This is a genomic window from Microbacterium sp. USHLN272, assembly GCF_037149655.1.
Classification (GTDB): Bacteria; Actinomycetota; Actinomycetes; order Actinomycetales; family Microbacteriaceae; genus Microbacterium; species Microbacterium galbinum.
In genome coordinates this window covers 2147578-2204154 of record NZ_JBBCRA010000001.1, presented here as the reverse complement: position 1 = coordinate 2204154, position 56577 = coordinate 2147578, and the positions used below count along the sequence as shown (strand labels likewise).

The window sequence follows — 56577 nt, the reverse complement described above, 5'->3', positions numbered from 1 at the left end:
GGGGCGATCGTCACGGTCGGCATGGCGACGTTCGCCCAACCCTTCGTCGTCGCGCGCGGCTGGGCGCGCACGCTGCTCACGCGGAGCTGATCGCGCGGCGGCGAGAGCTCAGCCCTGGGAGCCCTTGCCCGGCTTTCCCGCATGGTCGGGCTTGTTGCCGTTCTGATCCGACGGGTTGTCCTTGGCCCCGTTACCGGGGGTGCCCTCCTCGCCCTGACCGGAGTCGCCGTTCTTCCCGTCGTCGACGGTTTCGACGACGGACTCTGACGGCGCGACGGGCTCGCTGACGACATCGTCGCTCACCGGCGCCTCGGTCACGACCTCCTCGGGCGCGACCTCCGCGGGTGCGACCTCGACGGAAGCGACCGCACGGGCCACGGCCTCCGAGAGCGCACTTCCCGAGGCGCCCGAGTCCGGGGCGAGGGCCATCGCGCCGGCGACGGAGACTCCGGCGACCACGAGCGCGGCTGCCCCGGCGATCACGCGCATGCGGGCCCGGCCGACGCGTGCGGGGCGCTCGGCGGGGAGAACGGCCGTGCGCCCCGTCTCGGCATCCGCAGCTCCGCGGTCGTCCTCGACGGTTGCCGCTTCGGCCACCGCGGGCGGAGCGATCCGGTCTGCGGCGGCACGACTCGTCGCCGGCTCGCCCCCGCTCAGGAGCGCGCCTGCCGCCCTGGCCACCTCTGCGGCGGTCGGTCGCCGATCCGGCTCCATGTCGGTCATCCGCTCGAGCAGATCGCGCCAGGCCGGGTCGACATCGCCGGGAACCGGGGGCGATCCGGCCAGCCGTGCGATCGCGGCGGCGCGACCCGAGCCGATCGGCGTGTATCCGGGTTCGCCGGTCAGCGCTTCGAGCACGACGAGGCCCAGCGCGAAGATGTCGGCGGGTGTGCCCGGGTCGTGGTCGCGCAACTGCTCGGGAGCCATGTAGGTGAGAGTGCCGAGCACGATGCCGGGCGTGGTGAGGCGCGATCCGTCGACGAGGCAGGCGATCCCGAAGTCGGCGAGCTTGGCCGTCCATGCTCCCCCGCTGCGCGTCCCACGCCTCTGCAGCAGAACGTTCGACGGCTTGACGTCGCGATGCACGATGCCTGCCGCGTGCGCGGCGGCGAGGCCCTGCGCCAGATCACGGGTGAGCGCGGCGAGTTCGCGCGAGGGGATCGGTCCCTGCGCCATGCGCTGGGCGAGCGTCGGCCCGTCGATGAACTCCATCACCAGGTACTGCGGCCGCCCCGGATCGAGCTGGGCGTCGAAGAGCGTCACGAGCGACGGATGGTTGAGCGAGGCGAGCAGGGCCTTCTCGGTGTGCGCGCGTTCGACCGAGACCTTCGCCTCGTCTCCCGGATGGATCATCTTGATCGCGACCGTCCGCCCGAGATGCGTGTCCTCGGCGCGGTAGACCGTCGCCATGCCGCCCTGTCCGACGCGGTCCTTGAGCAGGTACCGGCCGTCGAGCAGAGCCTCTGTCGGCGAGACGACTTCCAGCGTCATCGGGTACTCCTCATCGCGAAACGTCGATCGATCCTCCGACACTATGTCTCTCGAACGGCCGGAGTCAGTGGGCTTGACTCCGGCCGATCGAGTGGTTCGCTGCCTGCGAGGCGTCACGCCGCGAGCGGCACCGCCCCCACCAGCACGCCGACCGCGAGCATCACCAGCGACACCGCGCACGCCCGCCACAACACCTTCTTGTGGTGGTCGCCGAGGTTGACGCTCGCGAGCGAGACGAGCAGCAGGATCGCCGGCACCAGCGGGCTCTGCAGGTGCACGGGCTGCCCGGTGATCGATGCCCGAGCCATCTCGACGGGTTCGATGCCGAAGTGCTCGGCACTCTGCGCCAGCACCGGCAGGATGCCGTAGTAGAAGGCGTCGTTCGACATGAAGAACGTCAGCGGGATCGACAGGATGCCGGTGATCACCGCGAGGAACGGCCCGAGCGCGGTGGGGATGGCGGTCGTGATCCAGCCGGCCATCGCGTCGACCATGCCCGTGCCGTTCAGCACGCCGACGAGCGCGCCGGCGGCGAGCACCATCGAGACGACGCCCACGATGCTCGGGGCGTGGGCGACGATCTCGTCGGCCTGGCTCTTGAGCTTCGGGAAGTTGATCACCAGCGCGACCGCCGCCCCGACCATGAAGACGTAGGCGAGCGGGAAGATGTCGGCGACGAGCAGCACCATGACCGCCGCGGTGAGGGCGAGGTTGACCCAGATGAGCTTCGGGCGCAGCGTGGCGCGGTTCGGGTCGAGCATCGTGTCGGCCATCGCCGTGTCCTCGCGGTCGAGCAGCGCGGTCGCCGCCGGCAGGCCTCCACGGCCACCGGCGAGGGTGACGATGTTGCCGGTGCGCAGCGTGGCCCGGGCGCCGGGGGTGGCGTTGCCGCCGCGGAACACCTTCGAGCCGGTGCCCGCCGAGCCGCCGATGCGATCGGGGTCGATGCTGCCGAGGCGCTTGCGCTCTCCCAGCCCGAGGAACCAGGCGAAGAGCAGGGCGACGATGAGACCGGCCGCCAGCGAGGGCAGCATCGGCACGAAGACGTCGGTGGGCTGCAGACCGAGTGCGGTCGCGGCGCGCACGGTCGGGCCACCCCAGGGGACGATGTTCATGGTGCCGTTCATGAGACCGGCGACGCAGGTGAGCACGACCGGGTTCATGCCGAGCTTCAGGTAGATGGGCAGCATCGCCGAGGTGGTGATGATGAAGGTCGTCGAGCCGTCGCCGTCGAGCGAGACCGCGCCGGCCAGGATCGCCGTGCCGAGCACGATCTTGGCCGGGTCGTCGCCGAGCAACCGGGTGATGAAGCGGATGAGCGGGTCGAAGAGTCCGACGTCGATCATGATGCCGAAGTACATGATGGCGAACATCAGCAGCGCGGCGGTCGGGGCCATGTCGGAGATCGCGTCGATGATCATCTCGCCGAGGCCGAGACCGGCGCCGGCGAAGAGCCCGAACACCGTCGGCACCAGGATGAGGGCGACCATCGGGGTGAGGCGGCGGGTCATGATGAGCGCCATGAAGACGAGCACCATCGTGAACCCGAGGGCCACGAGCACGCCCTCGGGCGGCAGGAACGCCGTCGCGTAGCCCTCCTCGGCGGAGAGCAGGATCCCAGGTTCCACGTTCACATCGACTCCTTCGTCGTGTCGTGCATCAGAGCGGAGCACCGCGTGCGGCGCATCCCGAGAGACTAGGTCGATCGCAGACGCCGCGCGCGCTATGTCGCATTGCTGCACGTTGTGCGCGTAGCGTGTGTTCTGCGCATTGTGCTCACGACGCGACGAGGAGGTTGCCCCGGTGCGTTTCGCCACCCGACTGCTGCTCGTGCAGCTCGCGACCGTCGCCGCGGTCGTCACCGTCTGCACCCTCGTCTTCGGATGGCTCGGAGTGCAGCAGCTGCGCGCCGAGTCCGAGGCGACGGCGCTCAACATCGCCCGCACCCTCGCCGAGGACCCCGATGTCCGTCAACTCGTCGCCGAGTTCTCCGCCGATCCCGGCACGCCCGCGGCCGCGGCGCTGCGCGACGGACCCCTGCAGCAGATCTCGGTCGACGTCGCCGATCGCACCGATGCCCTGTTCGTCGTGATCACCGACGATCACGGCATCCGCCTCGCCCACCCCAACCAGGATCTGCTCGGCCAGGTCGTCTCGACCCCGTTCGAAGAAGTGCTTCGCGGAACCGAGGTCGTCGATTGGGAAGTCGGCACGCTCGGCGAATCGGCGCGCGCCAAGGTGCCGATCTACGCGACAGCCGGCGAGCCGCCGGTCGGCGAGGTGAGCGTCGGATTCGAGCGCGCGAGCGTGTTCGACGAACTGCCCGCCCTGATCGCGACGATCGCGGTCGCCGGGGTCGCGGCCCTGGGCCTGGCCGCCCTGGCCACGCTTCTGCTGCGGCGCCGCTTCGAGCGGCTGACGCTGGGCCTGCAGCCCGAAGACCTCGTCGCGCTCGTGCAGAATCAGGCCGCCGTGCTCGAGGGGGTCGGCGACGGCGTCTTCGCGATCGACCCGGAGGGCATCGTGCGCGTCTGCAACAGCGCGGCGGAGCGGATGCTGCAGCTCGACTCCCCCGTCGGTCGCCGCGTCTCGTCACTCGGCCTCGACGACACCGTGCGCCGTCTGCTCGACGGTCGCGGGGCGAGCGCCGAGACGGTGGTCGGCGATCGGGTGCTGTATCTCGATGCCCGCCCGGTGGTACGCGAGGCCCGGCCGCTCGGGGTGGTCGTGGTCGTGCGGGATCGCACCGACATCGAGGCCCTCGCCGGTCGCCTCGAGACCGTGCGTGCGACGACCGAGGCGCTGCGGGTGCAGCGTCACGAGTTCGCCAATCGCCTGCACGTGGTCTCGGGCCTGCTCGATGCCGACCGCGGACGTGAGGCGCGCGCCTTCCTCGACGAGCTCACGCACCGCGGGTCGGTGGGCGGCGATGTCGAGGGGATCGAGCGGGTGCCCGATCCGTTCCTGCAGTCGTTCCTCGGAGCGACCGCGGTCACCGCCCGCGAGCGCGGTGTCACGCTGGTCATCACCGACGACACGCTCCTGCTCGGAGAGGTGACCGCCGCCGAAGACGTCGCTGCCGTGCTGGGCAACCTGGTCGACAACGCGATCCGTGCCGCCGTCGCAGGCGTCGAGCCGCGACGGGTCGAGGCCACCCTCCTCACCGACGGCAGCGAGTTGGTGCTGACGGTCGCCGACTCCGGCGCGGGCATCACCCCGCCCGGCCGCGACCCCTTCGCCCCGACCACCGAGACGATCGCCGTGCGCTCCGGTTCCGACGCATCGGATGCCGGACCCGTGCACGGCCACGGCTACGGGCTGCCGCTCTCCCGCGACCTCGCCCGCCGGCGCGGTGGGGACGTGTGGCTGATCTCGCCGGGCGGTGGCGGTGGCGGCGAGGGCGCCCATGGCGCCGTGTTCGGCGCCCGCATCCCCTCGGCGGTGCGACCGCCCGACGACGACCGGCAGCTGGAGGAACAATGACCGACGACATCCGCGTGCTCGTGATCGACGACGACTTCCGCGTGGCGGGGCTGCACCGCGACGCGGTGGAGAGCGTGCCCGGGTTCACCCCGCTCGAGGCGGTGCACACGCTCGACGCCGCCCGCCAGGCGCTGCGCGCGCATCAGCCCGACCTGCTGCTGGTCGATGCGTATCTGCCGGATGGCGACGGCATCCGCTTCGTCGCAGACACCGAGCGCGATGCGTTCGTGCTGTCGGCGGCGACGGATGCCGTGACCGTGCGGCGCGCGATCAACGCCGGCGCCCTCGCCTACCTCGCCAAGCCCTTCGACGCGGTGGCCCTCGTCGACCGGCTGCGCCGCTACGCACGCATGCGCAATCTGCTGGGCGGCGACGCGGCGCTCACCCAGGAGCGCATCGACCGTGCGATGTCGATCATGGCCGGTGGCGCCGAGCCCGCGACCGTCTCGCGCTCGGCGACCGAGCAGCTCATCCTCGACGGCCTCGGCGACGACGACGAGGCATCCGCCGCCGAGGTCGCCGAGCGCGTGGGCATCTCGCGCGCGACGGCGCAGCGCCATCTCGCCGCCCTCGCGACGCGGGGCCAGGTCGAGGTACGACTGCGCTACGGCACCACCGGTCGGCCCGAGCATCGGTACGTGCGGGTGGGGACGCGGTAGTTCGGATGCGGATGCTGGCGCCGGCGATGCCGCCGATGGGATGCTGAGCACGATGAAGCGTTCGACGAAGATCACGATGGTGGTGTCTGCAGCCGTCGTTACGGGGCTGCTCGTTCTCGCGCTGCCGGCGATGCTCGGAGCCACGACCTGGGTCACCGGGGTGTTCGGTGCGGGGTCGGGTTCTCCCGCCGCGACCGAGTCTCCGAAGCCAGCCGCAGGCCCGGCATCCGACGACGGTCTGGTCGACCTCGACGACGGCATCTCGGTGCCCGCCGGTGGACCCGGCGAATGCACGAGCACCGCCCACATCAGCACGATGTCGACGCGGACCGACGACTCCGGCCCGTACTACTCGAAGCTCATCGGTGACCTTGTCGACAGGGGCCCGTCGGAGCTGGCCAGTGGCCAGGCACTCACTGACGAGGCTGGCGACGTCTACGCGTACGAGGTCGCTGCGGGCGACAGCGCGATCGCGATCGGCGAGCGATTCTGCATCGACTACATCACGGTCCAGTCGCACAACCATGTGCGCGCCGGCATGATCCACGCAGGCAACATCCTCTACCTGCGCCCCGACCCGACACTTCCATGGGTCAGTCCCTATGAGCCGTTCGACGTTCAGCCCGGCGAGCAGACCGGCCCGTACTACGACGCGATCGACTTCATGCGCAATGCGGTCGTCGCGAAAGACCTCGCGGAGACTCAGCGGGTGTGGGCCGGGCTCGGCCTACGCATCCATCCGGAAGCCCGCACGATCGCGACGCGGGCGCTCGAGGCGGGCGATTGGGAGCTGCTGCGGCAGATGTTCCCGTGAGTGCGTGAGAGGGCGTTGATAAATTTATCAACGAGTCACCTGAGGCCCAGTCTCCTTTGCTTGCCAAGTGCCGTTCGTCACAACGTGGCCGGTGTCGCGAAGGATCTGCCCGGTAGCCATCCCGTCAATGGTCATGTACCACCGAGGATTCTGCATGTCATGGGCGAAGGCGCGCAACGTCGACTGCACCGCCGCCGTTTGCCCCTGATTAGATTGCACAACGAGAAGCTCGGCGGGTTCCGTCGCAAGCCGGACGATCTGGTCGCCGTTCTTCCCGAGGTCCGGGACCTTCATGGGGCGCCGGACGCTCTTCCCCTTGAGGAGCCATGCCGAGGACATCGCACGCCCGTTGACTCGAAGATTCAATGAATACAAATCGCTCGTCTCCCCACCCCAATCCTTCGGTACGTCGAACTCGTGGAGAAGCGAGGCAATCGCCTGCTTGACAATGTATTCATCGACCTCGGCCGTTGCGGCGACTTCATCCGCGGTAAGAAGCGTGGCCCAATCAATAGCGCTGAAACTGTCGACGCTCCCCGGGTGAATGCGACGATCCACATGATGAGTAATCCCCAACCTCTGCTCGGCCTCGGTGAGACCGTAGCCCCGCGTCCCGACAAAGACTGGTCGGATTCGGACGACCTCACCCACTTCCACCACCTGACCGATAATCTCGACATTCGTACGCCTTGAGAGAAGATTGTGGGCGCTCGCGTATGCGAATCGCGATGGGTCGAGCGTTCCTTCGACACGGATGGAAGCGTCCGTGTTCAACTTTCCGTGAAACTCGATCCTTGGCCCGTCGGCAGTAGTCGTCCTCTTGAAGTAGAACGCCTGCTGCACACTCACCAGCGCACCCGGCGCCACCGCATCGGTCAACAGCAATGCCTGCAATTCGGGGATGCCGAGATCTTCCGCATAGCGCTCCAAGCCACGCGCCAACTCGTAGTACAGCCCGATGAGACCGCGGGGCCGGTCCAAGACGTCGGAGATGTTCATCTCGGTTAGTCCGCAGAGCGCTGCCGCCAGATCGACGTTGAGGAAGATAGGCGTCAAAGTCGTCTTCACGTCGAAAGCGTATTCAACTGCTCGCGCCGGACCTGATGCGTCGTCTCCGCCGGAACCGGCGGGGTCTCCGGCGGGCCCTTCGGCGCCCCGCGTTAGGTTCTGCATCACGACCTCCGCTCGTCGGCGTACCGCGGCGCCATGGATTCCATCTGATCCATCACGAGCTTGATTGCTTCCGGCTGCTTGTCTGGCGGGTACTTGTACTTCACGAGGAGCCGTTTGATCGATGACCGGAGCTTCGCCCGAACATCGTCGCGCACGGTCCAGTCGGTTCGCACGTCCCGCCGCATCACAGCGACGAGTTCCCGCGCGATCTGCGCGAGCACGTCCACGCCCTGAATATCGATCGAGGACTCGTTGGTGGCGACGGCGTCGTAGAAAGCGAGCTCGTCACTCGACAGGGGTGGCGAGAACGTGGAACCGCGGGATGCTTCTGCGGCGACATCCTTCGCGAGCTCGACCAGTTCGGCGATGACCTCGGCCGATGTCAGCTGCTGATTGGTGTAGCGATTCATGATCTCGGCGATGCGCTCCGAGAATGCGCGCTGACGCACGAGGTTTCCGCGGGTGGCCGAGGATCCCGCATCCGTCAGTGACTTGCGCAGCGCCTCGATCGCCAGTTGAGCGTTCGGCGCGGCTTGCGCCTTCGCGAGGAACTCCGACCCGAGGTCATCGAGCGCCAGACGCGGAAGGCCCGCGGCTTCGTAGATGTCGAGTACCTCTCCGGGAGCGATCGAGTCGGCGACGAGTGTCCCCAGCAAGCGCGAGATCTCCTCGGGGATGGGTTCGTCACGCGACTGACGCTCAGCCGCATCGAACTTCGCCATCCACACCCGCACCTCTTCGTAGAACGCGATCTCCTCGTGCAGTTCGGCGAGGCCATCGTGCCCGGACGCAAGCGCCCAGGCGCGTGCCAGTCTCCCGGTCGCGGTGCGATACCTCGACGAGAGTTTCTCCGGCCCCAGTTCCTCGAGGTTCAGTGCGCTCTCGGCGTCGCGCAAGTAGTTCGTCGCGGTCGTCGCCGCGGTTCGCCATGCGCGTGACCCACCCTGCTTCGCGATCGAACGCCAGTCGCAGTCCGCGAGCATCTCACGAATGTCCGCGACCAGTTCTGTTGCGATCGCCACCGCCTCATCGACGTTGCGCCCGATCGGCTTGTTCTCCTGGTCCGCGACGGTGTACTCCGACAACGCCTTCGCGAGGTTGTCGGCGAGCGGGGCGTACGCGACGAGCAGTCCATCCTGCTTGCCCTTGAACGTGCGGTTCACTCGCGCGAGCGTCTGCATCAGCAGAGCGCCCTTCAGTGGTCGGTCCAGATACAGCGTATGGAGCGGCGGGGCGTCGAAGCCCGTGAGCATCATGTCCTTCACGATGACCAGTTCGAGTTCATCGTCGGCATCTTTGAGGCGCGCCTTGATCGTCTTGTTCTCGGAGTCGCGGCGGACATGGTCACTGATCGGTGGCTGATCGCTGGCGGACCCCGAATAGACGACCTTGATCCGCCCCGAGTCCAACGCGTCGGAATGCCAATCCGGCCGAAGGGCGACGATCGCCTCGTACAGTCGCGCGCAGATCTCGCGAGTTCCGCCGACGATCAGCGCCTTACCGGGCGACTCGAGGAACGGCTTCATGCGTTCGCGCCGTTCCTCCCAGTGCGTGACCAGGTCCGCAGCGAGTTTGTCGATGCGCTCTGGGGCCCCGTACACCGCGTTGACGACCGCGACGGATGCTTCCAGCCGTGCCCGCTCGGTGTCGTCGAGGCCGAGAGTGTACTCGTCGGCGGCCCGGTCGATTTCTTCTTCGTCGGTTCCCTCGGCGAACGACACCTTGATGAGTCGTGGTTCGAAGTAGACCGGAACCGTCGCTCCGTCATCCACCGCCCGCGTGAGGTCGTAGATGTCGATGTAGTCACCGAACACTGCACGCGTGTCGCGTTCCGCGAACGAGATCGGAGTGCCGGTGAAGGCGATGAGCGTGGCGTTCGGCAGCGCGTCGCGCAGGTGCCGCGCGTACCCGTCCAGGTCGTCGTAGTGGCTGCGATGGGCTTCGTCGACGACGACGATCACGTTGCGTCGATCGGTGAGGAGCGGATGCTGCGCACCGGATTGCTTCTCGGTCTCGGTGAGTCCGAACTTCTGCAGAGTCGTGAAGTAGATGCCGCCCGTCACACGGTTGCCGACCTCATCGCGAAGCTGGCTGCGCTCGCGAACCTGAACGGGCTTCTCGGCGAGAAGCAGGCTCTGGTCGAACGTCTGAAAGAGCTGTCCGTCGAGCTCGTTCCGGTCCGTGACGACGATCACCGTCGGGTTCTTGAGCTTCGGATGCCGCGACACGAGGTTCGCGTACAGCTCCATCTCCATCGACTTGCCCGAGCCCTGCGTGTGCCAGACGACACCGGCCTTGCCGTTGGTCTCGACGGCCTGCACGGTCCTCCCGACCGCCTTGGTGACGGCGAAGTACTGATGAGGCTTGGCGATGCGCTTCGTCAGTCCGTCCGAGTTCTCGTCGTACGCGGTGAAGCTCCGCACGAGCTGCAGGAAGCGCTCCTGGTTGTAGAGGCCGTCCAGCGCATCATCGATCGGCTCGACCGACGTCCCGTTCTCGAGGCGCGGCTGAGCGAGCGGCGCGCCGTCGTCATCGACGTTCCAGGGGGCGAAGTGGTTGAGCGGAGTGAACGGCGTGCCGTACTTCGCCTCGAGCCCGTCGCTGGCGAGTGTGAACACGCAGAAGCGGAACGACATCGGGAACTCACGCAGGTACGTTTGCAGCTGCGCGTGCGCCGGGGCGACGCCGGTGGATGCGGAGCCTGCGCGCTTCAGCTCGATGATCGACAGCGGCATCCCGTTGACGAAGAGCACGATGTCGAACCGTCGATGCAGATCGCCCTGGCGCAGCGTGAGCTGGTTGACAGCGAGCCAGTCGTTCTCCGACGGGTCGGCCCCGAGCAGACGCAGGCGCGGGTTCTGCTCGATACCGTCGGAGTCGAAGTAGCTGAGCGGGTACCCGCCGACGAGATACTGATGGATGCGGTTGTTCTCGGTGATCGCATCCTGCGACTTCGGCGCGGCGATCTCTGCCGCAGCCTGCTGGAGGTATTCGCCCGGGACTGCGGGATTCAGGCGCCGCAACGCTTCGAGGAGGCGAGGGCGTATGAGCAGCTCGTCCCAGGACTCGCGTTCCCCGCTGCCGGGAGCGATGTCCTCCCCCCGCGCCGTGCGCCAGCCGAGCGGTTCTGCGAGCGTGTCGAGAGCGTCCTGTTCCCAGGCGGCTTCGGTGAGAGCGGTCACGAGGCGGTCGGTTCGTCGTCGGAAGAATCGCTTCCGTACGTCACAGGATCAGCCTCACCGGCAGCGATTCGCTGTCCTCGCTTGAAGAAGCCTGCGACGGCACTCGCCGTGCCGGTCGCGGCCCCACCGACGGCCTTCGCCGCCGTTCCCGTGGCGCCGCCCACAGCGGCAGCGGCTCCCTTCGCGAGGGTGAGTGCACGTGCCTCATCGGGGATGCCGTCTCCGTCGAGATCGACGCTACGGAAGACCGACGTGCCATCGACGACCTTGCTCCACACTCCTTCACCGAAGTCTTTCGCAGACTCCGAGGCCGCTCGCATCGCCAGCACCGACTTCGGCGGATCGGGGATGCCATCGCCATCGGCGTCGGTGAGTTCGAGCCACTCGGGCCACGTGTCGACGGGCGCGGAGAATCCTGATCGGCAGGACTTCACCACGCTGCTCCCGAAGTAAAAGCTCGTCGCGGCACCGGCGGCAGCGCCGATGACCGGGATCGCCTTCGAGCTGATCTTGACGGTGCCCATGACGGCCCCCTTCGCGATCGCTTCGCGGGCGAGCACCATCGTGACCGGCACCAGGGCAGAGTCGGGCAGGTGTTCGGCGATCAGGTCGCCCCACTTGGCAGACGTGCCTCCCGCCGCCGCACGCGCACCAGCCACGGTCGCGCCGGCGGGAAGGGCCGACATGACCATCGTGGTCACCTGATTGCGCTTCTTCTCACCGAGCAGCGCACCGAGGACGATCGCCTTGGCCCGATCGGGGTCGTCGACGGGAATGCCCCGCAGCTCGGCCATGCACAGCGCGAAGAGCGCCGTCGTCTCGTAGAAGAAGACGAGGTCACCGACGCCGAGGCCGATCGCGATGGGGATGCCGACGCCAGGGATCGTCGCGGACGCGCCGATCGCGGCACTGGCAGCCGTGGTGGTGGCGACATACTGCGACTCGATCGTCTTCATCACCTCCGCGGGCGAAGCGTCGGGCCGCTTGCGACGGATTTCCTTGATGTACGCCATCGCGGCGGGTCGCTGCACGGCGATCGCCTTGAAGACCCGGTCTTGGAAGTCCGCGGGCAGCGGAGTCCCTTTGAGTACGGCACCGGCCGGCTCCGTCGTACTGACTTCAGTCATGACTTTCTCCTTGTGGCGTGCAGCGGTTTAGTTGGCGAACTCGAATACGAGGTCGACGTCAGGGTCGATGGAGTGGACGATCGTCGAGTAGAAGGCTCGTGCCTGATCCTTCAACAGATCGGTGTTCTTGACGAGGTACTCGGCTTCGACGTCGTCGCCGAAGATCGTGTTGACCATTTCGACCTTGTCGATCTCGGCAGTCGTCCAACTGAGCAGATCATTGCTCTCCGCCGCGACCTCGACGTTCTGATTGTCGATTCCGATCACGATGAACGACGGGATCCGCACCACGAACGACCCGTCAGCCTGTTCCTCGATCTCCACGTTCTCCGCGTCGAGACCGAGCTTGGCATCGAAGCTGTAGCGGAGGAACGTCGCGCGGGAGTTGGGGATGCTCAGGAAGAGGATCTGGCCATCATCGGTCTTGCGTTCACGGATGCCCTCGATGCCGAGCGTGACAAGAGCGACCTCTTGGGTGCGGGTCACTGCGTTCACGATCTGGGTATTCTTGTCGGTGGTCGGCCCGATCCAACTCGCGATCGGCGCCCGGAACAAGAAGAGCGCTCCGACGGCGACGACGACACCGACGAGGACGAATGCCACGGACGAAAGGAAGGGCTTCACGAGGTTCTGTTCTCTCTGCGTTCAGGCGCCGGCTGCGGATGCTACGGCTTCCGCATCGCGGACGCGGAGCCTTCCCGACATGAGTTGCGGCAGAAGCGCATCGCGCGTTGCGGCGAGCGTTCGGTTCTCCGCGCGGGCTGCATCCTGACGTGCGGACAGGCCCCGCAACTTCGCTCCAAGTTCCACAGCAAACCCCGCGCCGGGAATGAGCACACGAGCGCGACCGAGCTCTATCCGACTCAGCTCCGTCTGGCCAGTGCTACCTTCGCCAAGCGCCTCGATGTCAGCTTCAATCGCCAGAATCGCATGCCCGATCACATCGGGATCGCTGACAGACGGATCGGGTCGGACAATCGTGATGTGCGAATCGGCGGTTACTGCTCCGGGCAAGGTCCAACGTGCGACGCGTCCGAGTGTGCCCTGCCCAGTCGAGTTGACCAACACGTCACCGTAGACCAGCAGCCTGTCTGCCTTTACCTTCGCGTCGTCAGTCCATCGGGACGGATCGAGAGAGACGATCTGATCGCGTACGCACTTCTGGTTGATCACTCTCGTTCCATCGCCTTCGCTGACGTAGCGAGGCGTGATGCCCCTCGTGATCAACGTCGCGACCTCTTGGACGGAGAGGTCGTGCGCACCGTCAGTAGTTGCTGCACCTAACTCGATTTGAGCAAGTCGCGCCGCCGTAGCGGCGAGAGCGGTGTTGGCGGCGATCTTGTCGTCGAGCGCGCCCAGCACCTCGGCGATCGCCCGCTGCTCACTTAGCGGGGGCAGCGTGATCTTGGAGCCTCGTAGGTCGCTGAGGCTGATGTACGGCGCCATGTCCGTGTTGCCTTGCAGGTAGGACGCTTGCGCGAGGAAAGAAGGTGCCTGCAACCAGTAAGAGAGGAAGCGGGAGTTCAGCTGGCCGAAATCTAAGACCCTGAACCAGCAGAGCTGGGGCGAGTACACGGCGCGTGTAGCCAGTTCAGGCACCACTGCGACTCGGCCGACCGTCCCCTTCGTCGTCAGAAGGACGTCTCCCGCACGCGCAGCCTTGACTCCGATCTGGCGCTCGAAAGCAGCATCCACGAAGTCGGGACTATCCATAGCGACTCGGCCGTCCCTAACATCAGCGACTCGAATGATTCGGTACCCCGAGTCAGTCAGCTCCGATTGCCGGGTCCTGTACCCGTCACCCAATGAAAGCACCCCCGCATTCGCGAGCGCTCCGAGTGTAGTCTCAGACATCAACCCTCCTCAGCTGCTCACGCACGGCATCCGCCAGCCGCGCCGACTTCGCGAACTGCGCCTCCAGCTCGACCCGAAGCCGCGCAAGCTTCTCCTCAATCGGCTCACCGTCGTCCTCGACTTCGGCGGCGCCGACGTAGCGACCAGGCGTCAGCGCGTAGTCCGCGGCCTTGATCTCGGCAAGCGTCGCCGAGTAGGCGAAGCCCGGAACGTCTGCGTACTCATCGAGCGCGGCATCCGATTCGATCCCGCGCCACGCGTGGAACGTTCCCGCGATCTTCGCGATGTCATCGTCGCTCAGCGCGCGCTCAGCCCGGTCGACCATGTGGCCGAGGTTCCGCGCATCGATGAACAGCACCTCACCCGCGCGAGCACCCTTGTCCTTCGCGAAGAACCATACGCACACGGGGATACCCGTCGAGCGGAAGAGCTGCGTCGGCAGCGCGACCATGCACGAGACCAGGTCGGCTTCGACGATCTCGGCGCGAATCTTCCCCTCGCCACCCGAGTTCGACGACATCGAGCCGTTCGCCATGACCACACCGGCCGCACCTCCCGGAGCGAGCTTCGAGAGGATGTGCTGTATCCACGCGTAGTTGGCGTTTCCTGCCGGGGGGACACCGAAGCGCCAACGCGGGTCTTCCTCGTTGCGTGACCAGTCCTTGATGTTGAACGGCGGGTTCGCCATCACGAAGTCGGCCTGCATGTCGGGGTGCAGATCACGGGCGAAGGTGTCGCCCCAGCGGGGACCGAGATTGCCCGAGAGCCCGTGGATCGCGAGGTTCATCTTCGCCATGCGCCACGTGCGCTCGTTGAGCTCCTGGCCATAGACCGAGATGTCGCTGCCCTCGCCGTGATGGGCGTCGATGAACTTCTCCGCCTGCACGAACATGCCGCCCGAACCGCATGCCGGGTCGTAAACGCGCCCGTGCGTAGGCTGCAGCAGCTCGACGAGCACGCGCACGACCCCCGCGGGCGTGTAGAACTCTCCGCCGCGCTTGCCCTCGGCCGCGGCGAACTTCTCCAGGAAGTACTCGTACACCTCTCCGAGCAGGTCACGGGCGCGTCGTCCATCGGACCCGCCCTGACCCTGCGAGGCGAAGCGCGCCGAGTTGAAGAGATCGATCAGTTCACCCAGGCGACGCTGATCGACGCTGTCGCGGTTGAAGATGCGCGGAAGCGTGCCGGCCAGCTGCGGATTCGACTGCATAACGGCATCCATCGCCTCGTCGATCAGCAGCCCGATCGACTTCTCGACGCCGCCGACGGTGGTGCCCTTCGCGCTCTCGGCGAGGAACCCCCAGCGCGCGTTGGCCGGAACCCAGAACACGCCCCGCCCGGTGTACTCATCGATGTCGTCGATGAGATCGGCGATCTGCTCCTCGTCGTAGTTGTCCGCAGCGAGTTCGGCGCGGATGCCCGCGCGACGCTCGTCGAAAGCATCCGACACGTACTTGAGGAACACGAGGCCGAGGATCACGTCTTTGTACTGCGAGGCATCCATCGATCCGCGCAGCTTGTCTGCGGCCTTCCAGAGCGTGTCTTTGAGCTCTTTCATGGTCGACGGCGCCTGCGGGGCGGCTTTCGGTGCGCGAGGCATGGGTTTCCTTACTGCGTGGATGCCGCGTCCGCGGCGGTGGTCGGGTCGGTCAAGGCGATGGCTCCAGATGTCGCACCTGCGACGAGGAGGTCGGCGTAGTCGGAGAGGCGCGCAGCGCGGGCTTCGAGGGCAGAGCGGGCGCCCTCGATCTCGGTGAGCGCCGCGCGCAATGGCGCAATCGCCTGCGGCGCGACTCGGCGCAGCATCCATCGCCTCCAGGCGCCAGGACCGCTGGGCGCTCCGGTGATGTCAGTCGCGACGACCTCGGGTACCAACCCACCGGGATCGCTCGCCCGGATGCGCAGAACCCGCGCCGGGTAGGCGACAACCTTCGAGCCATCGGGGTCGACCCACGCGGCAGCAGTGGGGCTCGTGCGAAAGATCACATCGCCGGGGCGCGTGAGAGAGGCCGAGGGATGCCGACTCGCGAACGCGAGCTGATCCACGCGTGTGGCTCCGATCCCGTGCGGGGCATCGAGGTCGGAGGCGCCGACGATGACGAGGCCAGCCGACCCGACGACGCCTTCCGTACCTCGAGTTCCGGAGATGACGCGCAGGTGCCCCTCCCGAAGCAGATCCCCGACAGACGTCGGCGTGGGAGCTGAAGACGCACCCTCTGCGATCACGACGGACGGAAGGTCCTCTCCCAGAGCCGCGGCGGCGGTGTCGAGCCGCGCCGGCAGGTCTGAGGCCCTCGGCTGTACCCCGCGCTTCGACGGCGTCGACGCGGTCAGCGACCCGCCCCGCGCGAGCAAAGAGGCAGTTGGGGCGAAGCGTGCGAAGCGGAACGCGTGCGCACCCAACTCATGAGCACTCCCCATGCTCGCCACCACATCGGACACGAGGTCGGCGCGGGTCGCGGCCGTGAGCGGAACATCGGTGAGGTCCGCCAGCACGGTGAAGCGGTCGGCGATGGCGACATCACCTGTGGGCGCTCCGAGCATCCACAGCGCGAGTGCCTCGCGAGGGGCGCTGTCGATCAGGCCGGGAGCCAGCCGCGCAATACCGCGCACTCGGCCCGAACGAAGCGTATCGGCGCGGAGCCTCTCATCCGGTGGCCGGAGCGCATCAACGAGAACACGTGCGGGGCCGATGACGACCGCGGCATCCGAATCGCGAAGCGCGAGCGATATCTCGTCGACGGCCTGCAGCGTCTCGTCCACGCTCTCTTGCCGTTCCAAGGGCACGCGGGCCACCACGACGGCACGCTCAGTCTGATTGCTCGGCTCGGCGATCCAGTGCCCATCGGTCAGGAGGCGACGGCGGACGCCACGGGCTTCACGACGCGACGGGAGGGCGAGCACTGTTTCATCAGACAGTGCATGCGCGATCGCCGCAGCGAGGTCGGCGTCGTGCGAGTCGATGGTGACCATCGCGTCACTACTGCCGACCAGCGCCTGTGCGGCAGCGACGACGAGTTCGCGCGCATCAGCGGAGAGCCGACCGGCGGAGCCGGCCGTCGTGTGCCGCGCGACTCTTTGCCGGTTCACCAGCGCCAGCGCCGCCGACGCCGAGTACGCCGCGTCGACGAGGCTCTCGGCGTACTCGAGCCAGGGGGCTCCGCGGTCTGCGTGGGCGACGACCTCGCTGCGCAGGAACTCATCGAGCGGATCCGTTGTCTCCGCGACTTGCCGGAGCCCTTCCGATGTCAGATTCTCCAAGGCACCGAGCTGGTGGTGGAGCGCGACGAGCGCTTCGAGTTCCGCAACAGCGCCGAGGTCATCGAACGAGAAGCCTTCGGGGATCGCTGCGGCGGCGGCATCCGCGCGCGCATCCGGGTTGGTGCCGTGATCGGTGCGCATCAGCCACTCCGCCACGTGTGAAGCGTCAAAGACCGATCGACCGGCCTTCTCAGCGACTGCCGCCGGGAACGGATCGGAGCTGGACGCGAAGCGCGTCCTCCACATCGAAGCCACGGGTCGCTTGACGCCGGCCAGGCGGGCAACGCCGGCCAGGTCGATGCGAAGCGATCCTGTTGTGGTCACGTCATTAATGTAGCGGCGGGATCAGGAAGGCAGAAGATTGTAGTGATAAGGGGCGTTATCAGTTTGAAGGTGCCTGCAAAGAAATTCCTCCCGCCATGATGTGTCCCGGCGGCATCGTCGTCGATTCGGGCGGGGTGGTCTCGGGGGATGAAGCCCCGCCCGAAGCTCACAGTCTCAACACATCTGGAGGTCAGCATGAACAACGACAAAGACAGCAACATTCAGGTCAGCGCGGCGAACGAGGTCAAGTGCCCGCACTGCGAAACCGTCTTTACGATCGACGAAGCGCACTACGCCAACATCGCGCAGCAGGTGCGCACCACGGAGTTCGACAACGAGATCCACGCTCGGCTCGCTGACGCGGAGCGGGTGAAGGCGACGGAGATCGCCCTCGCGGTCGCGGAGGCCACGCAAAAGGCAGAGAAGGCGACGGCGCAGCGCGAGCTCGACATCGAGCGGCTGACGGCCGATCTGAAGGCCGCGTCCGCGCTACAGGAGCTCGCGGTCACCAAGGCTGTCTCGGCCTCCGAGAAGAAGGTTGCCGAAGTGCAGGCCAAGCTCGAGATCCAGGCGGCCGAGCAGAAGGTGAAGGACGCCGCGGCCAAGGAATCGTTCGCCAAGGAGCTCACGCTCAAGGATGACCTGATCGAACGTCTCAAGGATCTCAAGGCGAAGCTCTCCGTCAAGCTCCTGGGCGAAACACTGGAGCAGCACTGCGAGATCGAGTTCAACCGCATGCGCTCACTCGCGTTCCCGAATGCGACCTTCGGGAAGGACAACGATGCTTCCAGCGGCACGAAAGGCGACTTCGTCTTCCGTGACTTCAGCGACGACGGCGTGGAGTACGTGTCGATCATGTTCGAGATGAAGAACGAATCCGACTCGCCCTCGACCCGCAAGAAGAACACGGACTTCCTTGCGAAGCTCGATAAGGACCGCATCGCCAAGGGGTGTGAGTACGCCGTGCTCGTCTCCATGCTCGAGGAGGACTCTGACCTCTACACCGGGATCACCGACGTGTCGCACCTCTACCCGAAGACGTTCGTCGTGCGCCCCCAGTTCTTCCTCGCAATCATCGCGCTGCTGCGCAACGCCGCCCTGGACACGATCTTCGTCAAGGCCGAACTCGAGCAGGTGAAGAAGCAGAACATCGACATCACCGACTTCGAGTCGGAGCTCGATGACTTCAAGACCGCATTCGGTCGCAACTACGACCTCGCCAAGCGCAAGTTCGACACGGCGATCAAGGAGATCGACGTCGCGATCGAAAAGCTGCAGAAGGTGAAGGAGGGCCTCCTCGGGTCTGAGAACAACCTGCGCCTCGCGAACGACAAGGCCACGGCACTCTCGGTCAAGAAGTTGACTCGGGGCAATCCGACCATGCAGGCCAAGTTCGCCGAACTGGAAGCGGCTGCCGAGGAGCAGGACGCCGCCTAGTCGCGCAGGACAAAGCCCGCCGCCCTCCGTGGGCGGCGGGCTCTCTCAGCTTCTTGCGCGATGCGCGCACTGCGAGGATTCTCAGTGATACCAGAACAGATTGCCGTCCGGAGCGCCAACGAACTCTGGCGGCTTGATTGCGCCTTGAAAGCTATGGACAACGGGCGCCGGCGTCTCGGTCGAGCTGGGACTCGGGAGTGGGGAGAATAGCGAGGCGTCCAGCCGTTGGCGGTAACGGTTGCCGAGCAGATCTTCGTAGTAGATCGTCAGAACGAGCATGAAGTTCTCGTCGGGTTTGTCCTTGCCCGCTGCGGGCTCCCGCGACTGCGCCAGCGACATCCGGATCACATGTTGATGACCGACTTGCAGAATGCCATTCGGTTCACCAAAATCGCCTAGGCGAGAAACGGCACCGAAGTCATCGCGCCGATCGACCGAAACGTAACGAAGGCGCGCATGTCCGAGGCCGATATTGTGGCAAATTATCGCCAGCGTGTGGTCGACAGAGTCTTGGGGGCGTGTCTCAATACGCCCCCCAAGCGGGAATATCAACCATCCTCTTCCCGCCAACTGGCCCCGCGAATTGTCAAAGTGCGCTGCGTCGTCACTGAGCGCTAAGTCAAGTAGCGGCATCACTGAAAGTCTTGTGCGCATGCTCTCGTCTTGTTGCCGTTGGCGCTCGGCACGACCGGAGCTTCGTAGCGTGAGCATCACACCTGCCAAGGTCATGACTCCACCCGCAACGCCACCCATCAACCCGCCTGCGAAACCAAGCCAGTCGTACTCGACCGTCAGCGGCAGCACCGACCGAAGGCCGCTCAGATCCATTGCGACGAGAGCAGCGACAAGCAGGAGCACCGCTCCGAAGACCGCACTCACGACGTTGACAGCGGGCCGAATCTGCGGATCGGCTAGCCAACCAGGCGTGACCGCGGTCCATATCCGCGAGAGAAGCGGCGTCGGCACCGGAGCATCGGCAGTGGAGATGTGGCGGATCCACTGGTCGGCGCGGGCACCCCGAAGCACCTTGGGCCTCATACCTTTAGCACGGTTTGGAGCCTCCCATAGAACGAGGACCACCGGGTCGGACGCGTTGGGTCGCATACTGCGATACCGGATCCAGGCTGCTCCTCCCTGGCCGGGCAACAGCGGCCGGACACGGTCGGCACCGCGGTCGAACTCCATCCTTTGACCGGGAGTGTGATCAATGAAACGAACGGTCATAGAGGAATCGAGCGTCGCATTGTCGGATCGGAGCAGGCCATCGCCACCGTTGCCTGATTCCGATAAGAACATCGTCGAGTGCTCAACGACCTCGATTGATCGGCGTCGAGGCGGCGTGAACGTGGCCGCAAGCCCGTCATCGCACCTCTTTAAACGAACTGCCACCGCTCGGCTTTCGCGCACGCGCCGGATGGCTTCGCCGACTAAGACGGCGATGGCGCAGAGGGCCACAGCAACCATCACGGAGAAGATCGTACGCATTTCCATAAGGCTCACATTGCCATAGCGCCTGCCGCGGAGTCGCGACGAGATACCGGTCGCCAAGGCAGCCTTGATCAGGGTCGCGCGAACGCGACGGCATCAGTTGAAGTCGCCACCCGGGGCCATGTCCATGAACCGTGAGTAGTGCCCCTGGAACGCCACCGTGATCGTGGCGGTCGGACCGTTACGGTGCTTGGCGACGATGAGGTCGGCCTCGCCCGGGCGCACGTCCTTGTCGTAGACCGAGTCGCGGTGCAGCAGGATCACCATGTCGGCATCCTGCTCGATCGAGCCGGACTCACGCAGGTCGCTGATCGCGGGCTTCTTGTCTTGACGCTGCTCCGGACCACGGTTCAGTTGCGACAGGGCGATGACGGGAACCTGCAGCTCCTTGGCGATGAGCTTGAGGCTTCGCGAGAACTCCGAGACCTCCTGCTGACGCGACTCGACGCGCTTGCCCGAGGTCATGAGCTGCAGGTAGTCGATGATGACCATGCGCAGTCCGGCGCGCTGCTTGAGGCGGCGGCACTTGGCGCGGATCTCGACGAGCGTCATGTTGGGGCTGTCGTCGATGTAGAGCGGGGCGTCGTTGATGCGGCCGCGGGTCGCCGCGACGGTGGTCCAGTCGCGGGGGTCGAGGGTTCCCTTGCGCATGTTCTGCAGCGGGATGGCGCCCTCGGCGCTGAGCAGACGCATCGCGATCTCGCTCTTACCCATCTCGAGCGAGAAGAAGATCGACGGGAAGTCGTGACCGATCGATGCCGCGCGCGCGAAGTCGAGCGCGAGCGTCGACTTACCCATGGCGGGTCGGGCGGCGACGACGATCATCTGCCCACCGTGCAGGCCGTTGGTGAGTTCGTCGAGTTCGCGGAATCCGGTCGGGATGCCGGTCATCGAACCGTCGCGGCCGTTCGCGGCCTCGATCTCCTCGATCGCGGCGTCGACGGCGTTCGTGAGGGGAACGTAGTCCTCGGCGGTCTCGGTTCCGGTGACGGAGTAGATCTCGGCCTGCGCGTTGTTGACGATGTCGGTCGCATCGCCCTCACCCGCGTAGCCGAGCTGCACGATGCGGGTTCCGGCGTCGACCAGGCGGCGCAGGATCGCGCGTTCCGAGACGATGCCGGCGTAGTAGCCGGCGTTGGCCGCGGTGGGGACGATCGAGGTGAGGGAGTGGAGGTAGTCGGCACCGCCGGCCCGACCCAGCTCGCCCGTCTTGATGAGCTCATCGGTGACGGCGACGACGTCGGTCGGCTCGCCGTGGGAGTAGAGCGAGAGGATCGCCTCGAAGATGAGCTCGTGCTTCGGCACGTAGAAGTCGGCACCCTTGAGCGTCTCGATCACATCGGCGACGGCATCCTTCGACAGGAGCATGCCGCCCAGGGCGCTCTGCTCGGCGAGCAGGTCGTGGGGCGGGGTGCGCTCCGGTCCGCGCGGGCTTCCGCCCATGCGCTCTTCTGAGATGTCGGCGATCGACACACTGCTCCCTTCGCTGCGACGTTCTGCGGTACCGCGACACCCGGGACCTGGGGCGTCGTGCTGTCGTCCGGGCCGAGAACGGCCATCTGCGCAGCACATCACGGACTTCCGACATTGGGTCGCTCGCCCACGCTACGAGCGGCGTTATCCACACGCAACACGGCCTGTGGATAACTCTGTGGAGAGCGTGCGAACAAGTCCGGAGAGTCTGTGCACAACGCATGTGGATAACCCGGTGGAGTACCCCGAGTTCAAACTTTCTTTTTCTCCTGGACCAGGTCTTTTCTGTTTCCCCACCCTGTGGATGAGAACGGGCTTCAACTGCACATTTAAGGTTTGTTCATCTCGAAGACACATGTGAAGAACTTGGGGAAAGTCAAGCCGGAATTTCGCCGGGCGCGTCACACGGCGACACGCGCGGAATCCTGCGGAAGGTGTCATCGGATCGGCGCGAGATGGTATGGACATCGCGATATACCGGGAGTATCGTCACCCGGTATCGACGCAGAGCGCGTCGGAACGATCGTCTTTCGGAGGGGGAAGTCGACGTGAACGCTCGAGCAACCCGTCGCGGCGTACCCGCGATCGCCCTGTGGGGCGGTCTGGGAGCGCTCGCGTGGGCGACGATCACCGTCCTCACCGGCGGCGGATCCGCTCAGGCCGACGAGCAGAAAGACCCCTCCCTTCTCGGAGAAGTGTCGTCCCTCGTCACCGGAACCGTCTCCACGGTCGGCGATACCGTCACCGCCGTGACCGAGCCGATCGTCACCCAGGTCGTCGCGCCCGTCGTGAACCAGGTCGTCGCCCCGGTCGTGCACGAGGTGGTCGCTCCGGTTCCCGAGACCGTCCCCGCCGTCGTCGAAGACGTCACAGACACGGTCGCCGAGGTGCCCGTCGTGGGAGATGTCGCGACCCCTGTCATCGAGACCGTCACCGACACCGCACAGGCCGTCGTCACACCGGTGGCCGACCTGCTGCAGGACGCCCCGGTGTCGCAGATCGTCGATCCCGTGCAGGATGCCGTCGCCGCACTGCCGGTGGTCGGCGGGCTGCTCCGCGACCTCGGCGTCACGAAGCTCCTCGACGATGTGACGGGTGTCGTGGACGACACCACGGGCATCGTCGGCGAGGTCGTCGACAACACGGTCCCCCCGGTGCTGGTCGGGCTCGACCCGAACGAGTCGCTTCCGCCCGTCGTGCTTCCGCCCGTCGTGGTCCCCAATCCCGGGTTCGCATCCCTTCCGACCGTGGTGCCGGCGGATGCTGCGGGTGCCACCACCGTGTCGACGCTCACGCCCGCGCCCCGGCATCCGCTCGACGAGTCTGCGCTCTCCGCGCCCGTCGAGGCCCCTGCTCCGGCGACGACTGCGTCCGCGTCCGGTCATGCCTCCGGCCCCGCCACGGCCCCCGTCGGCGGGCCGCTCGCACCGTCTTCCTCCGCCACTTCCGGCGGAGCATCCGCTGTCTCTCCCGCCGGTCTGACCGACGCGGGAATTCCTGCGCTCCGTGCCGTGGAGCGCACCTCCGGCGCTGCTGACGACGTCCTGCCGACGTCGTCGGTCGCCGAGACCGACGTCTCCCCCGACTGACGGGTCGTCACGTCGTCCCCTCGAGGACGACAGATGCCGTGCTGCGCGCGCACATCTTCGCGCGCACCCACATCAGACACCCCAGTCCAGTCAAGGAGAAAGTCATCATGCGTACTTACCTCAAGCGGGCCCTGTGGGGAACGCTTCTCGCCGGCGGGATCACCCTGCTCGGCGCAACGGCCGCGAACGCGGCAGACACCTCGGGAGACGACAGCGTCCTCTCGGGCACCCAGGTCGAGGCTCCGGTCTCGGTCCCGGTCACGATCGTCGACAACGCGATCTCCCTGCTCGGAGACTCCTCCGCGCAGCAGGCTCCGGCCCCGGCACCCGCACCTGCGCCTGCCCCGGCACCAGCCCCCGCCCCGGCACCGGCGCCGGCGGCCACGACGAACGGCGACTCCGGCACGGCATCCGGATCGCAGGCCGTCGTGAACGTCACCGTTCCGGTGACCGTCACCGACAACTCCGTGAGTCTGCTCGGCGACTCGTCGAGCGAACAGGCGGCGGCGCCCGCCGAGGCTCCGGCCCCGGCTCCCGCCGCGCCGGCCCCGTCGGTCACCACGACCGGCGTCGACGGTCTGCTCTCGGGCACCCAGGCGCTCGTGCACGTCGACGTGCCGGTCACCGTCTCGGGCAACGCGATCTCCCTTCTCGGGGACAGCGAAACCGCAGGTCAGGATGCCGCGGCACCGGCACCCACGACCGCACCGACGGATGCCGTCGCCCCGAGCACGTCAGGTGACGACGCTATCGCCGGCGGCACCCAGGTGATCGCGCCGATCTCGGTTCCGGTCGACGTCTCGGGCAACGCGATCTCCCTTCTCGGAGACAGCGAGGTCGCGGGTGGCGACGCGGCACCGGCGGCACCGGCAGCACCGGGTGAGTTCACGGCGCTTCCGGCACCGTGGACGAGCACGTCCGGCGATGACGGAGTTCTGAGCGGCAGCCAGATCACCGCGCCGGTCACCGCACCCATCGACGTCACCGGCAACGCCATCTCCCTCACCGGAGACAGCGAGGTCAGTGGCACGACCGGCACCGGCACCACCCCGGGCGCCCCGACCACCGGCAGCACCACCACCGGTGACGACGGCATCCTCGGCGGCACCCAGGTCACCGCCCCGATCACCGCACCCATCGACGTCACCGGCAACGCCATCTCCCTCACCGGAGACAGCGACGTCACCGGCACGACCGGCACCGGCACCACCCCGGGCGCCCCGACCACCGGCAGCACCACCACCGGTGACGACGGCATCCTCGGCGGCACGCAGATCGGCCTTCCGATCACGCTGCCGGTGACGATCGGAGACAACGCGATCTCGGTGATCGGTGACAGCACGGTGACGACGCCGACCGGCACGGACCCGGGAACCGATCCTGGGACCGACCCCGGCACGGACCCGGGGACGGACCCCGGCACGGACCCTGGCACCGACCCCGGCACGGATCCGGGAACCGACCCCGGTGTGACGCCGGGTACGGACGCCGGAGTCGGACCGAGCTCGGGCGGCACGATGGCCGCGGGCATGGCGACCTCGTCCGGAGGAGCTGACGCCCTCGCCACCACGGGTGGCGCAGCGTCGCTCGCCCCGGTGTTCGTCGCCGTTCTCCTGCTCCTGACGGGAGCGGGCCTGCTGCGCCGTCGCACGGCGTAACGCGGACCCCGGTGGTCCGGCGCCCTGGAGGGAGGAGGCGCCGTACCACCGGTGCGCCGCGTCGCCGAGGGAGCGACGAGTTACCCCCGGGTCCCCAGCCCGGCGTCGACCTCTGACGCGGCTGCAAGGGCGGATGCCCCGTGCCCCCAGCGCGGGGCATCCGTCGCGCCCGTTCACAACTCCGGAGGTCTGCGCGCGATCCGGTCGAGGAGTCCCCGAATTCACCGATTCCACGTGGATTCTCCGGAGTTTTGCGCCGCACCCAATGAGACCGAACCCGTTCATGGGAGCATGTCCCCTGTGAAATCTCCTGCGATCTACCACATCGTTCTGCTCGAGAACACAACCCTTCTGGTCAAGCGAGAAACGGAGGACTGGCGTGACTTGAATGCCGAGTTCGGCGATCTCAAAGCCAGCCTCGGCCCTGGACGTTCGAGGACGCGTGCGAGTGGATGGTCGAGGAGTGGGGGTCCCGCGCCTTGAGCAACCCGTGGCTTTCGGCCTTCCCTTCGAGCACCGCAACGATCATCAGCGTCTGATCCCGACGACGCGCTCTCCAGTTCTGAGGAGCGACCTCCGTTCGGGTCGCGCGCGTTCACAACTCCGGAGATCTGCGCTGGATCCGGTCGAGGAGCCCCCGAATCCAGCGATTCCACGTGGATTCTCCGGAGTTGTGCACCGTACACGTGCACTAACTCAGGAAATCCCTCACCCAACTCCCCCGAATCAGCCCGAAACCAGCCTCAGACCCGCGCTTTTCCTGAGTTAGTGCACACCCCACCCACACCCGAGAAACGCCGAACGCCCCCTGTCCCGAAGGGCAGAGGGCGTTCGCACTTCGACGGGCTCAGTGACCCAGCGAAGACGGAATTACTTCGCGGCGACGACCTGCAGCGTGATGACTGCGGTCACGTCGTCGTGCAGACGAACCGTGGCCTCGTGGTCACCGGTCGACTTGATCGGCGAGGTGATGTGCACCTTGCGCTTGTCGATCGAGCCGAGGCCCGCAGCGGCGACGGCGTCTGCGACGTGCTCGGTCTTGACCGAGCCGAAGAGACGACCAGCGGTGCCGGCCTTGACGGCCAGACGGACCTTGGTGCCCTCGAGGGCGTTCTTCAGTGCGACAGCGTCGTCACGATCGTGGATCGCGCGTGCCTGACGCGCGGCCTGGATCGATGCGACCTGCTTTTCGCCACCACGGGTCCACGCCGTAGCGAAGCCCTGGGGGATGAGGTAGTTACGGGCGTACCCGTTCTTGACCTCGACCACGTCACCGGCGCTACCCAGCCCGGCGACCTCGTTCGTGAGAATCAGCTTTGCCATCTCGATACCCCTTACCGGCCGGCGCCAGCGTAGGGCAGGAGCGCCATTTCGCGCGCGTTCTTGATCGCCGTGGCGATCAGACGCTGCTCCTGCACCGAGACACCGGTGATACGACGGGCACGGATCTTGCCGCGCTCCGAGACGAACTTGCGAAGGGTGGCGACATCCTTGTAATCGATGACTCCGACCCGGATCGACTTCGCGGGAGCGGTGGGCTTGCCACCCTTCCGCGGCTTGCGGCGGTCGCCGCTCGACTTTCCAGCCATGGTTTTTCCTTAGTTATGAGCGGATGCCGTCCCCGAAGGGGCGGATCCAGAAGTGTTGATCAGAACGGGGTGTCGTCGCCGAAGCTGCCCGGAGTGCTCCAGGCATCGGCGCTGGTCGACGAGCCGGGGGTAGACCACGGCTCCTCCGACACCTGCTGCTGCTGTGCGGGGCGAGACTGTCCTCCGCCGCCACCGCCGTTCGAGGCCGCACGGGTGACCTGCGCGGTCGCGTAACGGAGCGAGGGGCCGATCTCGTCGACCTCCAGCTCGATCGCGGTGCGCTGGTTGCCCTCGCGGTCCTGGTAGGAGCGCTGACGCAGACGGCCCTGCGCGATGACGCGCATGCCCTTCGTCAGCGAACCTGCCACGTGCTCGGCGAACTCGCGCCAGACGGATGCGCGGAGGAACAGCGCTTCGCCGTCCTTCCACTCATTCGCGGCACGGTCGAAGTTCCGAGGCGTCGATGCGATGGTGAAGTTCGCCACCGGCAGCCCGTTCTGCGTGTACCGCAGCTCGGGGTCGGCCGTGAGGTTTCCCACAACGGTGATGACGGTTTCGCCGGCCATAGGACTTAGGCCTTCGCAGCCTTGGCGGCCTTGCGAGCAGCCTTCTCTTCGGAGCGCTTGGCTTCCGAAGCGACCATCGCCTGAGCCTCTTCCGAGCGGAGGACCTTGGTGCGCATGATCTGCTCGTTCAGCTTGAGCTGACGGTCGAGCTCCTGCGTGGCCTCGCTGGTAGCGGTGAAGTTGACGACGGCGTAGATGCCCTCGTTCTTCTTCTGGATCTCGTAGGCCAGACGGCGCTTACCCCAGATGTCGACCTTGTCAATCGAGCCACCATCGTTGGTGATGACCTTCAGGAACTTGTCGAGCGTAGGTGCGACCTGGCGCTCGTCGATCTCGGGGGTCAGAATGACCATGAGTTCGTACTGGTGCGTCACTTACCCACCTCCTTCGGACTAGAACGGCTTCCGAGGATTTCTCGAAAGCAGGAGGGTGTGTGAACGTGCCTGCCAGAAGGCAGACAACCTGGACAGTCTAGCGGACGCAACCCTGAGCTTCCACCGCGCGTCACCCTGCCCCTTTGGCATGCTTGTCTGCGGTGGCCGGTGACCGTCATCGGCCACGTGAAGGGGGGACGCCATGCGCGTCAACATGTGGAAGGCCGGAGCCGTCGTCGCCGCCGCGATCCTGCTGGCAGGATGCTCGGCACCGAGCGGAGATGGCAACGAGAGCAAGCCCAGCAGCACGAGCAGCTCGTCGTCGTCGGAGGAGACGTCGACGGCATCCGACTGCCCCGAGCTGAAGGAGGGCGAGACGATCGACATCGCCGACCTCAGCACCTGCTCGGCTGACCGGATGAAGGAATCCGCCGGTTATGCGGCCACGTCGACCACCATGGGAATGGTCTCGACCGCGCGCTACGACTCGGCCAACGACGCCACCGAGGTCATCTCCGACATGGGCTCGATGATCATCATCGGCGACGACACCTGGGTGAAGAGCCCGACCAGCGAGTGGCAGGCCGCTGACCCGAACGCCAGCGACCCCGTGATCGCGGCGCTCAGCACGGCCGCGCAGAACGCCGCGTCGCTCGATCCCGCGACGGCGGCCGCCGCTCTCTCGGGCGAGTTCACCGTGACCGGCACCGGCGAGCGCCTCGGCCAGAAGGTCTACCTCGTCACCGGCACCGCTGAGACGCAGGGAGTCGAGGTCGACGCGACCTTCGAGGTCACCGCGGACTACATCATGCTCGCGACCTCGACGAAGACCGAGGTGCAGGGTCAGGCGATCGAGTCGGTCCTCGAGATCACCGACTGGGACGTGAAGCAGGACATCGTCGCCCCGATCTGATCGGCGACGAGGAAGGGCCCGGCATCCACCACGGATGCCGGGCCCTTCTGCGTCGCGTCAGTTCAGGACGGGCGGGATCTCCGACCACACCTCGCGGTCCTCGGTCGACGGGGCGTCGGGGATGCGACCGGCCCCGTCGGGCTCGGGGATCGCCGCGAGCAGCGCCTGGGTGTACGGATGCTGGGGCGCAGCCCAGAGGCGATCGGTCGGCCCCGATTCGAGAACTCGCCCGGAGTACATGACGAACGTGCGGTCGGCGATGCGTCGCACGACGGCGAGGTCGTGCGAGATGAAGAGCATCCCCGCGCCGGACTCCGCCACGAGGTCGCGCATGAGGCCGGCGACGCTGGTCTGGGTCGACGCATCGAGGGCCGAGATCGGCTCGTCGGCGACGAGCAGCGAGGGCCGGGCGGCGAGCGCCCGGGCGATCGCGATGCGTTGCTTCTGACCGCCCGAGAACTGGTGCGGGAAGCGCGAGGCGACCGAGGTCGGCAGGCCGACGCGCTCGAGCCATTCCTCGACGGTGGATCCGGCGGCACCGCGCGCTCGGGCGGTGGCGATGCCGTCGGAGATCTGGTCGCCCACCCGCCGGCGCGGGTTGAGCGAGGTCGACGGGTCCTGGAAGACCATCTGGATGCCGGTGAGGGCGATCGAGCGTCGACGGATGCCGAGGGGCGAGACCGGTGCGCCGTTGAACAGCACCGTCCCTCCCGCGGTCTTCTCGATGCCGACGACGGCGCGAGCGAAGCTCGACTTGCCGCTGCCGGACTCGCCCACGAGGGCGACGGTCTCGCCCGCGGCGACGGTCATCGACACCCCGTTCACGGCGATCACGGGCGGGTTGCCCGGGTAGCGCACGACCATGTCCTGCGCGTCGAGGACGGAGACCTCACTCATCAGCGTCCTCCTCGATGCGGGAACCGGGCAGTGCGGCGAGCAGCATCCGCGTGTACTCGTGCTGCGGGTCGCGGAACAGCGTCTCGCGATCGGCCTTCTCGACGATCAGGCCGTCCTTCATGACGGCGACCTCGTCGGCGATCGCGCTCATCACGCCGAGGTCGTGCGTCACGAGCAGCACGGCGAGCCGGCGCTCGATCGCGAGGTCGCGCAGCAGCTGCAGGATGCCGGCCTGCACCGTGACGTCGAGCGCGGTGGTCGGCTCGTCGGCGAGCAGCACGTCGGGGTCGCAGGCCAGGGCGCACGCGATCGCGATGCGCTGGCGCTGACCTCCCGAGAACTGGTGCGGGTAGCGCTTCAGCGCCTCGGCGGGGTTCGGCACCTGCACGGTCTGCAGCAGTTCGACGGCCTTCTCGCGGGCCGCCGCACCGCGAAGACCGAGGTGCACGCGCATGTGGTCGGTGAGCTGGCGGCCGACGGGCAGCTGCGGGTGCAGCGATGCCGAGGGGTCCTGGAACACCATCGCGATGCGCTTGCCGCGCACGCGGTTCATCGCCCGACGCGTGAGCCCGACGAGTTCCTCTCCCGCGAGGGTGATCGATCCGCCGGTCTTCGCCTGCCGGGGCAGCAGTCCGAGCACGGCGAGCGAGGTGAGGGTCTTGCCCGAGCCGGATTCGCCGGCGAGACCGTGGATGCGGCCCGCCTCGAGGTCGAGCGAGACGCCCTTCACGAGTGGGCGGCCGATGTCGATCGTCAGATCGCGGATGCTCAGCGCGGTCATGCGGGCACCCCCGCGGCATCCGTCTTCTCGGCCTGCTTCTCGTGCGTCACTTCGGCCGTCGGGTCGAGGATGTCGCGCATCGCGTCACCGAGGAAGTTGAACGCCAGCACGACCGTGAGGATCGCGAGACCCGGGAAGACCCCGAGCCACCAGGCGTCGAAGTTCTGCATGGCCGACGAGATCATCGAACCCCATTCCGCCGTGGGCGGCTGCGCGCCGAGGCCGAGGAACGACAGCCCCGACAGCAGCAGGATGGCGGCACCGATGTCGAGCGTCGCGAGCACCAGCACGGGGCCGGCGATGTTCGGCAGAATGTCGACGAACAGCGTGCGCAGCGGCGAGTGGCCGAGCAGGCGGCCGGCGATGACGTAGTTCTGCCCGCGGAGGCCGAGCACGATGCTGCGGGTCACACGCGAGTACTGCGGCCACGAGACGACGATCGCCGCGATCACCGCGTTGAACAGCGACGGTCCGAGGGAGGCCGCGACCACCATCGCGAGGATCACCGTCGGGAACGCCATGAAGAGGTCGGTGATGCGCATGAGCGTCTCGTCGACCCAGCCCCCGAAGTATCCGGCGAGCGCACCGATGAGAGTGCCGATGATCATGGCGGCGACGACGAGCATGAGCGCGAGCGGCAGGCTCACGGTCGCACCCGTCATGAGGCGCGAGAAGATGTCGCGGCCGTTGCCGTCGGTGCCGAGAAGGGTCTCGACCCCGGGCTCCTGCAGGCGCGGGAAGATCTGCGCGTTGGGGCCGTAGGGCACCCACCACTGCGCGGTGAAGGCGACGATCACCCAGGCACCGGCGATGACGGTGCCGATGATGCCGAGCGGCGTGCGCCAGGCGCGCGGCCAACGGAAGCGGAACCGCCAGGGCCCGGATGCGGCGTCGATGCGGCTCATGCGATCCTCACTCTCGGGTCGAGGACGCCGTAGAGCATGTCGACGACGAAGTTGATGAGGAGATAGATGAACCCGACCACGAGGCCGACGCCCATGATGCCGGGCAGGTCGAGGTTCGCGGCGGAGTTGTAGGCGTAGGTGCCCAGGCCCGGCCACGCGAAGACCGACTCGACGAGCACGGTGCCCGAGAGCAGGGTTCCGAAGGCGACGCCGACGACGGTGAGGATCGGGAGGGATGCGCCTCGCAGCACGTAGTCGAGGATGACGCGCATCGCGGGGAGGCCCTTGGCGCGGGCGGCGCGCACGTAGTCACTGCCCAGCACCTCGAGCACCGAGGTGCGGATGAAGCGGGTGAGCAGCCCGATGGTGACGAGCGACAGCACCATGACCGGCAGGGCGAGGTGGGCGAGGGCGTCGAAGTAGCCGACGGCGTCGCCGTTGAGCAGGTAGTCGACCGTATAGAGACCCGTCACGCGCGGCGGCGGGGTGATCGACGGCGAGATGCGGCCCGACCCGGGGGCGATGCGCAGCTCGAGGAAGAAGACGTAGAAGCTGACCAGAGCGAGCCAGAAGGTCGGCACGCTGAGGCCGACGAGCGTGACGACGCGGATGACCTGGTCGGTCACGAGTCCGCGACGGTACGCGGCGAGCGTGCCGAGCACGATGCTGACGACGAGACTCAGGATGATCGCGCCGATGGCGATCTCGATCGTCGCCGGCACGGCGGTGGAGAGGTCGCTGGTGACCGCACGGCCGGTCACCAGCGACGTCCCGAGGTCCCCGCGGAGCAGGTTCCCCATATAGATGAAGTACTGCACGATCAACGGCTGATCGAGTCCGTGCTCCCGGATGAACGCCTCTCGCGTCGCCGGGTTCTGCGATGCGCCCTCACCGAGCGCGGCCGAGACCGGGTCTCCCGGCACCAGGTTGGTGAGCAGGAACGTGACGATCGTCACGCCCACCAACAGGAGCAGGGAGGTGCCGGCCCGCCGCAGCAGGTATCCGATCAGGGGAGACCGACGCCTGCGCGCCTGTCTCTGCACCGCCACCGTTGTCATGCGTCGTTATCCGTTCAGCCGGCCGGGGTGATCTCGGCGATGTCCATCTCCCACACCGAGTTGTACACGGCGCCCGAGACGGCGGATGCCGAGGCGATGTTGCGACCCGGAACGATGAGCGGCACGAACGGACCCTCGGCCTGCATGGCCTCGGCGAACTCGGTGAACAGGGCGGTGCGCTCGTCGGCATCCGTCGCACTGGCCGCGTTCGCGGCGATCTCGGCGATCTCCGGGTTCGCCTCGGCTGCCCAGCCGGCACGGAGGCCGACCTTCAGGCCCGGGCCGAACGGCAGGAAGTTCGCGGAGTCCGCGTAGTCCGGACCCCAGAACCACAGGCCGAAGCCCTCGGTGCCGTTGACGTAGGCGTCGAGCTCGGTGGCGAACGGCGCCGGGGCGAGCTCCACCGCGATGCCGGCATCCTCGAGCTGCGCCTGGATGCGCTCGGCGAGCGGGGTGAACTCCACGCCGCCGACCGGGTAGTCGTTCGGGAACTGCAGCTTCAGGGTCTGGCCCGTGTAGCCGGCCTCGGCGAGAGCGGCCTTCGCCGCGTCGAGGTCCTGCGAGACGCCGCCGTCGAGCGAGCCCTCGAATCCGGGCGGGATGACGCCGGTCGCCTGCACCGCGCCGGCACCGGCCAGCTCGAGCAGCGCGTCGTAGTCGAGCGCGTAGCGGATCGCCTCGGCGATCTTGACGTTCGCGAGGTCGCCTCCCGCCTCGCCCTGGTTGAGCAGCAGGAAGATCGTCTGGCCCGAGGGCACGGAGTCGACCGTGAGGTCATCGCCGAGGCCCGCGACCTGGTCGCCGTTCAGGTCCATCGCGACCATCGAGTCGCCGCCCTTGAGGTTGGCGAGCTGCGTGGCGCTCTCCGAGACGTTGCGCACGACGACGCGGTCGTAGGCCGACTCCTCGTCGCCGTTGTACTCGTCGTTCTTGGTGAGCACGACCTGCGACGAGAGGTCGAGGGTGTCGAGCACGAACGGACCGGAGCCCGCCGACTCGCCGTCGAGGAAGCTCTGCGCGCTGTCGGAGCCGTCGGTCGCGCCGCCGTTCTCGATCACGACGTCGGAGTTGACGATGCCGAGCGCCGGGTTCGCGAGGATCGCGGGCAGCTGCAGCAGCGGGGTCTCGGACGTGAAGGTGATCGTCTTGTCGTCTACCTCGGTGATCGTGATGCCGGCGAGCAGGAAGTTGGGCTTGGCGTCCTCCATGCCCTGGATGCGCTGCAGCGAGAAGACGACGTCCTTCGCCTCGATCGGGGTGCCGTCGGAGAAGACGCGGTCGCCCTCGAGCGTGAACGTGAACTCGGTCGCGGCGTCGTTCTGCTCCCAGGAGGCGAGTCCGGGAACCGGCGTCGAGACGTCGGAGCCCTCGAAGTCGACGAGGGTCTCGTAGATCGCCTTGGCGATCATGTTGCCGGTCGGGTCGTAGGTGTGACCCGGGTCGGTCGTCTCGATCGAGAACGCGGTGTCGATGACCAGCGAGCCGGAGCCCGACGAGTCATCGCCGTTGTTGGCGGAGTTTCCTCCCGAGCAGCCGGCGAGCGCGAGGAGCGCGACCGCTCCGAACGCGAGCGCAGGCAGAGTGCGGCGTGACGACATGTGAGCCTCCAAGGGCGAGGAGTACATTCGGGTGTCGGCCGCCACTGGTGTGGACGACCGTGGATCAGATTCGCATCATATGCGACGATGTGTCCAGCAAGTGTCGGGATGACCGGCACGGTCTGTCCAGATCATCAACCGTGGGGAGCAATATGTCCAGCAAGGATGCTGAAGCATCGAAGCATTCTGGACGAAGTGCCACCGAGTTGGACGAGATCGCGTACAAGATTCTCGAAGTGCTCCGTGATAACGGTCGCATCTCGATCGCCGCACTCGCCGACAGGGTGGGGATATCCCGCGCCAGCGCTTATTCGCGAGTCGAATCATTGGTGAGCGACGGCGTGATCACCGGGTTCAGCGCCCGGGTCGATCAGGCCAAGGCGGGTCTCTCCATCGGCGCCCTCGTCTTCGTCACGGTGCTGCCGCAGGCCTGGGCGTCGTTCCGTGATCGCGTGAGCGAGATGCCCGACGTCGAGTGGTGCGCGATCACGACCGGCGAGCACGATGCCATGCTGCTCATCCGCGCCGTCGACGTCAGCGGCGTGCACGAGTTCTCGACCGGGGTGATCGCGCAGCTGCCCGAGGTGCGCACCGTCGTCAGCGTCGTGGTGCTCGACGAGGTCATCCGTCGGCCCTACCTGCTGCCCTCCGACATCCCCGAGCGTCACGCCGAGATCCCCCTCGGCATGACCCGCTGGACGCCGGCATCCCCCGGGCGCGACGCGCTGCCGCCCCGCTGATCCGTTCAGGCGGGGATCTCCTCGCACACGCTCAGCTGCGGCAGGCCGTGCATCTCGTAGTGCTCGACGAGGCGGATGAGTCCGTCGTCGGTGAGCTCGAGCTCGCTCTCCCCGTCGCCCGTGACGACCTGGCCGTCGGCCACGAGCACGTGCACGAACGACACCCAGATCGTGTCGGCGGTGCGGGTTCCCACGAACTTGCCGAAGGTCACCGTGTCGCCGGTGTACCCGCCCCAGATCGCACCGTCCTTCTCGAAATACTCGAAGATGCTCGGCGCCTCGGGGTCGACCGCCGAGGTCGTGGACGAGATCATCCGGAAGCGGCGGCCATCGAGCGAGGGAAGGGTTGCAGTCGCAGTCACCCTTCGATTATGGCGGGCGCGGGGGCCCGCCGGATCAACGGTAGATCTCTCGTCGATGCCCGGCCGACACCACGACGACCGTGAGTACCGCATCCTCGATGCGGTAGATCACCCGGTAGTCGCCACTGCGCACCCGCCATTCCGGACGCGCGGTCAAACGCTTCGCAGCAGGCGGCCTCGGATCCTCGGCCAGCAGCTCGATCACGGCTTGCACTCGACGCTTCGCCTCTGGCGGCAACTTCTTGATCTCCCGAAATGCCGCCGGTAGGAACTGGATCTCGTACGTCACAGGCCGAGCTCGCGCTTGACCTCGTCCCACGGAATCGGAGTTTCGTCCAGCCTCTGCGTCTCTTCCCACGCGGCGTCGACCGCACGGATATCGGCGAGTTCTTCGGCATCCTCGAGGAGTTGGGCGAGTTGCGAGGGATCGACCACCACTGCGACCGGGCGGTGCCGTCTCGTGAGATAGACGGGGGCCGTGCGCGCCTCGTCGACGATCGAGGCCAGTCGGCCTCGCGCTTCGGTGATGGCGATCTCGCTCATACGACTATTGTCGCACGAAACGTACGGTTCAAGCGTGAAACGTACAGAACAAGGCGGTACGGTCTCGACGTCATCCCCCCGGTACCGTGGTCGCATGGAGTGGATCGCGAACCCGACCGTCGGCGATTGGCTGCGGGAGCGGCTCGACCCCGATTTCCCGCCCATGCACGGTGTCGTTCCGCAGGGCTTTCCCGCCTACGCGCGCATCTTCCATCCGGGCTTCGTGCACGAGCTCCCGGGACGACGGATGCCGACGGCCGAGGAGCGCGTGCGGATGCCGGCGGACGAGGTGGAGCTCCTGTATCGCGAACTCGTCGAATCCACGACGACCTGGGGCGACGCGGCCGCGGTGTTCGGCACGACGATGCACCCGCTCGCGCAGTGGGCGGGCATCGTGGGTGCCCCCGGGGAGCGCGACTGGATCGAACGGGTCGCCCCCGACGGACGCGAGTTCTCGTCTCCCGCCATCGGCGAGCTCGATGGCGAGAGCCTCGCCGCCCTCGTCTCGGTCCTCCTGCGCCACACCTCGACTCCCGATTCCGGTGTCGCGGGGCTCTGGGAGGGGCGGGGCGGTCTGCTGGGGTTCTTCGGCGATCTGCCCTCCCGCGGGTTCTACACCGTCGGCGACGACGATCCGAATCACCGCGCAATGCTCGCCCGCAGCCTGCGGGATCCGTTCAACAACGTCTTCCGCAAACCGACCTGGCAGGAGGGGATCCTGTCGCGCGAGATCTCGGGGGGCCCGCGACTCGAACTCCCGAACCGCGCGTACGTGCTGTTCGACGCACCGCCGAGTGCGTTCGCCGACCCCGAGTGGGTCCTCGATGCCCCGTGGCGCGATCGGCCGGCGGAGGCGCACGGTGCGCCCGCATCGGCGCAGAGCCCGGGTCTCCTCTGGCCCGACGACCACGCGTGGGTGATGGTGAGCGAGGTCGACTACGACTCGACCATCGTCGCGGGATCGGCGGCTCTGGTCGCCGCCATCTGCGCAGAGCCGGGGCTGGAGGCGCTGGAGATACCGAGCGGCGCCGACCTCTCGTGGAACGCCGACGAGGTGAATCGATGAGCGCGCCGCAGCATCCGGCATCCGCCTTCGACGCCCGCGCACTCACCGGACCGGTCGACCCGCGGGCGGTCGGAGCGTTCACGGCCGACCTCAAGGCGCGACGCGCTCCGGCGTCCGCCGGCACGATCGCCGGCACGGTGATCGGCGTCATCGCGCTCGGATTCGCCGCTCTCGTGGGCGTCGTCGTGCTCGGTGGAGTCGTCACCAGCACCCTGCGCACGGGAGGGTCGACGGGCGCCTCGATCTTCGCCGTGCTCCTGGTGCTCGCCCTGGGCGCCGCCGCCGTGATCACGTTCTTCACGGTGCGCGCCAACCGCATCCGCCGCTATCGGATCGGCATGTTCGCTCAGGCGAACGGCATGAGCTATACCGAGCGCATCGCGAACCCGCCGCTGCCGGGCATGATCTTCAGCCTCGGGTCGGGGCGGCTGGCGACCGACCTGGTGCGCGGAACGCAGCCGCGGTTCGTCGAGTTCGGCAACTACCAGTACACGGTCAAGCACGGCAAGAGCTCGACCACGTACCGCTGGGGCTACATCGCCGTGAAACTCGACGTGCCGCTGCCGAACATCGTGCTCGACGCGCTCGGCAACAACGGTTTCGGCTCGAACCTGCCGGCGTCGTTCCAACGCGCGCAGCGCCTGTCGCTCGAGGGAGACTTCGACCGGCACTTCACGCTGTACTGCCCCGAGGGGTATGAGCAGGACGCGCTCTACCTCTTCACGCCCGACATCATGGCGCGGTTCATCGACCATGCCGCCCAGCTCGATGTCGAGATCGTCGACGACTGGATGTTCCTCTACACGAAGCGCCAGGCGTCGACGCTCGACCCGGCGACGTGGGCCTGGTTGTTCGGCGTCGTCGGTGCGCTGATGACGAAGTTCGACCAGTGGGCGCGCTGGCGCGACGACCGCCTGCGTGCGCAGCATCGGCAGATATCGGATGCCGTCGCGCCGGGTGCCGCGGCATCCGCACCCCTGCCGTTCGCGCCGCCGGCCGGGCTGCTCACTCCCCCACCGGGAGTCGCGGCGCAGGGCCGTCGACTGAAGCGCCGGGTCACGTGGATCCCGTTCGTCATCGTGATCTTCATCGGCGTCGCATACGCGTTCATGTCGATGCGCTGACCCGATCCGGCGGTGCCGGTATCGAGTGTGGGGGTGGGTGCCGTTCTGGGGACCAGCGCCCACCCCATCCCCCCTCGGGATCAGAAGAAGTTCGACTCTCCCTCTGCAGACGGACTCTGCCGTCAACGCCTTCGCCTGCTGGGGACAAGCGGTATATCGGCGCCTGTGAAAATGGTATGCCGGGCCACGTTGCATTTCGTTGCATGATCGTTCAGTCTTTTCACCGCTGTCACGCGTCGCGTCGGAGGAACACCAGCGTTGCGGCTACGGCGGTCCATACCGTCGCGACTGTCAGCACGGCGAGTCCGGCCAGCGGCAAGATCGATCCGTTCGCCACCACGGTGTACGACGCCTGACCAGCCGTCGTCGGCCAGTACGTTCCGACCACCTGGCCGATGATGCCCGGGATTCCCGGAGCAAGTGCCGGGATCAACAGCGCCACCGTCACGATGACCGCCAGAGCGCCGGAGGAGCTGCGCGTGATCGTGCCGAACGCGAGTCCGAGAACCGACGCGAGCACGAGGTATACGACCGCGCAGGCGAGGGCGCGCACGACGTCGGGGTCGCCCAGGGTGGCGGTCGGCCACCCGGCCGCAGCGAGCGTGGCCTGACTCGCACCGAAGGCGGCGGCGACGGTCACGATGGCCGTGGGTACCGCGACCATCGCCACTACGGCGAGCTTGGCGAGGAGGAGGGTTCGTCGCCGGGGTACGAGTGTGAGCGTGGAGATGATCTGACCGCTCGCGTACTCGGCGGTGATCGCCTGCGACCCGAGCGCGGCGATCACGAGCTGCCCGACGAGGATTCCCTTGAAGCCCGCCGCAGTCGGATCGAAGGCGGCCGGAGCGACTGCTCCGTCACCGATGAGACCGGTGACGCCGACGAGGCTCACCAGGACGGTGACCACGGCGGTCGACGCCACCATCACCCAGGTGCTGCGGACGCTCCGGATCTTGATCCATTCGGAGATGACGATGTTCATATCAGGCGGCCTTCGAGTCGGTTGTCATTGCGAGGAACGCGTCTTCCAAGGAGTCGCGCACGAGGGTGAGTTCGGACACCTCGAACCCCCCGGCTGCGGCGATGCGGCCGACATCGTCCGACGTCGCACCCGAGACCGTCAGAGAGTCGGTGCGACCGTCTGCATCGACGGCGGCGGTCACCCCTGCACGTGCGAGCGCGTCGAGAAGGCCGTGGCGATCCGGTGCGCGAACCCGGACTCGCTCGCTCGTCTCGGCGGCGATGAGCTCGGGAACGCTCTGGTCGGCCAGCAGGCGTCCGCGGTGAATGACGATGAGATGATCGGCCGTCAACTCCATCTCACTCATCAGATGGCTGGAGAACAGCACGGTGCGGCCCTGCCCGGCGAGATCGCGCATCAGAGACCTCGCCCACCGGATGCCTTCCGGATCGAGCCCGTTGAGCGGCTCGTCGAAGATCACGATGCCGGGATCGCCGATGAGAGCCGTCGCGATTCCGAGACGCTGGCGCATCCCGAGGGAGAAGTCGCCCGCGGCTCGATCGGCCACGGCATCCAGACCGACGAGTTCCAGCATCTCGCTCACACGACTCCGTGGCATACCCCCGGCACGCGCGACCGCCCGCAGATGATCGGCCGCCGTGCGTCGGGGATGGACGGCGCGCGCGTCGAGCATCGCGCCGATGACGCGCATCGGGTGACGGAGCTCTTCGAGACGACGGCCATCCACGGTCGCCGCGCCGCTGGTCGGCTTGTCGAGTCCGAGAAACATACGAAGTGTGGTCGACTTGCCGGCCCCGTTGGGCCCGAGAAAGCCCGTGACGATGCCCGCGGTCACGTCGAACGACAGGTCGTCCACGGCGACGGCGTGGCGATAGCGCTTGACGAGGGAGTGGGCCTGAAGTGATCCGCGTGAAGAGAGGGGCATGAATGTGACACTACACCGTGCAGTGTAGATATGCACTACACCGTGTAGGGTGATCCGGAAGCAAGGAGCAACCGATGACCGCCAGGGCACAGAAGCCGTTGCGACGCGGGCAGGAGCACAAGCGCTCCGACATCCTCGACGCGGCGCGCGAACTCTTCGTCGAGTCGGGTGCCGACCGTGTCAGCATGGATGCCGTCGCCGCTCGAGCGGGGGTCTCGAAGCGCACCGTCTACGACTACTACGGTGACAAGCGACGGCTCCTGCTCGACGTGATCGAGGACGCCGGCCAGGCGGCGCTCGACCGAGTGCAAGCGGTCATCGAGCGTCATCTCCCCGACGGCATCGACGATCCGGCCGAACTCGAGCTGGCTCTCCGAACCTTCGCCGTCGAGCTGGGAATCGCACAGTTCGGCTCGTCGAACTACATCGCTGCGGCCCGGCTGATCGCAGAGAACGAATCCGTGCTGCCCGAGCTCGAGGACCATCCACTCGACGACGCGCACGCCGAGGCACTCGCGCGCCGCTTCGCGCATCTCGCCGAGCGCGGACTCCTCGACATCGACGATCCACGCCTCGCCGCCGATCATTTCTCGGCGCTGACGACACTGCGGGTGCTGAACGAGCCGATGCGTCGACGCGCAGACGCCGATCGCGTCCGCACCCTGATGCTCGACGGGACGCGAGTCTTCCTTCGCGCCTATGCGGAACCCCGCGGCGCGGCGCGATGAAGTCGTCGGCGCGGATCGCCGCCGGCATGGCCCGGATCGTCCTCGCGCTCTCCGTCATCACCGTGCTCGTGCACACCTATCTGCTGGGCATCAGCGCCGGGCGCACGAGCCTGTTCGACTACTTCGGATACTTCACGAACCTCACGAGCCTGCTCACGAGCGCCTTGCTCCTCGCGTCCGGAGCGCTCGCGCTGCGCGGTCGACGGCATCCGCTCTGGTTGTCGTACGCGCGCGGCGTCGCCGTCACCTGCATGCTGCTCGTGGCCGTGATCTACAACCTGATCGTGCCGGGAACCGGGTCGGCGCCGGCGTGGGTGAGCGTGGTGCTGCACGCCGTCTTCCCGCTGCTCGTCGCGCTCGACTGGTTGCTGATCCGCGATCGCCCGGCGCTGGCCTGGCGACACCTGTGGGTCGTCACGGTCTACCCGCTCGTGTGGATCGTCGTCGTGCTCATCCGCGGCGCGACCGACGGCTGGGTGCCGTACGGATTCCTCCTGCCGTCGCACGGCCCGGCCGTGCTCGCGGCGCACGTCGCCGGGCTCCTCGCCGCCCTGCTCGCCCTCGGCGCGCTGGTGTGGCTCGCGTGTCGCTTCCGTCTCGTTCGCCGCATGCAACTGAGTCCCTGAGCCCGTCGAAGGCCCTTCATCTCGCTGGGGCGCCCCGCTAACCTCACGCCAACCCGAAGTACTCCAGCTCCGCGTCGTCGAGCATCCGCGACCGGATCAGGAACCTCATGCCGGTCGGTCCCTCCACGCTGAACCCCGCTCCCCGACCGGGCACGACGTCGATGGTGAGGTGCGTGTACTTCCAGTACTCGAACTGCGACTGGGACATGTAGACCTCGACGCCCGCGTCCAGCCCGACGTCGAGACTCCCGAGCAGCACGTCGCCGGGCCCGGTGAGGAACATCCCCACCGGGTAGCACATGGGCGACGAACCGTCGCAGCATCCGCCCGACTGATGGAACATGAGCGGGCCGTGCTGCGCCGTCAGGTCGCGGATGAGGGATGCCGCAGCATCCGTCACCGCGACCCGCTGGTAGGTGTCGATGCCGACCATCAGAAGAAGCCCATCGGGCCCTCCGCGTACGAGACGAGGAGGTTCTTCGTCTGCTGGTAGTGGTCGAGCATCATCTTGTGGTTCTCGCGACCGACGCCCGACTGCTTGTACCCGCCGAACGCGGCGTGCGCCGGGTACTGGTGGTACGTGTTGGTCCACACGCGCCCGGCCTCGATCGCCCGGCCCGCGCGGTAGGCGGTGTCGCCGCTGCGGCTCCACACCCCCGCGCCCAGCCCGTAGAGGGTGTCGTTGGCGATGTCGATCGCGTTGTCGAAGTCGTCGAACGAGGTGACCGACAGCACCGGGCCGAAGATCTCCTCCTGGAAGATGCGCATGTCGTTGGTGCCCTCGAACACGGTCGGCGCGACGTAGTAGCCCTCGCTGAGATCGCCGCCGAGGTCGACCCGCTCACCGCCCGTGAGCAGCCGCGCACCGCCCTGCTTTCCGATGTCGATGTAGCTCAGGATCTTCTCGAGCTGGTCGTTGGATGCCTGGGCGCCGATCATCGTCGCCGGATCCAGCGGGTTTCCCTGCACGACCTTCCCGACCCTCTCGAGCCCGTCGGCGAGGAATCCGTCGTAGATGGATCGCTGGATGAGCGCCCGCGACGGGCAGGTGCAGACCTCGCCCTGGTTGAGCGCGAACATCGTGAAGCCCTCGAGCGCCTTGTCGTAGAACGGGTCGCTGGTCGAGCGCGCGACGTCTTCGAAGAACACGTTCGGGCTCTTGCCCCCGAGCTCGAGCGTCACCGGGATGAGGTTCTGCGAGGCGTACTGCATGATGAGCCGGCCGGTCGTCGTCTCGCCCGTGAACGCGACCTTGCGGATGCGCTTGTGCTGCGCGAGCGGGGCGCCGGCCTCGATGCCGAAGCCGTTGACGATGTTCACGACGCCGGCGGGCAGCAGGTCGCCGATGATCTCGAACAGGAACAGGAGGGATGCCGGTGTCTGCTCGGCGGGCTTGATGACCACGCAGTTGCCCGCGGCGAGCGCCGGAGCGAGTTTCCACACGGCCATCAGGATCGGGAAGTTCCACGGGATGATCTGCCCGACCACACCCAGCGGTTCGTGGAAGTGGTACGCGACGGTGTTCTCGTCGAGCTGGCTGATACCGCCCTCCTGCGCCCGCAGCACACCCGCGAAGTAGCGGAAGTGGTCGACCGCGAGCGGGATGTCGGCGGCGAGCGTCTCTCGCACCGGCTTGCCGTTCTCCCACGTCTCGGCGACGGCGATGCGCTCGAGGTTCTGCTCGATGCGGTCGGCGATCCTGTTCAGGATGACCGAGCGCTCGGCGGGACTCGTCTTGCCCCAGGAGGCGAAGGCCTTCCAGGCGACGTCGACCGCGCGGTCGATGTCTTCACCGGTGCCCCGGGCGACCTCGGTGAACGGCTTGCCGTTGACCGGGCTGACGTTCTCGAAGTACTGGCCCTTCGCGGGTTCGACGAACTCGCCGCCGATGTAATGGCCGTAGCGGGGGCGGTAGTCGGCCAGGGATCCCGGCTGACCCGGGGCGGCGTAGGCAGTGGACACGTCTTCTTCGACGATGGTCATCGTGACTCCTCGGGCTGGGCCGCGCCTCGGTGCGCGGCTGTCCTCCGACGGTAGGTCGCGCGACGTTGCACCCGGGTGCGCAACGTTGCGCCCGGTTGCGGATGCTCCTCAGGCCTGCGCGCGCTCGAGTCGCTCGATCCGGGCGACCAGTCCGGGCCGCTTCGGCGAGCGCGCCGGCAGCATCTCGAGCGCGAGGCGCAGCGCCTCGGCATCCGACTGCCCCTCGGGGATCTCGGCGTACGAGAGCAGCACGTCGAGGCTCGCCTCCGACAGCATCGCCTCCCGCAGCGCCGCCCGCACCGTCTCACGGAACTCCTCGACGCCGGGCGAGGTCGACTCGGGCAGCACCGGCCCCCGATAGGCGGTGAGCGCGACGCGGTGCGCTCCGCGGTCGAGCAGCGACATCACGTCCTGCGCGTCGGTGTCGAGGGTCACGGGCAGACGGTACGGTCTCGACTCGGGCACCAGTTCCGGCATCCGCTGTTCGAGCACCTTGCGCAGCCGCACCATCTCGGGCCGCAGCGTGTCGGGCGAGACGTCGGCGCCGTAGACGAGCTCGGTGAGGCGCTCGGCCGACAGACCCTGCCGGTGGGTCGCGAGCATCAGCAGGATGGCCGCGTGCCGGGCGCTGAGCTCGATGACCGATTCCTCATGCTCGGATGCCGTCTCGAGCCGCGCCCTGTCGCGGCCGAGCACGTGCAGGGTCGCGCGCGCCGCGGCGCGGGTACGAGTCGGCGCGAAGTGGTGCGCGCGCGGCGAGGTCTCGGCGCGGGCGCGCAGGCGCGCGATCAGGAGCTCGGACTCGACGGCGCGGGCGGTCGCATCGACGAGCAGTCGCGCCTGCGGGGTCACGACCTCCGGCCCGCCCGTGATGTCGATCACGCCGAGCACGCGCTGCGTCTCGGGGTCGCGCACCGGTGCCGCGGTGCACGACCACGGGTGCACGAGGCGGTTGTAGTGCTCGGCACCGCGGATCTGCACCGATTGTCCGAGGGCGAGCGCGGTGCCCGGGGCGGTCGTGCCGACGGCATCCTCCGCCCAGTTCGCGCCGGCGACGAAACCCATGTCGTCGGTGAGGCTCTGCAGCTGGCGGTCGCCCTCGATCCACAGCAGTCGCCCGGCCTGGTCGCCGATCGCGATCACCACTCCCGCGTCCTCCGGGGTGCCCGGCAGCAGCAGACCGCGGATCGTGTCCATGACGGCGGCGAGCGGATGGGCGCGCCGATACTCCTCGAGCTCGTCGCGGCCGAGCTCGAGCGCGGGCGGGCTCTCGGGGCCGACGCGTCCGCGCCACGACCGTTCCCACGACGCCCGCACGAGCGGCCGCACCTGCTGCAGGCGCTGGTCGTCGAGGTTGCCGGCGAGCAGCTCTTCGTGCGCTCGCTCGATGATCAGGCGAGAGGCCTCAGGTGAAGACTGCCACTGCGACGGCACAGGGACTCCGTTCCTCGGGGGTGGAGCGTGCTCCCAGTGTAGAAGCCGAGGTCGCCCGTGGGAACCCTCCCACGGGTGATCGAGGAGGTTCTGCCGCGAGGCGAAAGACCGTGCGTCCGCCGCCACCACCGCCCGCCTCGGCGGCTCAGGCGCGCGCCGCCCACCAGGCGCGCAGACGTTCCTCGGCGACGTCCGGACCGAGCACGCCCTCGTCGAGGCGCAGGTCGAGCAGGAACTTGTAGGCCTCGCCGACCTCGCGACCGGGACGGATGCCGAGCACCTCCTGGATGCGATTGCCGTCGAGTTCCGGACGCATCGCGTCGAGCTGCTCCTGTTCGGCGAGCGCCGCGATGCGCGACTCGATGTCGTCGTACGCCGACGACAGTCTCCCCGCCTTGCGCTTGTTGCGCGTGGTCACATCCGCACGGGTGAGGATGTGCAGGCGTTCGAGCAGGGAACCCGCATCGCGCACGTAACGGCGCACCGCGGCATCCGTCCAGGCGCCCTCGGCGTAGCCGAAGAACCTCAGGTGCAGCTCGATGAGGGTGGCGACGGCATCCGTCGTGGCGGTGTCGAACCGCAGGGCCTGCAGGCGCTTGCGCGCCATGCGGGCGCCGACGATGTCGTGGTGGTGGAACGTGACCGCTCCGCCGTCTTCGAGCTTGCGTGTGCGGGGCTTGCCGATGTCGTGCAGCAGAGCCGCGATGCGCAGCGCCACGTCGGGCTCGGCACCCGGATGCCGGGAGTGCTCGAGCGAGATCGCCTGGCGCAGCACCGTCAGGGAGTGCTCGTAGACGTCCTTGTGGTGGTGGTGCTCATCGACCTCGAGCTTGAGGGCGCTCACCTCGGGCAGGAACTCATCGATCAGTCCGGTCTCGACGAGAGCGCGGATGCCGCGCACCGGGTCGTCGGTCTGCATGAGGCGCACGAGCTCGGACTGGATGCGCTCGGGGCTGACGATCTCGAGCGTCGACCGCAGCCGGGTGATCGCGTCGGCGGTGTCGTCGTCGATGCGGAAGCCGAGCTGCGCGCTGAACCGGGCGGCCCGCAGCATGCGCAGCGGGTCGTCACCGAACGAGACGTCGGGGTCGGTCGGGGTGCGGAGCACTCCCGCGATGAGGTCTTCGACCCCGCCGGTCGGGTCGACGAGCTTCACCGAGGGCACCTGCAGCGCCATCGCGTTGACCGTGAAGTCGCGACGCACCAGGTCGGCGTCGATCGTGTCGCCGAACTCGACGGTGGGCTTGCGCGTCACCCCGTCGTAGCTGTCGGCGCGGTAGGTCGTGATCTCGACCTGCTCCTTCTGCACGCGCGCACCGATCGTGCCGAACGCACGGCCGATGTCCCACTGCGCGGTCGAGATCGGGGTGACGATGCGCAGGATGTCGTCGGGCCGAGCATCGGTCGTGAAGTCGAGGTCGTGGGTCGGACGCCCCAGCAGCGCATCGCGCACGGGACCGCCGACGACGGCCAGGTCGAACCCGGCATCCGCGAACGCCGTGGCGAGGGTGCGCACCACCGGATGCGCGGCGAGCGCGCCGAGACGGTCGAGGCCTTCGGCCATGTTGAGCATGGGTTCCAGCGTAGTCGGGCGGTGTGGTCGTGCCCTCAGAACAGCGGGTTCTCGCCCCGCGCCCGGTCGATCGCCTGCACCCGGCCCTGGATGAGGCGCAGCAGCATCATGCTCAGCACGCCGCCGCCGATCACGGCCACCGCGACGAGGAACCAGATGCCGACCTCGGGGTCGATGAGCTCGAACCCGTAGATGAGCACTGCTCCGAGAAGCAGGACCGGCCCCTCGATCAGCGCGAACGTGACGAAGAGGCGGGTCTGGCGCGAGAGGTAATCCTTCTCGACGGCTCTGACCCGTGCATCGACCGAGGAGTCTCCCGCGTGGCTCATGCATCCACGGTACCGATGCGACGGGATGCGTTCCAGCATTCCGCCGCCGACGTCCCCGCCATAGGATCACCCCATGGCCGACGACAACACCCCTCCCCCGGCATCCGATCCGGCATCCGACCGGAATCCCGACGCCGCCCGCACCCCGTCGCGGCGCGGGTTCCTCAAGATGGGCGGGGCGGCGTTCGCCGGCGCTGTCGTCGGCGGAGCGGCGGGAGCGGCCATCGGCGCATCCGTCGCCGCGCAGAATTCCCGCAACGGCTTCGCGTCCGAACCCGACCCCTTCGCCGCCCTCACCCCGCGCAGCGAGCCCGGGTTCGACCACCTCGTGGTCGTCATGGGCGAGAACCGCTCCTTCGACAACCTGCTCGGCTACCTGTACTCGCCGCAGACGCTGCCGGCCGGCGAGACGTTCGAGGGGCTCGCGTTCGGGAAGCACAGCAACACGGCATCCGATGGCACCGTCGTCGACGCCCACGTGTATACCGGCGACACCGATCGCATCATGAGCCTGCCCGATCCCGACCCGGGCGAGGAGTACCCGCACGTCAACACGCAGATCTTCGGCACGGTCGACCCGAAGGGAAACGCCGATCTGTTCGTCGACGAGATGACCGCCCCGTTCAATGCTCCGACGCACGGCGAGAAGGCCACGATGTCGGGGTTCCTCGAGGACTACATCATCAACTTCCGTCGCCTGCGCAAGGGCACGGAGCCGAAGCCCGAAGAGGCCGCGCACATCATGGGCTCGTTCTCGCCCGAGATGCTCCCGGTGCTCTCGACCCTCGCGAGCGAGTTCGCGGTCTTCGACCACTGGTACGCCGGCGTGCCCTCGCAGACCTTCTGCAACCGCTCCTTCTTCCACGCGTCGACCTCGCACGGCTTCGTCACCAACCAGGCAGGCGGCGGCTACAAGAAGTGGCTGGATGCTCCCGCCGCCCCGACCGTCTTCAACCGGCTCGAAGAGAAGAAGGTGAGCTGGAAGATCTACATCGACAAGCTGCAGCTCGTCTCGTTCACCGGGATGCTGCACGCCGCCGTGCTCGAGAAGTACTGGCGCACCGACCACTTCGGCACGATGGAGGACTTCTACGCCGACACGAAGAACGGCACCCTCCCCGCCTACGCGTTCATCGAGCCGCGCATGGTCTACGACCACAACGACTTCCACCCGCCGTTCGGCTCGCCCCGCGAGAGCACGGTCGACGGAGAGCCGGTCTACGACAGTGCGATCTCCGACGTGCGCGCCGGCGACCGGCTCATCCACGACATCTACGAGGCCGTGCGCACGAGCGCCTCACAGAAGGGGTCGAACGCGGTCAACACCCTGCTGCTCATCACCTTCGATGAGCACGGCGGATGCTACGACCACGTGCCGCCGCCCGCCGCGACCAAGCCGACCGCCGACACCGGTGCCGGCGAGATGGGGTTCACCTTCGACCGCCTCGGATGCCGCGTTCCCGCGATCGCCGTGTCGGCGTACACGAAGCGCGGCACGATCGTGCACGACGAGATGCATCACGGCACCGTCACCGCCACTCTCTCGCGGCTCCACGGATTGAAGCCCCTCAACGATCGCGACGCCTCGGCGAACACGCTGTTCGAGGCCATCAACCTCGATCAGCCGCGGCATCCGTCGGACTGGCCCGTCACGACTCCCGCCTACACGCCGCCGAACCCCGAGGAACTCGAGCCGAAGCCGGGAGACCCCTCCGGCATGAAGCCCCTCACACCGCCCGCGCGGGGACTCCTCGGACTGCTGCTGTCGCGCTACGGAAAGCCCGGCGAGCCCGACCCCGAGACGTTCGCCGACGCCTACCGACTGCTGCACGAGCACTGCGAGGAGCTGTTCGGGCCGCCCGCCTCCTGATCGGATGCCTAGGCTGAGGTCATGATCACCGCCGACCCCACCGCCCTCGCCTCGTTCTGGGAAGGGGTGCGGTCGGAGCATCCGGAGCTTCCCACTGCCGTGCCCCTGGCCTGGGCCTTCGGCGCGACCCCCGCGCACGCGGATGACCTGCTGGCTCTGGTGCTCGACGGCATCAAGACGGGCACCGCCTCATCGGTCTGGGACTACGAAGCAGCAAGCGATCCAATCCCCGTCGAGGGCGAGCTGAGCATCATCCTCGACGGCACCGGAGCACCGCGCGCGGTGATCGAGACGACGAGCATCCGCATCGTCCCCTTCGACGAGGTCGAGGCCGCGCATGCCCACGCAGAGGGTGAGGGCGACCGCACGCTCGAGTACTGGCGCGCCGCGCACGAGCGGTACTGGCGCGCGCACTCCGAGAATCCGCGCGGTTTCGCGCCGGATATGCCGGTCGTGTGCGAGCTGTTCCGGCTGGTGCACCCGGCCGGGCGTCCATAATTCCGGAGAAAACTGCTTCAGCACTCCGAACAAAATCGAATCCGGCCTTGAACGCCCCGATTCTCCGGAGTTGTGAACGCGAAGAACGGATGCCTCACCCCTCGTCGCGACCACGCGCCCGCCGACGCGACACGATGAGCAGCGTCGCGCCGAGCAGCAGCACGACCGCTCCGCCGGCCGCCCACGCGAAGGTCTCGGGGCCGAGGCCCGTACCGGGGAGCGTTCCGGTACCCGCACCACCCGTGCCGGGCGCCGGCGGTACGACGGGCGTCGTCGGCGGGTCAGGATCGGGCGACGGGCTGGGCTCGACCACGACCGCGGCGAGCACGAAGTCCTGGGCGATGACGGTGCCGCCGCCCTGTGGCAGGAAACCGAACGAGCGGCGCGCGAAGTCGACCGCCTGCGTGCCCTCGGGCGGGACGACCGTCAGGACGTAGTCTCCCGGCGCGAGACCGCCGAGGCTGTAGGAGCCGTCTTCCGCCGACACGAGCTGCCGCGTTCCCCCCGGACCCTCGAGCGTGAGGGCGACCCCGGCGACCGGGGCACCCGATGCATCCCGCACGGTTCCCGAGAAGCTCCCCAGCAGCGCGAGCTCGAAGTTCACGTCGGTCAGCGACTCACTGCCGAGCTCGACCGTCGCGCTGGTGGGTCCGAGTGGCGCATAGCCGCTCGGCGGCGCGATCGTGACCGTGTAGTCACCCGGGGGAAGGCGCGGGATCGTGTACTCCCCGAGCGGGCGGGTCACGGTCGTCGCGACGATGTTCCCGTCGGGGTCGGTGACGGTCACCACCGCCCCGCTCACGCCGATACCCGTCGCCGGCGATGTGACGACGCCACTCAGATCGGCGTTCGCGAGCAGCACGAAGTCCTCTTCCGGCGGGATCGTGATCGGATCCTCGCTGTCGTCCGGCACCGTGATCGAACGCGTGTCGTCGGTGGTCGAGAACCCGCCCGGCGGGGTGACGCGCACGAGGTGGTCGCCGACGGGCACGGTGTCGAAGAGGTATCGCCCGTCCGATCCGGTGATGGCGGCGAGCTCGGTGCCGTCGATCGTCACGGTGACCCCGCCGACGCCGTCGCCGTTCTCGTCGACCACTCGCCCGGAGACCGCGACGGGCACGATGTCGCGCACGACGAAGTCGACGCCGACGGCATCCGTCTCACTGAGGTCGACGGGTCGGGTCGAGGGGCCTTCCGCGATCTTTCCCTCGGGTGCGCTCACTCGCACGGTGTACCCGCCGCTGCCTTGGATGCCGGGGAAGGAATAGGTGCCATCGGCGCCGGTCGTCGTCGTCGCGACGACCCGACCATTCGCATCGGTCAGGGTGAGTCCGATGTCTGCCTGGGGCACGTCGGCGTCGTCGACGACGGTTCCGCTGACGTCGCGCGCGAGCGAGGCGAACCACGTCTGGTACACCGGCAGGCCCGAGCGGCGGGTGAAGACGAAGCTCAGGGTCGTGATGGGGGCGGAGGGTTCGAACCAGGCCGCCGCACCCGAGGTGTCGACCGCACCGGCGTTGCCGGTGAGCGTGAGGGTCGTGTCGTCCCAGGTGGGCACATCGGTGGCCGATCCGGTGCAGGACGGCTTGCCGACCACGCCGGGAGCGCAGTAGTTGAAGCCGCCGCGGAACCCGAGCTCGTCGGCGGTGAGCGCCTGTCCGTCGGGACCGGTGGCCTGGATGCGAACGGAGTCGGCGTCGATGTCACCGAGCACGAAGGTCCAGCCTGCGGTGGGTGTCGGGTCGAGGAAGGAGTACGTCGTCGTCGACGATCCGGTGGGGGTGTCGGCCTGCGGGCGCAGGTTCAGATAGGGCTGGTCCCGGCTGGATCCGTACTTCGCGCCGACGGGGGTGCCCTGCGAGAGCCACGTCGATGCGCCCGAGATCACGCCGACCTGGCCGGAGCGCGAGGTGCTGGTCACGACCGCGACCATGGACGGGTCGGGGGTGATCTGCACCGAGGTCGAATACGCACCGCTCGTGCCGGTCAGCGGCTGCCAGGTCGCCCACTGGGTCGTGGTCGCGGCCGACGCGGGGCTCGCGACCACCGCGACGGCAGCCACCAGGGCCAGGACTCCGATGACGATGCTGCTTCGCTTCGCGCGCATGGCGCCAGGCTACATCGGTATACCAGCGAGGCGAAGAAAAACTTCCGCCTGATCGACGGTCAGTTCGCGCGCGAGAACGTCAGGTGCACGACGCCGGACTCGGCCGTCTCCGACGCGACGGAGTATCCGGACTCGAGTCCGCGCAGGTCGTCCCACAAGCGGATGCCGCTGCCGGTGAGGATCGGGGTGATGCCGACGTGCAGCTCGTCGACGAGACCCGCGCGCAGGTATTCGCGCACGGTCGTCGCTCCGCCGCCCACCCGCACGTCTGCACCCTCCGCAGCCTCGACCGCGCGTCGCAACGCCTCTTCGGGCGCCGCGTCGATGAACTCGAACGACGTGCCGTTCGCGAACTCGATGCGCTCGCGCGGGGTGTGCGTGAGCACGAACACCGGCGCGTGGAAGGGCGGCTCGTCGCCCCACCAGCCGCGCCAGTCGGGGTCGTCGGGGTTCGCGTGCAGACCGAACATCCCGGCGCCCATGATCTCGGCGCCGATGTTCTCGAAGTAGCGTGCGGCGTACTTCTCGTCGACCCCGGTCGTGCCCGCACCGCTCGTGTCGTGGAACACCCGCTCACGGAACGTGCGCGTCGCGGCATACGCCGCCGTGAGACGACCCCAGTCCTCGCCGAACGGGTTCTCCGGGGTCTGGTCGGTGGTCGTGGCGAAGCCGTCGAGAGAGATGTTGAGATCGACGCGAACGCGGGTCATGGGTTCTCCGATGTCCGAGGAGCGGATGCCGCGGCATCCGACACGGCGAACCCACTGTCGACCATCCCGCGCGCCGTGTCAACGGCCGGCCGGTCCCGGCGAACGCCCACCCTCGAGACGCCGAACCGGGAACGGATGCCGCACCCGACGCGTCTCAGACGACGGGGTCGCCCTGCACCGGCCCCTCGGTGTTCGGCTTCCAGCCGAGCGCCGGCGCGACGTGCTTCGCGAACGACTCGAGCACGTGCAGGTTGTATGCGGGTCCGAGCTGGTTCGGGATCGTGAGCAGCAGGGTGTCGGCGGCCATGACGGCCGAGTCGTTCTTCAGCTGCTCGATGAGCACGTCGGGTTCGGCGGCGTAGGTCTTTCCGAACGTCGAGCGGTAACCGTCGATGATGCCGATCTGGTCGCCGCTGTCCTCGCTGCGCAGACCGAAGTACGCCCGGTCCATGTCGGTGATCAGCGGGAAGACGCTGCGGCTCACCGAGACGCGCGGCGAACCGGTGTGACCGGCCTCCTTGTAGGCCGCGCGGAACAGGGCGATCTGCTCGCTCTGGAGTTCGTGGAACGGCACGCCCGTGGCTTCAGTGAGCAGCGTCGAGCTCATCATGTTGAGGCCCTTGCGCCCCGTCTCCTCGGCGGTGGCTCGGGATCCCGAGCCCCACCAGATGTGGTCGCGCAGCGTGGGCGACTGCGGCTCGATCTGCAGGTAGCGTCCGGCGCCGACCATCCGCGGGTCGCCGGCGGCGAGGCCCTCGCCGTCGATCGCGCGCAGGAAGAGGTCGAACTTCTCACGAGCCATCACGCCGCCGCGCTCGGGATCCTCCTCATCGTGGAAGCCGAACGTCTCGTAGCCGCGCAGAGCCGTCTCGGGTGACCCACGGCTCACGCCGAGCGCGATGCGTCCGTCGGCGATCAGGTCGAGCGCGGCCGCCTCTTCGGCGAACTGGAACGGGTTCTCGTACCGCATGTCGATCACGCCGGTGCCGACCTCGATGCGCTGAGTGCGCGCGGCCATCGCCGACAGCAGCGGCATGGGCGAGGCGGCCTGGCGGGCCCAGTGGTGCACGCGCACGTAGGCGCCGTTCACCCCGATCTCATCGGCGCCCTCGGCGATCTCGATGGTCTGCTTCAGCATGTCGCCGGCCGTGCGGGTCGCCGAACCCTGGACATCGGCGTAGTGACCGAACGAGAGGAATCCGAAAGCCTTCATGGTGTATTCGAACGCATGGATGCCGCGGGTTATTCCGCCGCGAGGAACCCGTCGATCAGCAGCGCCCGAATCCGCGGCTCCAGCTCGGCCCACAGATCGGCGAGCGGCACGTCGAAGAGGTCGGCGAGGGCCGCGGCGATCTGCCCGACCGTCAGCTCGCCGTCGCAGGCGCCCACGAATGCGGCGAGCGCCGGGTCGACGTTCACGGTGCGCCCGAAGCCGCCGCCCTGACGCAGTTCGATCACGCTGGGGTCGTCGTTGCCGGGCAGCAGGTGCCGGGCCTCGGTGACATCGGATGCCGTGACGAGGGTCGCGGGGATCCCGCTCGCGAGCAGGTCGTGCGCCACGAGTCCGCGGCCCAGCGCCTCGCCCACACCCGACACGGCCTGACCGACGTGCTCGCTGCGTCGGAGCACCGGCGCATCACCGCGACGGATGAGCACGTATCCGAAGCCGATCGCGGTCACCCCGCGTGCGGCGAAGTCGTCGAGCCAGGCGGTGAGCAGCGGCGTGAACTCCGCGTCGCGCGGGGTGGTGCCGCCGTCGCGGATCCACAGCTCGGCGTAGGCGAGGGGCGAGAGCTCCTCGCGCTCGACGACCCAGAGGTCGAGGTCGCCCGGCACCCAGGCGTCCAACCGCGCCAGGCCCTTCACCCCGTCGCGCGACTCCCAGTTGCCGAGCAGCTGGGCGCTTCCGCCCGCGGTGAGGAAGGCGGGTGCGGTGCGCACGAACTGTTCGACGAGCGCGTCTCCGATGAGTCCGCCGTCGCGGTACTCGTACTCGGGCACGCCCTCGGTGCGCGGCGTGATGACGAAGGGCGGGTTCGAGACGATCAGGTCGAAAGCCTCCCCCGCGACGGGCTCGAACATGCTGCCCAGACGGAACTCGATGTTGCCGATCCCGTTCAGGCGCGCGTTGAGTTCGGCGTAGGCCAGGGCCCGAGAGGAGATGTCGGTCGCGACGACCCGTCCGGCACGGCGCGACACGAGCAGTGCCTGGATGCCGCATCCGGTGCCGAGGTCGAGCGCGCGCTCCACCTCGATCGGCACGACGATCTCGGCGAGGGTGCGCGAGGCGCCGCCGACTCCGAGCACGTGGTCTGCGGGCAGCGCGGTGCCGAGCGCGACCTCGTCGAGGTCGCTCGCGATCCACCACTCCCCGACGCCGTCCGCGTCGACGAACGACTGCGGGCGCAGGAGCGCGGTGGGCGTGACGACGGTGTCGGATGCCGTGGCGAGACCCAGAGCCGTCAGCCCGTCGACGCCGAGACGCGGAAGCGCCTCCTCGACGGAGCGTCGCGGCTGCGGCATCCCGAGCACGAAGAAGCGCCCCAGGGTCGCGAGAGTTCCCTCGTCACCCTCGATCGCGCGCAGGATGGGCTCGCGCATGCCGCGGGCCAGGGCGTCGTCGGCCTCTTCGCCCCACAGGCGGCGCAACGGTGCGGAGCGCAGGTCGGCGGCGTCGAGGTCGGCGGCGAGCGAGGCGCATCCGAGCGGGTCGGGAACGGGCATGGCAGAGGCGGACACGGCCGTCACTCTACGCGTCTTCAGGGTTCTCCTCCGCCGCGCCTTCTAGAATCACAAGGTCAGTACTCACGATTCCGCCCTCTTCCCGGGCGTTCGAGGAAGACCTTCATGACCGCGAGCACCCCCGACAGACGCCTCCGTGCGCGTCTTCGGCGACTCACGAGCGCGGCGGCCGCGTTCGCCCTCGCGGCCGGTCTCGGCGCGGTCGCGTCTCCGGCGATGGCGGCCGACGGCGACGACGAGACGACGGATGCCGGCATCGTCGAGCTCTCCGTCGCGATCGGCTCGCACGGCAGGATCACCCCGGGTGCGTCGGCCACGGCATCCCTCTCGCTGCAGAACGACACCGATGCCCGCCTGTCGACCGGCACCGTCACGGTCGAGATCAACCGCACTCCGCTCTCCGACGGCACGGCCGTCTCGACCTGGCTCGACGAGACGTCGGCGCCCGGAGAGTTCGAGACGCTCGGATCGAAGGCGACGGATGCCGTCGACGCGGGCGGCTCCGATCGCGTCTCGGTCGACATCCCGCCGGAGTCCCTCGCCGAGCTCGCTCCCGGTGTCTATCCGATCCGGGCGGGACTGAGCGGAGCGAGCACCGGCACGGTCGGCAGCGATGACTTCGTGTCGCGCAACGTCTCGGCCGACAGCGTGCTCGTCGTGACCGCCGATGCCGTGCAGGTCGGCGTGATCGTGCCCATCACCGCGACTCCTGCCGACGGCGTGCTGCTCACGGCCGACGAGCTCGCCGAGCTCACGGCGGCCGACGGGGCTCTCACGGCTGCTCTCGACGGCGTCTCGGGCACGGCGGCCGTGATCGCCATCGACCCCGCGATCGTCGCGGCGATCCGGGTGCTCGGCACCTCGGCGCCGGCGAACGCGACCGATTGGCTCGAGCGCTTCGACGACCTCCCCAACGAGCGCTTCGCCCTGCAGTTCGGTGACGCCGATGCGACGGTGCAGGCGCAGGCGCAGCTGCCGGAGCTGCTGCAGCCCACGACCCTCGCGCCCTTCGTGAACCCCCTGAGCTTCCCGAGCACCCCGGCGACGGCCACGCCGACCCCCGGCACCTCCACGCCGTCTCCGACGCCCTCCGCGACCGACGCGCCCGTGCTGCCCGACGACGAGACGCTCACGACCATCGACGACGCCATCGAGGGAATCGTCTGGCCGCTGGCGGGCGCCCGCTCCGAAGACATCGCGACGTTCACCTCTTACTTCGGCGGTGAGGTCACGACGATCGTCTCGTCGTCCGCGACGGATGCCGTCGACACGGCCCACGCGACCACCGACGGGCACGACCTGCTCGTCGTCGACGAGGCGATCTCCGCCGCGATCTCCGGTGCCGCGGGCGAATCGGCTTCGGGCGCCCGGCAGCGCTGGCTCGCCGCAGCGAGTGCACAGCTCTACTTCGCCGGGCAGGCGGCGCCGCAGGGCCCGCTCCTGGTCGGCCTCGACCGCGATGAGACCCGAGACGCCGCAGCGCTTCGTGAGGCGATCGCCGCGGTCGACTCCCCCGGCTTCGACCTGTCGTCGGTGCGTTCGGCTCCTGCCGCGGGCGTCGCCCTCACCGGCGCCGTCGACGACCTCCGCGTCAGCGCTCTCCAGAACATGCTGGTCGACGAGGGCACGCTCGCCACGTTCGCCACGATCCTCGACGACCCCCAGGTGCTGCTCGGTCGGGAGCGCATCCGCGTGCTGCGCGAGATCGCGGTCGGCGTGCCCGAGACGAAGTTCAGCACCAACGTCGCCGTGCACCGTGCGGCGACGAACGACACGCTCCACGCCGTCAGCATCCCCCCGTCGAGCACGATCCAGCTGCTCAGCGCCAATGCCGACCTCCCGTTCAGCGTGCGCAACGACCTGCCGTGGCCGGTCAATCTGCGCTTGACGGTCGCGCCCACCGACCCCCGCCTCGAGGTGCAGGGCAGCAACGAGGTCGTCGTGCAGGCGAACTCCAGCGCCCGGGTGAAGGTTCCCGTCTCTGCCCGCGTCGGAAGCGGCGAGCTCGATCTGCGCCTGAACCTCTACAGCCCCACGGGTGCACTGATCGACGGCCCGCAGACGGTGCGCGTCGCGGTGCGCGCCGAGTGGGAGACGATCGGTCTCGTCATCTTCGGCGGTCTCGCCGTGCTGCTGATCGTCGGCGGTGTGATCCGCACGGTGCTCCGTCGACGTCGGGAGTCCGCGGTCGAGGGTGGCGAAGCGGATGCCGCGGCGGATGCTGAGGCCCTCGACGAATCCGGAGAGAAAGAAACCACGTGAGCAGTCTCGGGCGCGCGAGCGCGATCATCGGCGCCGGCACCCTCGTCTCCCGCATCACGGGGCTGCTGCGCAGCATCGTGCTCGTCGGGGTACTCGGATCGGTCGCCTCCGAGGCGGCGGACGCCTTCACCTACGCGAACCAGCTGCCGAACAGCGTCTTCTCCCTGATCTCGGTGGGCATCCTCACCGCGGTGATCGTCCCTCAGATCGTGAAGGCCACCGCGGATGCCGACGGCGGCAACGCCTTCATCTCGAAGCTGTTCACCCTGGGCACCGTCG

51 protein-coding genes (2 of these 51 cut by a window edge) are annotated in these 56577 nt (G+C 68.0%); 17 read left to right on the top strand and 34 right to left on the bottom strand.

Translation table 11 applies throughout. The features are described from left to right. On the top strand, positions 1–90 hold the end of the coding sequence (locus tag WFJ97_RS10560) for a TetR/AcrR family transcriptional regulator (RefSeq protein ID WP_336641453.1). Its footprint begins 501 nt before the window's first position; the window shows 90 of its 591 coding nt (coding positions 502–591); its start codon lies beyond the left edge, outside the window; its stop codon occupies positions 88–90. An 18-nt stretch (positions 91–108) separates the two neighbouring features. On the opposite strand, the gene WFJ97_RS10555 is transcribed toward WFJ97_RS10560, so the two are convergent. Beyond that, positions 109–1491, bottom strand: coding sequence for a protein kinase domain-containing protein (locus WFJ97_RS10555; protein ID WP_336641452.1), 1383 nt, complete (start codon positions 1489–1491; stop codon positions 109–111). Positions 1492–1604: 113 nt separating this feature from the next. Next, positions 1605–3029: a CitMHS family transporter gene (locus WFJ97_RS10550; protein ID WP_442928429.1), complete on the bottom strand. Its 1425-nt coding sequence runs from the start codon at positions 3027–3029 to the stop codon at positions 1605–1607. A 265-nt stretch (positions 3030–3294) separates the two neighbouring features. Between WFJ97_RS10550 and WFJ97_RS10545 the strand changes: the two genes are divergently transcribed. From WFJ97_RS10545 to WFJ97_RS10535, 3 genes are read left to right on the top strand one after another with little or no spacing between them, the layout of a single operon-like run. After that, positions 3295–4974, top strand: coding sequence for a sensor histidine kinase (locus tag WFJ97_RS10545; RefSeq protein ID WP_336641450.1), 1680 nt, complete (start codon positions 3295–3297; stop codon positions 4972–4974). Beyond that, positions 4971–5633 (top strand): response regulator, encoded by a 663-nt coding sequence (locus WFJ97_RS10540; RefSeq protein ID WP_336641449.1) that lies wholly within the window; start codon positions 4971–4973, stop codon positions 5631–5633. The genes WFJ97_RS10545 and WFJ97_RS10540 overlap by 4 nt, the downstream gene beginning before the upstream one ends. Before the next feature lie 52 nt (positions 5634–5685). Further along, entirely contained in the window at positions 5686–6447 is a 762-nt protein-coding gene (locus tag WFJ97_RS10535) for a hypothetical protein (RefSeq protein WP_336641448.1), read from the top strand. Between the two features lie 27 nt (positions 6448–6474). On the opposite strand, the gene WFJ97_RS10530 is transcribed toward WFJ97_RS10535, so the two are convergent. The 7 genes from WFJ97_RS10530 to WFJ97_RS10500 all read right to left on the bottom strand — a co-directional run bounded on the left by WFJ97_RS10530 (position 6475) and on the right by WFJ97_RS10500 (position 17200). Further along, positions 6475–7515 carry a hypothetical protein gene (locus WFJ97_RS10530; protein WP_336641447.1) on the bottom strand — a complete coding sequence of 347 codons (1041 nt, stop codon included), beginning with the start codon at positions 7513–7515 and terminating at the stop codon, positions 6475–6477. Between the two features lie 104 nt (positions 7516–7619). Further along, the gene (locus WFJ97_RS10525) at positions 7620–10802 is read right to left on the bottom strand and encodes a type I restriction endonuclease subunit R (protein ID WP_336641446.1); all 3183 of its coding nucleotides are present in this window, start codon (positions 10800–10802) and stop codon (positions 7620–7622) included. Then, on the bottom strand, positions 10799–11929 hold the full coding sequence (locus tag WFJ97_RS10520; protein WP_336641445.1) for a hypothetical protein: 1131 nt from the start codon (positions 11927–11929) through the stop codon (positions 10799–10801). Before WFJ97_RS10520 ends, WFJ97_RS10525 begins: the two co-directional genes overlap by 4 nt. Positions 11930–11956: 27 nt before the next feature. Next, positions 11957–12532 (bottom strand): hypothetical protein, encoded by a 576-nt coding sequence (locus WFJ97_RS10515; protein WP_336641444.1) that lies wholly within the window; start codon positions 12530–12532, stop codon positions 11957–11959. A 42-nt stretch (positions 12533–12574) separates the two neighbouring features. Further along, on the bottom strand, positions 12575–13783 hold the full coding sequence (locus WFJ97_RS10510; RefSeq protein WP_336641443.1) for a restriction endonuclease subunit S: 1209 nt from the start codon (positions 13781–13783) through the stop codon (positions 12575–12577). Then, the gene (locus WFJ97_RS10505) at positions 13776–15383 is read right to left on the bottom strand and encodes a class I SAM-dependent DNA methyltransferase (RefSeq protein WP_336641442.1); all 1608 of its coding nucleotides are present in this window, start codon (positions 15381–15383) and stop codon (positions 13776–13778) included. Before WFJ97_RS10505 ends, WFJ97_RS10510 begins: the two co-directional genes overlap by 8 nt. An 8-nt stretch (positions 15384–15391) precedes the next feature. Then, positions 15392–17200, bottom strand: a complete 1809-nt coding sequence (locus tag WFJ97_RS10500; RefSeq protein WP_336641441.1) for a hypothetical protein — start codon at positions 17198–17200, stop codon at positions 15392–15394. Positions 17201–17563: 363 nt separating this feature from the next. Here WFJ97_RS10500 and WFJ97_RS10495 point away from each other — a divergent pair, with 363 nt between their 5' ends. Beyond that, positions 17564–18805: a DUF2130 domain-containing protein gene (locus WFJ97_RS10495; protein WP_336641440.1), complete on the top strand. Its 1242-nt coding sequence runs from the start codon at positions 17564–17566 to the stop codon at positions 18803–18805. Between the two features lie 81 nt (positions 18806–18886). On the opposite strand, the gene WFJ97_RS10490 is transcribed toward WFJ97_RS10495, so the two are convergent. Beyond that, positions 18887–20290, bottom strand: coding sequence for a hypothetical protein (locus WFJ97_RS10490; protein ID WP_336641439.1), 1404 nt, complete (start codon positions 20288–20290; stop codon positions 18887–18889). 99 nt (positions 20291–20389) lie between these two features. Then, a complete protein-coding gene (dnaB, locus tag WFJ97_RS10485; RefSeq protein WP_247624751.1) occupies positions 20390–21736 on the bottom strand; it encodes a replicative DNA helicase in 1347 nt (448 codons plus the stop codon). A gap of 578 nt (positions 21737–22314) precedes the next feature. Between dnaB and WFJ97_RS10480 the strand changes: the two genes are divergently transcribed. After that, the gene (locus tag WFJ97_RS10480) at positions 22315–23355 is read left to right on the top strand and encodes a hypothetical protein (protein ID WP_336641438.1); all 1041 of its coding nucleotides are present in this window, start codon (positions 22315–22317) and stop codon (positions 23353–23355) included. A 107-nt stretch (positions 23356–23462) separates the two neighbouring features. Beyond that, on the top strand, positions 23463–25013 hold the full coding sequence (locus tag WFJ97_RS10475; RefSeq protein ID WP_336641437.1) for a chaplin family protein: 1551 nt from the start codon (positions 23463–23465) through the stop codon (positions 25011–25013). Positions 25014–25883: 870 nt separating this feature from the next. On the opposite strand, the gene rplI is transcribed toward WFJ97_RS10475, so the two are convergent. Genes rplI through rpsF form a run of 4 tightly spaced genes read right to left on the bottom strand, consistent with a single transcriptional unit; the run spans position 25884 to position 27542 of the window. Next, entirely contained in the window at positions 25884–26336 is a 453-nt protein-coding gene (gene rplI, locus WFJ97_RS10470) for a 50S ribosomal protein L9 (RefSeq protein WP_336641436.1), read from the bottom strand. A gap of 11 nt (positions 26337–26347) precedes the next feature. After that, on the bottom strand, positions 26348–26602 hold the full coding sequence (gene rpsR, locus WFJ97_RS10465; protein WP_017829850.1) for a 30S ribosomal protein S18: 255 nt from the start codon (positions 26600–26602) through the stop codon (positions 26348–26350). Positions 26603–26661: 59 nt separating this feature from the next. Continuing rightward, positions 26662–27168, bottom strand: a complete 507-nt coding sequence (locus WFJ97_RS10460; protein WP_050723584.1) for a single-stranded DNA-binding protein — start codon at positions 27166–27168, stop codon at positions 26662–26664. A 5-nt stretch (positions 27169–27173) separates the two neighbouring features. Further along, complete coding sequence (gene rpsF, locus WFJ97_RS10455) at positions 27174–27542, bottom strand: 30S ribosomal protein S6 (RefSeq protein WP_029264265.1); 369 nt, start codon at positions 27540–27542, stop codon at positions 27174–27176. Positions 27543–27744: 202 nt separating this feature from the next. Here rpsF and WFJ97_RS10450 point away from each other — a divergent pair, with 202 nt between their 5' ends. After that, entirely contained in the window at positions 27745–28455 is a 711-nt protein-coding gene (locus WFJ97_RS10450) for a hypothetical protein (RefSeq protein ID WP_336641435.1), read from the top strand. A gap of 57 nt (positions 28456–28512) precedes the next feature. On the opposite strand, the gene WFJ97_RS10445 is transcribed toward WFJ97_RS10450, so the two are convergent. Genes WFJ97_RS10445 through WFJ97_RS10425 form a run of 5 tightly spaced genes read right to left on the bottom strand, consistent with a single transcriptional unit; the run spans position 28513 to position 33694 of the window. Beyond that, positions 28513–29352, bottom strand: a complete 840-nt coding sequence (locus WFJ97_RS10445) for an ABC transporter ATP-binding protein (protein WP_247624085.1) — start codon at positions 29350–29352, stop codon at positions 28513–28515. Continuing rightward, positions 29345–30133, bottom strand: a complete 789-nt coding sequence (locus WFJ97_RS10440) for an ABC transporter ATP-binding protein (protein ID WP_336641434.1) — start codon at positions 30131–30133, stop codon at positions 29345–29347. Before WFJ97_RS10440 ends, WFJ97_RS10445 begins: the two co-directional genes overlap by 8 nt. Beyond that, positions 30130–31038: an ABC transporter permease gene (locus tag WFJ97_RS10435; RefSeq protein WP_247633445.1), complete on the bottom strand. Its 909-nt coding sequence runs from the start codon at positions 31036–31038 to the stop codon at positions 30130–30132. The genes WFJ97_RS10440 and WFJ97_RS10435 overlap by 4 nt, the downstream gene beginning before the upstream one ends. After that, positions 31035–32096, bottom strand: coding sequence for an ABC transporter permease (locus WFJ97_RS10430; RefSeq protein WP_247624082.1), 1062 nt, complete (start codon positions 32094–32096; stop codon positions 31035–31037). The genes WFJ97_RS10435 and WFJ97_RS10430 overlap by 4 nt, the downstream gene beginning before the upstream one ends. Before the next feature lie 14 nt (positions 32097–32110). Further along, on the bottom strand, positions 32111–33694 hold the full coding sequence (locus WFJ97_RS10425; protein WP_247957240.1) for an ABC transporter substrate-binding protein: 1584 nt from the start codon (positions 33692–33694) through the stop codon (positions 32111–32113). A 152-nt stretch (positions 33695–33846) separates the two neighbouring features. Between WFJ97_RS10425 and WFJ97_RS10420 the strand changes: the two genes are divergently transcribed. Further along, positions 33847–34434, top strand: coding sequence for an Lrp/AsnC family transcriptional regulator (locus WFJ97_RS10420; RefSeq protein ID WP_336641433.1), 588 nt, complete (start codon positions 33847–33849; stop codon positions 34432–34434). 5 nt (positions 34435–34439) lie between these two features. On the opposite strand, the gene WFJ97_RS10415 is transcribed toward WFJ97_RS10420, so the two are convergent. From WFJ97_RS10415 to WFJ97_RS10405, 3 genes are read right to left on the bottom strand one after another with little or no spacing between them, the layout of a single operon-like run. Beyond that, positions 34440–34796, bottom strand: a complete 357-nt coding sequence (locus WFJ97_RS10415) for a hypothetical protein (protein WP_247624080.1) — start codon at positions 34794–34796, stop codon at positions 34440–34442. Positions 34797–34830: 34 nt separating this feature from the next. Next, positions 34831–35085 (bottom strand): type II toxin-antitoxin system RelE family toxin, encoded by a 255-nt coding sequence (locus tag WFJ97_RS10410; protein WP_247633441.1) that lies wholly within the window; start codon positions 35083–35085, stop codon positions 34831–34833. Beyond that, complete coding sequence (locus tag WFJ97_RS10405) at positions 35082–35339, bottom strand: type II toxin-antitoxin system Phd/YefM family antitoxin (protein ID WP_336641432.1); 258 nt, start codon at positions 35337–35339, stop codon at positions 35082–35084. The genes WFJ97_RS10410 and WFJ97_RS10405 overlap by 4 nt, the downstream gene beginning before the upstream one ends. Positions 35340–35433: 94 nt before the next feature. Between WFJ97_RS10405 and WFJ97_RS10400 the strand changes: the two genes are divergently transcribed. Together WFJ97_RS10400 and WFJ97_RS10395 are read left to right on the top strand one after the other, a co-directional pair. Then, positions 35434–36405 carry a hypothetical protein gene (locus WFJ97_RS10400; RefSeq protein WP_336641431.1) on the top strand — a complete coding sequence of 324 codons (972 nt, stop codon included), beginning with the start codon at positions 35434–35436 and terminating at the stop codon, positions 36403–36405. Beyond that, positions 36402–37529: a hypothetical protein gene (locus WFJ97_RS10395; RefSeq protein WP_336641430.1), complete on the top strand. Its 1128-nt coding sequence runs from the start codon at positions 36402–36404 to the stop codon at positions 37527–37529. Before WFJ97_RS10400 ends, WFJ97_RS10395 begins: the two co-directional genes overlap by 4 nt. A 229-nt stretch (positions 37530–37758) precedes the next feature. On the opposite strand, the gene WFJ97_RS10390 is transcribed toward WFJ97_RS10395, so the two are convergent. Further along, the gene (locus WFJ97_RS10390) at positions 37759–38511 is read right to left on the bottom strand and encodes an ABC transporter permease (RefSeq protein ID WP_336641429.1); all 753 of its coding nucleotides are present in this window, start codon (positions 38509–38511) and stop codon (positions 37759–37761) included. 1 nt (position 38512) lies between these two features. After that, complete coding sequence (locus WFJ97_RS10385; protein WP_336641428.1) at positions 38513–39436, bottom strand: ABC transporter ATP-binding protein; 924 nt, start codon at positions 39434–39436, stop codon at positions 38513–38515. Between the two features lie 74 nt (positions 39437–39510). Here WFJ97_RS10385 and WFJ97_RS10380 point away from each other — a divergent pair, with 74 nt between their 5' ends. Both WFJ97_RS10380 and WFJ97_RS10375 read left to right on the top strand, forming a co-directional pair. Then, positions 39511–40164, top strand: coding sequence for a TetR/AcrR family transcriptional regulator (locus WFJ97_RS10380; protein ID WP_336641427.1), 654 nt, complete (start codon positions 39511–39513; stop codon positions 40162–40164). Continuing rightward, the gene (locus WFJ97_RS10375) at positions 40161–40790 is read left to right on the top strand and encodes a Pr6Pr family membrane protein (RefSeq protein WP_336641426.1); all 630 of its coding nucleotides are present in this window, start codon (positions 40161–40163) and stop codon (positions 40788–40790) included. Before WFJ97_RS10380 ends, WFJ97_RS10375 begins: the two co-directional genes overlap by 4 nt. Before the next feature lie 43 nt (positions 40791–40833). Here the strand turns inward: WFJ97_RS10375 and WFJ97_RS10370 are convergent, their stop codons facing one another. The 5 genes from WFJ97_RS10370 to WFJ97_RS10350 all read right to left on the bottom strand — a co-directional run bounded on the left by WFJ97_RS10370 (position 40834) and on the right by WFJ97_RS10350 (position 46109). Continuing rightward, complete coding sequence (locus WFJ97_RS10370) at positions 40834–41223, bottom strand: DUF779 domain-containing protein (protein WP_336641425.1); 390 nt, start codon at positions 41221–41223, stop codon at positions 40834–40836. Beyond that, the gene (exaC, locus tag WFJ97_RS10365) at positions 41223–42773 is read right to left on the bottom strand and encodes an acetaldehyde dehydrogenase ExaC (protein WP_336641424.1); all 1551 of its coding nucleotides are present in this window, start codon (positions 42771–42773) and stop codon (positions 41223–41225) included. Before exaC ends, WFJ97_RS10370 begins: the two co-directional genes overlap by 1 nt. 108 nt (positions 42774–42881) lie before the next feature. After that, positions 42882–44207: a GAF domain-containing protein gene (locus WFJ97_RS10360; protein ID WP_336641423.1), complete on the bottom strand. Its 1326-nt coding sequence runs from the start codon at positions 44205–44207 to the stop codon at positions 42882–42884. Between the two features lie 145 nt (positions 44208–44352). After that, positions 44353–45780 (bottom strand): CCA tRNA nucleotidyltransferase, encoded by a 1428-nt coding sequence (locus WFJ97_RS10355; protein ID WP_336641422.1) that lies wholly within the window; start codon positions 45778–45780, stop codon positions 44353–44355. Positions 45781–45815: 35 nt separating this feature from the next. After that, the gene (locus WFJ97_RS10350; protein WP_336641421.1) at positions 45816–46109 is read right to left on the bottom strand and encodes a hypothetical protein; all 294 of its coding nucleotides are present in this window, start codon (positions 46107–46109) and stop codon (positions 45816–45818) included. 73 nt (positions 46110–46182) lie between these two features. On the opposite strand from WFJ97_RS10350, the gene WFJ97_RS10345 reads away from it, so the two are divergent. Both WFJ97_RS10345 and WFJ97_RS10340 read left to right on the top strand, forming a co-directional pair. After that, a complete protein-coding gene (locus WFJ97_RS10345) occupies positions 46183–47979 on the top strand; it encodes an alkaline phosphatase family protein (RefSeq protein WP_336641420.1) in 1797 nt (598 codons plus the stop codon). A 21-nt stretch (positions 47980–48000) separates the two neighbouring features. Beyond that, positions 48001–48477, top strand: coding sequence for an ASCH domain-containing protein (locus WFJ97_RS10340; RefSeq protein WP_336641419.1), 477 nt, complete (start codon positions 48001–48003; stop codon positions 48475–48477). A gap of 94 nt (positions 48478–48571) precedes the next feature. On the opposite strand, the gene WFJ97_RS10335 is transcribed toward WFJ97_RS10340, so the two are convergent. The 4 genes from WFJ97_RS10335 to WFJ97_RS10320 all read right to left on the bottom strand — a co-directional run bounded on the left by WFJ97_RS10335 (position 48572) and on the right by WFJ97_RS10320 (position 54018). Then, positions 48572–50584: an MSCRAMM family protein gene (locus WFJ97_RS10335; protein ID WP_336641418.1), complete on the bottom strand. Its 2013-nt coding sequence runs from the start codon at positions 50582–50584 to the stop codon at positions 48572–48574. Between the two features lie 59 nt (positions 50585–50643). Next, positions 50644–51294 carry a dihydrofolate reductase family protein gene (locus tag WFJ97_RS10330; protein ID WP_336641417.1) on the bottom strand — a complete coding sequence of 217 codons (651 nt, stop codon included), beginning with the start codon at positions 51292–51294 and terminating at the stop codon, positions 50644–50646. Between the two features lie 154 nt (positions 51295–51448). Beyond that, positions 51449–52507: an LLM class flavin-dependent oxidoreductase gene (locus tag WFJ97_RS10325; RefSeq protein ID WP_336641416.1), complete on the bottom strand. Its 1059-nt coding sequence runs from the start codon at positions 52505–52507 to the stop codon at positions 51449–51451. Positions 52508–52536: 29 nt separating this feature from the next. After that, positions 52537–54018 (bottom strand): DUF7059 domain-containing protein, encoded by a 1482-nt coding sequence (locus tag WFJ97_RS10320; RefSeq protein ID WP_247957565.1) that lies wholly within the window; start codon positions 54016–54018, stop codon positions 52537–52539. A 123-nt stretch (positions 54019–54141) separates the two neighbouring features. On the opposite strand from WFJ97_RS10320, the gene WFJ97_RS10315 reads away from it, so the two are divergent. Next, positions 54142–56298 carry a DUF6049 family protein gene (locus WFJ97_RS10315; protein ID WP_336641415.1) on the top strand — a complete coding sequence of 719 codons (2157 nt, stop codon included), beginning with the start codon at positions 54142–54144 and terminating at the stop codon, positions 56296–56298. Continuing rightward, positions 56295–56577, top strand: the 5' end (the start) of a protein-coding gene (gene murJ, locus WFJ97_RS10310; protein WP_336641414.1) for a murein biosynthesis integral membrane protein MurJ. Its footprint extends 1334 nt past the window's final position; 283 of the gene's 1617 nt are visible here — the first part of the coding sequence; the start codon lies at positions 56295–56297; its stop codon lies off the right edge, out of view. Before WFJ97_RS10315 ends, murJ begins: the two co-directional genes overlap by 4 nt.

Bases quoted from the DNA above. Each gene is read 5' to 3' on its own strand.
- WFJ97_RS10405 (WP_336641432.1), bottom strand. From the start codon at position 35,339: ATGAGCGAGATCGCCATCACCGAAGCGCGAGGCCGACTGGCCTCGATC.
- WFJ97_RS10390 (WP_336641429.1), bottom strand. From the start codon at position 38,511: ATGAACATCGTCATCTCCGAATGGATCAAGATCCGGAGCGTCCGCAGC.
- WFJ97_RS10330 (WP_336641417.1), bottom strand. From the start codon at position 51,294: ATGACCCGCGTTCGCGTCGATCTCAACATCTCTCTCGACGGCTTCGCC.
- WFJ97_RS10555 (WP_336641452.1), bottom strand. From the start codon at position 1,491: ATGACGCTGGAAGTCGTCTCGCCGACAGAGGCTCTGCTCGACGGCCGG.
- WFJ97_RS10440 (WP_336641434.1), bottom strand. From the start codon at position 30,133: ATGACCGCGCTGAGCATCCGCGATCTGACGATCGACATCGGCCGCCCA.
- WFJ97_RS10505 (WP_336641442.1), bottom strand. From the start codon at position 15,383: ATGCCTCGCGCACCGAAAGCCGCCCCGCAGGCGCCGTCGACCATGAAA.
- WFJ97_RS10395 (WP_336641430.1), top strand. From the start codon at position 36,402: ATGAGCGCGCCGCAGCATCCGGCATCCGCCTTCGACGCCCGCGCACTC.
- WFJ97_RS10320 (WP_247957565.1), bottom strand. From the start codon at position 54,018: ATGCCCGTTCCCGACCCGCTCGGATGCGCCTCGCTCGCCGCCGACCTC.
- WFJ97_RS10495 (WP_336641440.1), top strand. From the start codon at position 17,564: ATGAACAACGACAAAGACAGCAACATTCAGGTCAGCGCGGCGAACGAG.
- WFJ97_RS10315 (WP_336641415.1), top strand. From the start codon at position 54,142: ATGACCGCGAGCACCCCCGACAGACGCCTCCGTGCGCGTCTTCGGCGA.
- WFJ97_RS10445 (WP_247624085.1), bottom strand. From the start codon at position 29,352: ATGAGTGAGGTCTCCGTCCTCGACGCGCAGGACATGGTCGTGCGCTAC.
- WFJ97_RS10400 (WP_336641431.1), top strand. From the start codon at position 35,434: ATGGAGTGGATCGCGAACCCGACCGTCGGCGATTGGCTGCGGGAGCGG.
- WFJ97_RS10510 (WP_336641443.1), bottom strand. From the start codon at position 13,783: ATGTCTGAGACTACACTCGGAGCGCTCGCGAATGCGGGGGTGCTTTCA.
- rpsR (WP_017829850.1), bottom strand. From the start codon at position 26,602: ATGGCTGGAAAGTCGAGCGGCGACCGCCGCAAGCCGCGGAAGGGTGGC.
- WFJ97_RS10450 (WP_336641435.1), top strand. From the start codon at position 27,745: ATGCGCGTCAACATGTGGAAGGCCGGAGCCGTCGTCGCCGCCGCGATC.
- WFJ97_RS10325 (WP_336641416.1), bottom strand. From the start codon at position 52,507: ATGAAGGCTTTCGGATTCCTCTCGTTCGGTCACTACGCCGATGTCCAG.
- WFJ97_RS10490 (WP_336641439.1), bottom strand. From the start codon at position 20,290: ATGCGTACGATCTTCTCCGTGATGGTTGCTGTGGCCCTCTGCGCCATC.
- WFJ97_RS10520 (WP_336641445.1), bottom strand. From the start codon at position 11,929: ATGACTGAAGTCAGTACGACGGAGCCGGCCGGTGCCGTACTCAAAGGG.
- WFJ97_RS10345 (WP_336641420.1), top strand. From the start codon at position 46,183: ATGGCCGACGACAACACCCCTCCCCCGGCATCCGATCCGGCATCCGAC.
- WFJ97_RS10535 (WP_336641448.1), top strand. From the start codon at position 5,686: ATGAAGCGTTCGACGAAGATCACGATGGTGGTGTCTGCAGCCGTCGTT.
- WFJ97_RS10420 (WP_336641433.1), top strand. From the start codon at position 33,847: ATGTCCAGCAAGGATGCTGAAGCATCGAAGCATTCTGGACGAAGTGCC.
- WFJ97_RS10475 (WP_336641437.1), top strand. From the start codon at position 23,463: ATGCGTACTTACCTCAAGCGGGCCCTGTGGGGAACGCTTCTCGCCGGC.
- exaC (WP_336641424.1), bottom strand. From the start codon at position 42,773: ATGACCATCGTCGAAGAAGACGTGTCCACTGCCTACGCCGCCCCGGGT.
- WFJ97_RS10385 (WP_336641428.1), bottom strand. From the start codon at position 39,436: ATGCCCCTCTCTTCACGCGGATCACTTCAGGCCCACTCCCTCGTCAAG.
- WFJ97_RS10435 (WP_247633445.1), bottom strand. From the start codon at position 31,038: ATGAGCCGCATCGACGCCGCATCCGGGCCCTGGCGGTTCCGCTTCCGT.
- rplI (WP_336641436.1), bottom strand. From the start codon at position 26,336: ATGGCAAAGCTGATTCTCACGAACGAGGTCGCCGGGCTGGGTAGCGCC.
- WFJ97_RS10350 (WP_336641421.1), bottom strand. From the start codon at position 46,109: ATGAGCCACGCGGGAGACTCCTCGGTCGATGCACGGGTCAGAGCCGTC.
- WFJ97_RS10425 (WP_247957240.1), bottom strand. From the start codon at position 33,694: ATGTCGTCACGCCGCACTCTGCCTGCGCTCGCGTTCGGAGCGGTCGCG.
- WFJ97_RS10355 (WP_336641422.1), bottom strand. From the start codon at position 45,780: ATGCTCAACATGGCCGAAGGCCTCGACCGTCTCGGCGCGCTCGCCGCG.
- dnaB (WP_247624751.1), bottom strand. From the start codon at position 21,736: ATGGGCGGAAGCCCGCGCGGACCGGAGCGCACCCCGCCCCACGACCTG.
- WFJ97_RS10340 (WP_336641419.1), top strand. From the start codon at position 48,001: ATGATCACCGCCGACCCCACCGCCCTCGCCTCGTTCTGGGAAGGGGTG.
- WFJ97_RS10540 (WP_336641449.1), top strand. From the start codon at position 4,971: ATGACCGACGACATCCGCGTGCTCGTGATCGACGACGACTTCCGCGTG.
- WFJ97_RS10430 (WP_247624082.1), bottom strand. From the start codon at position 32,096: ATGACAACGGTGGCGGTGCAGAGACAGGCGCGCAGGCGTCGGTCTCCC.
- WFJ97_RS10550 (WP_442928429.1), bottom strand. From the start codon at position 3,029: ATGGTGCTCGTCTTCATGGCGCTCATCATGACCCGCCGCCTCACCCCG.
- WFJ97_RS10370 (WP_336641425.1), bottom strand. From the start codon at position 41,223: ATGGTCGGCATCGACACCTACCAGCGGGTCGCGGTGACGGATGCTGCG.
- WFJ97_RS10375 (WP_336641426.1), top strand. From the start codon at position 40,161: ATGAAGTCGTCGGCGCGGATCGCCGCCGGCATGGCCCGGATCGTCCTC.
- WFJ97_RS10335 (WP_336641418.1), bottom strand. From the start codon at position 50,584: ATGCGCGCGAAGCGAAGCAGCATCGTCATCGGAGTCCTGGCCCTGGTG.
- WFJ97_RS10380 (WP_336641427.1), top strand. From the start codon at position 39,511: ATGACCGCCAGGGCACAGAAGCCGTTGCGACGCGGGCAGGAGCACAAG.
- WFJ97_RS10460 (WP_050723584.1), bottom strand. From the start codon at position 27,168: ATGGCCGGCGAAACCGTCATCACCGTTGTGGGAAACCTCACGGCCGAC.